Annotated in this window: 71 protein-coding genes and 1 pseudogene (1 of these 72 running past the window's edge); 16 read left to right on the top strand and 56 right to left on the bottom strand. The window is 29.7% G+C overall.

Features of this window, described 5'->3' with window-relative positions; all coding sequences use genetic code 11:
* A protein-coding gene (locus CLCOS_RS03005) for a phosphoribosylformylglycinamidine synthase (RefSeq protein ID WP_023163069.1) crosses the window boundary here: on the bottom strand, positions 1-1,062 show its 5' portion. It extends 2,709 nt beyond the left edge of the window; only the first 1,062 of its 3,771 coding nucleotides appear in the window; the start codon lies at positions 1,060-1,062; its stop codon lies off the left edge, out of view.
* Between the two features lie 173 nt (positions 1,063-1,235).
* The gene (locus CLCOS_RS03000) at positions 1,236-1,478 is read right to left on the bottom strand and encodes a hypothetical protein (RefSeq protein ID WP_023163068.1); all 243 of its coding nucleotides are present in this window, start codon (positions 1,476-1,478) and stop codon (positions 1,236-1,238) included.
* A 156-nt stretch (positions 1,479-1,634) separates the two neighbouring features.
* Here CLCOS_RS03000 and CLCOS_RS02995 point away from each other — a divergent pair, with 156 nt between their 5' ends.
* Both CLCOS_RS02995 and CLCOS_RS02990 read left to right on the top strand, forming a co-directional pair.
* Positions 1,635-2,036, top strand: coding sequence for a MerR family transcriptional regulator (locus tag CLCOS_RS02995; protein ID WP_023163067.1), 402 nt, complete (start codon positions 1,635-1,637; stop codon positions 2,034-2,036).
* Between the two features lie 50 nt (positions 2,037-2,086).
* Positions 2,087-2,872, top strand: a complete 786-nt coding sequence (locus CLCOS_RS02990; RefSeq protein ID WP_343217887.1) for an amidohydrolase family protein — start codon at positions 2,087-2,089, stop codon at positions 2,870-2,872.
* A 213-nt stretch (positions 2,873-3,085) separates the two neighbouring features.
* Here the strand turns inward: CLCOS_RS02990 and glyA are convergent, their stop codons facing one another.
* Positions 3,086-4,330 (bottom strand): serine hydroxymethyltransferase, encoded by a 1,245-nt coding sequence (glyA, locus tag CLCOS_RS02985; RefSeq protein WP_063601630.1) that lies wholly within the window; start codon positions 4,328-4,330, stop codon positions 3,086-3,088.
* 336 nt (positions 4,331-4,666) lie between these two features.
* Between glyA and CLCOS_RS02980 the strand changes: the two genes are divergently transcribed.
* Entirely contained in the window at positions 4,667-5,437 is a 771-nt protein-coding gene (locus CLCOS_RS02980; protein ID WP_013237814.1) for a threonine/serine ThrE exporter family protein, read from the top strand.
* Entirely contained in the window at positions 5,434-5,910 is a 477-nt protein-coding gene (locus CLCOS_RS02975) for a threonine/serine exporter family protein (RefSeq protein WP_192847913.1), read from the top strand. The genes CLCOS_RS02980 and CLCOS_RS02975 overlap by 4 nt, the downstream gene beginning before the upstream one ends.
* A 12-nt stretch (positions 5,911-5,922) precedes the next feature.
* On the opposite strand, the gene CLCOS_RS02970 is transcribed toward CLCOS_RS02975, so the two are convergent.
* Complete coding sequence (locus CLCOS_RS02970; RefSeq protein WP_063601629.1) at positions 5,923-6,222, bottom strand: metal-sensitive transcriptional regulator; 300 nt, start codon at positions 6,220-6,222, stop codon at positions 5,923-5,925.
* 18 nt (positions 6,223-6,240) lie between these two features.
* Complete coding sequence (locus CLCOS_RS02965; RefSeq protein WP_013237811.1) at positions 6,241-7,062, bottom strand: Cof-type HAD-IIB family hydrolase; 822 nt, start codon at positions 7,060-7,062, stop codon at positions 6,241-6,243.
* Between the two features lie 372 nt (positions 7,063-7,434).
* On the opposite strand from CLCOS_RS02965, the gene CLCOS_RS02960 reads away from it, so the two are divergent.
* The 4 genes from CLCOS_RS02960 to CLCOS_RS02945 all read left to right on the top strand — a co-directional run bounded on the left by CLCOS_RS02960 (position 7,435) and on the right by CLCOS_RS02945 (position 9,785).
* Positions 7,435-7,914 carry a DUF4883 family protein gene (locus CLCOS_RS02960; RefSeq protein WP_063601628.1) on the top strand — a complete coding sequence of 160 codons (480 nt, stop codon included), beginning with the start codon at positions 7,435-7,437 and terminating at the stop codon, positions 7,912-7,914.
* Positions 7,915-7,992: 78 nt separating this feature from the next.
* A complete protein-coding gene (locus tag CLCOS_RS02955; RefSeq protein WP_013237809.1) occupies positions 7,993-8,649 on the top strand; it encodes a DUF4397 domain-containing protein in 657 nt (218 codons plus the stop codon).
* Between the two features lie 205 nt (positions 8,650-8,854).
* Positions 8,855-9,238, top strand: a complete 384-nt coding sequence (locus CLCOS_RS02950; RefSeq protein WP_013237808.1) for a NusG domain II-containing protein — start codon at positions 8,855-8,857, stop codon at positions 9,236-9,238.
* A 28-nt stretch (positions 9,239-9,266) separates the two neighbouring features.
* Entirely contained in the window at positions 9,267-9,785 is a 519-nt protein-coding gene (locus CLCOS_RS02945) for a Gx transporter family protein (protein ID WP_063601627.1), read from the top strand.
* A 254-nt stretch (positions 9,786-10,039) separates the two neighbouring features.
* On the opposite strand, the gene rnfB is transcribed toward CLCOS_RS02945, so the two are convergent.
* The 7 genes from rnfB to CLCOS_RS02910 all read right to left on the bottom strand — a co-directional run bounded on the left by rnfB (position 10,040) and on the right by CLCOS_RS02910 (position 15,716).
* Positions 10,040-10,894 (bottom strand): RnfABCDGE type electron transport complex subunit B, encoded by an 855-nt coding sequence (rnfB, locus tag CLCOS_RS02940; protein WP_063601626.1) that lies wholly within the window; start codon positions 10,892-10,894, stop codon positions 10,040-10,042.
* A gap of 15 nt (positions 10,895-10,909) precedes the next feature.
* Positions 10,910-11,491 carry an electron transport complex protein RnfA gene (locus tag CLCOS_RS02935; protein ID WP_013237805.1) on the bottom strand — a complete coding sequence of 194 codons (582 nt, stop codon included), beginning with the start codon at positions 11,489-11,491 and terminating at the stop codon, positions 10,910-10,912.
* The gene (rsxE, locus tag CLCOS_RS02930; RefSeq protein ID WP_063601625.1) at positions 11,491-12,132 is read right to left on the bottom strand and encodes an electron transport complex subunit RsxE; all 642 of its coding nucleotides are present in this window, start codon (positions 12,130-12,132) and stop codon (positions 11,491-11,493) included. The genes CLCOS_RS02935 and rsxE overlap by 1 nt, the downstream gene beginning before the upstream one ends.
* 2 nt (positions 12,133-12,134) lie before the next feature.
* Entirely contained in the window at positions 12,135-12,692 is a 558-nt protein-coding gene (locus tag CLCOS_RS02925; protein WP_063601624.1) for an RnfABCDGE type electron transport complex subunit G, read from the bottom strand.
* A gap of 6 nt (positions 12,693-12,698) precedes the next feature.
* Complete coding sequence (locus tag CLCOS_RS02920; protein ID WP_013237802.1) at positions 12,699-13,694, bottom strand: RnfABCDGE type electron transport complex subunit D; 996 nt, start codon at positions 13,692-13,694, stop codon at positions 12,699-12,701.
* Between the two features lie 18 nt (positions 13,695-13,712).
* Positions 13,713-15,086: an electron transport complex subunit RsxC gene (gene rsxC / locus CLCOS_RS02915; RefSeq protein WP_013237801.1), complete on the bottom strand. Its 1,374-nt coding sequence runs from the start codon at positions 15,084-15,086 to the stop codon at positions 13,713-13,715.
* Between the two features lie 213 nt (positions 15,087-15,299).
* On the bottom strand, positions 15,300-15,716 hold the full coding sequence (locus CLCOS_RS02910) for a SoxR reducing system RseC family protein (protein ID WP_013237800.1): 417 nt from the start codon (positions 15,714-15,716) through the stop codon (positions 15,300-15,302).
* Positions 15,717-16,295: 579 nt separating this feature from the next.
* On the opposite strand from CLCOS_RS02910, the gene CLCOS_RS02905 reads away from it, so the two are divergent.
* Positions 16,296-16,775 (top strand): hypothetical protein, encoded by a 480-nt coding sequence (locus CLCOS_RS02905; protein ID WP_063601623.1) that lies wholly within the window; start codon positions 16,296-16,298, stop codon positions 16,773-16,775.
* Positions 16,776-17,356: 581 nt separating this feature from the next.
* On the opposite strand, the gene CLCOS_RS02900 is transcribed toward CLCOS_RS02905, so the two are convergent.
* Positions 17,357-18,460, bottom strand: coding sequence for a D-alanyl-D-alanine carboxypeptidase family protein (locus CLCOS_RS02900; protein ID WP_063601622.1), 1,104 nt, complete (start codon positions 18,458-18,460; stop codon positions 17,357-17,359).
* A 291-nt stretch (positions 18,461-18,751) separates the two neighbouring features.
* Here CLCOS_RS02900 and CLCOS_RS23140 point away from each other — a divergent pair, with 291 nt between their 5' ends.
* Together CLCOS_RS23140 and ytfJ are read left to right on the top strand one after the other, a co-directional pair.
* Positions 18,752-19,252: a DUF2953 domain-containing protein gene (locus CLCOS_RS23140; RefSeq protein WP_013237797.1), complete on the top strand. Its 501-nt coding sequence runs from the start codon at positions 18,752-18,754 to the stop codon at positions 19,250-19,252.
* A 67-nt stretch (positions 19,253-19,319) separates the two neighbouring features.
* Positions 19,320-19,760 (top strand): GerW family sporulation protein, encoded by a 441-nt coding sequence (gene ytfJ, locus CLCOS_RS02890; RefSeq protein WP_013237796.1) that lies wholly within the window; start codon positions 19,320-19,322, stop codon positions 19,758-19,760.
* A 54-nt stretch (positions 19,761-19,814) separates the two neighbouring features.
* Here the strand turns inward: ytfJ and scpB are convergent, their stop codons facing one another.
* From scpB to CLCOS_RS02685, 41 genes are all read right to left on the bottom strand, one after another.
* Positions 19,815-20,390: an SMC-Scp complex subunit ScpB gene (gene scpB / locus CLCOS_RS02885; protein WP_063601621.1), complete on the bottom strand. Its 576-nt coding sequence runs from the start codon at positions 20,388-20,390 to the stop codon at positions 19,815-19,817.
* A complete protein-coding gene (locus tag CLCOS_RS02880) occupies positions 20,380-21,135 on the bottom strand; it encodes a segregation/condensation protein A (protein WP_063601620.1) in 756 nt (251 codons plus the stop codon). The genes scpB and CLCOS_RS02880 overlap by 11 nt, the downstream gene beginning before the upstream one ends.
* Positions 21,136-22,302, bottom strand: a complete 1,167-nt coding sequence (locus tag CLCOS_RS02875; protein WP_063601619.1) for a CCA tRNA nucleotidyltransferase — start codon at positions 22,300-22,302, stop codon at positions 21,136-21,138.
* A 158-nt stretch (positions 22,303-22,460) separates the two neighbouring features.
* Positions 22,461-23,672 carry a D-alanyl-D-alanine carboxypeptidase family protein gene (locus CLCOS_RS02870; protein ID WP_063601618.1) on the bottom strand — a complete coding sequence of 404 codons (1,212 nt, stop codon included), beginning with the start codon at positions 23,670-23,672 and terminating at the stop codon, positions 22,461-22,463.
* Between the two features lie 134 nt (positions 23,673-23,806).
* Entirely contained in the window at positions 23,807-24,685 is an 879-nt protein-coding gene (locus CLCOS_RS02865; RefSeq protein ID WP_063601617.1) for a site-specific tyrosine recombinase, read from the bottom strand.
* Between the two features lie 258 nt (positions 24,686-24,943).
* Positions 24,944-25,594, bottom strand: coding sequence for a stage II sporulation protein M (gene spoIIM, locus CLCOS_RS02855; RefSeq protein ID WP_063601615.1), 651 nt, complete (start codon positions 25,592-25,594; stop codon positions 24,944-24,946).
* A gap of 68 nt (positions 25,595-25,662) precedes the next feature.
* The gene (locus CLCOS_RS02850) at positions 25,663-26,184 is read right to left on the bottom strand and encodes an NUDIX hydrolase (protein WP_013237789.1); all 522 of its coding nucleotides are present in this window, start codon (positions 26,182-26,184) and stop codon (positions 25,663-25,665) included.
* A gap of 109 nt (positions 26,185-26,293) precedes the next feature.
* Positions 26,294-26,464 (bottom strand): hypothetical protein, encoded by a 171-nt coding sequence (locus tag CLCOS_RS22235; RefSeq protein WP_013237788.1) that lies wholly within the window; start codon positions 26,462-26,464, stop codon positions 26,294-26,296.
* Positions 26,465-26,532: 68 nt separating this feature from the next.
* On the bottom strand, positions 26,533-27,348 hold the full coding sequence (gene spo0A, locus CLCOS_RS02845) for a sporulation transcription factor Spo0A (RefSeq protein WP_063601614.1): 816 nt from the start codon (positions 27,346-27,348) through the stop codon (positions 26,533-26,535).
* Between the two features lie 217 nt (positions 27,349-27,565).
* Positions 27,566-28,672, bottom strand: a complete 1,107-nt coding sequence (spoIVB, locus tag CLCOS_RS02840; RefSeq protein WP_063601613.1) for a SpoIVB peptidase — start codon at positions 28,670-28,672, stop codon at positions 27,566-27,568.
* Positions 28,673-28,844: 172 nt separating this feature from the next.
* The gene (recN, locus tag CLCOS_RS02835) at positions 28,845-30,542 is read right to left on the bottom strand and encodes a DNA repair protein RecN (protein ID WP_063601612.1); all 1,698 of its coding nucleotides are present in this window, start codon (positions 30,540-30,542) and stop codon (positions 28,845-28,847) included.
* An 11-nt stretch (positions 30,543-30,553) separates the two neighbouring features.
* On the bottom strand, positions 30,554-31,006 hold the full coding sequence (locus CLCOS_RS02830; RefSeq protein ID WP_013237784.1) for an arginine repressor: 453 nt from the start codon (positions 31,004-31,006) through the stop codon (positions 30,554-30,556).
* Complete coding sequence (locus CLCOS_RS02825) at positions 30,993-31,850, bottom strand: NAD(+)/NADH kinase (RefSeq protein ID WP_063601611.1); 858 nt, start codon at positions 31,848-31,850, stop codon at positions 30,993-30,995. The genes CLCOS_RS02830 and CLCOS_RS02825 overlap by 14 nt, the downstream gene beginning before the upstream one ends.
* Positions 31,847-32,671, bottom strand: coding sequence for a TlyA family RNA methyltransferase (locus CLCOS_RS02820; protein WP_013237782.1), 825 nt, complete (start codon positions 32,669-32,671; stop codon positions 31,847-31,849). The genes CLCOS_RS02825 and CLCOS_RS02820 overlap by 4 nt, the downstream gene beginning before the upstream one ends.
* A 17-nt stretch (positions 32,672-32,688) precedes the next feature.
* Positions 32,689-34,563, bottom strand: a complete 1,875-nt coding sequence (gene dxs / locus CLCOS_RS02815) for a 1-deoxy-D-xylulose-5-phosphate synthase (RefSeq protein WP_063601610.1) — start codon at positions 34,561-34,563, stop codon at positions 32,689-32,691.
* Positions 34,564-34,617: 54 nt separating this feature from the next.
* On the bottom strand, positions 34,618-35,499 hold the full coding sequence (locus CLCOS_RS02810) for a polyprenyl synthetase family protein (RefSeq protein WP_023163059.1): 882 nt from the start codon (positions 35,497-35,499) through the stop codon (positions 34,618-34,620).
* 45 nt (positions 35,500-35,544) lie between these two features.
* On the bottom strand, positions 35,545-35,769 hold the full coding sequence (locus CLCOS_RS02805) for an exodeoxyribonuclease VII small subunit (RefSeq protein WP_063601609.1): 225 nt from the start codon (positions 35,767-35,769) through the stop codon (positions 35,545-35,547).
* Positions 35,770-35,784: 15 nt separating this feature from the next.
* Positions 35,785-36,981: an exodeoxyribonuclease VII large subunit gene (gene xseA / locus CLCOS_RS02800; protein ID WP_063601608.1), complete on the bottom strand. Its 1,197-nt coding sequence runs from the start codon at positions 36,979-36,981 to the stop codon at positions 35,785-35,787.
* 30 nt (positions 36,982-37,011) lie between these two features.
* The gene (nusB, locus tag CLCOS_RS02795) at positions 37,012-37,488 is read right to left on the bottom strand and encodes a transcription antitermination factor NusB (RefSeq protein WP_063601607.1); all 477 of its coding nucleotides are present in this window, start codon (positions 37,486-37,488) and stop codon (positions 37,012-37,014) included.
* Between the two features lie 141 nt (positions 37,489-37,629).
* Entirely contained in the window at positions 37,630-38,028 is a 399-nt protein-coding gene (locus tag CLCOS_RS02790) for an Asp23/Gls24 family envelope stress response protein (RefSeq protein ID WP_063601606.1), read from the bottom strand.
* A 110-nt stretch (positions 38,029-38,138) separates the two neighbouring features.
* Positions 38,139-38,699 (bottom strand): SpoIIIAH-like family protein, encoded by a 561-nt coding sequence (locus tag CLCOS_RS02785; RefSeq protein WP_063601605.1) that lies wholly within the window; start codon positions 38,697-38,699, stop codon positions 38,139-38,141.
* A 57-nt stretch (positions 38,700-38,756) separates the two neighbouring features.
* Positions 38,757-39,392, bottom strand: a complete 636-nt coding sequence (gene spoIIIAG / locus CLCOS_RS02780) for a stage III sporulation protein AG (RefSeq protein WP_063601604.1) — start codon at positions 39,390-39,392, stop codon at positions 38,757-38,759.
* 17 nt (positions 39,393-39,409) lie between these two features.
* A complete protein-coding gene (spoIIIAF, locus tag CLCOS_RS02775; protein ID WP_063601603.1) occupies positions 39,410-40,006 on the bottom strand; it encodes a stage III sporulation protein AF in 597 nt (198 codons plus the stop codon).
* Positions 40,007-40,022: 16 nt separating this feature from the next.
* Positions 40,023-41,255, bottom strand: a complete 1,233-nt coding sequence (spoIIIAE, locus tag CLCOS_RS02770) for a stage III sporulation protein AE (RefSeq protein WP_063601602.1) — start codon at positions 41,253-41,255, stop codon at positions 40,023-40,025.
* A gap of 8 nt (positions 41,256-41,263) precedes the next feature.
* The gene (spoIIIAD, locus tag CLCOS_RS02765) at positions 41,264-41,647 is read right to left on the bottom strand and encodes a stage III sporulation protein AD (RefSeq protein ID WP_013237771.1); all 384 of its coding nucleotides are present in this window, start codon (positions 41,645-41,647) and stop codon (positions 41,264-41,266) included.
* 9 nt (positions 41,648-41,656) lie between these two features.
* The gene (spoIIIAC, locus tag CLCOS_RS02760) at positions 41,657-41,854 is read right to left on the bottom strand and encodes a stage III sporulation protein AC (RefSeq protein WP_013237770.1); all 198 of its coding nucleotides are present in this window, start codon (positions 41,852-41,854) and stop codon (positions 41,657-41,659) included.
* Between the two features lie 57 nt (positions 41,855-41,911).
* Positions 41,912-42,430 carry a stage III sporulation protein SpoIIIAB gene (spoIIIAB, locus tag CLCOS_RS02755; protein WP_063601601.1) on the bottom strand — a complete coding sequence of 173 codons (519 nt, stop codon included), beginning with the start codon at positions 42,428-42,430 and terminating at the stop codon, positions 41,912-41,914.
* Between the two features lies 1 nt (position 42,431).
* On the bottom strand, positions 42,432-43,349 hold the full coding sequence (spoIIIAA, locus tag CLCOS_RS02750) for a stage III sporulation protein AA (protein WP_192847914.1): 918 nt from the start codon (positions 43,347-43,349) through the stop codon (positions 42,432-42,434).
* 255 nt (positions 43,350-43,604) lie between these two features.
* Positions 43,605-44,006: a CD1247 N-terminal domain-containing protein gene (locus CLCOS_RS02745; protein ID WP_013237767.1), complete on the bottom strand. Its 402-nt coding sequence runs from the start codon at positions 44,004-44,006 to the stop codon at positions 43,605-43,607.
* Positions 44,007-44,045: 39 nt separating this feature from the next.
* Complete coding sequence (gene efp / locus CLCOS_RS02740; protein ID WP_029170128.1) at positions 44,046-44,603, bottom strand: elongation factor P; 558 nt, start codon at positions 44,601-44,603, stop codon at positions 44,046-44,048.
* A gap of 328 nt (positions 44,604-44,931) precedes the next feature.
* Entirely contained in the window at positions 44,932-46,008 is a 1,077-nt protein-coding gene (locus tag CLCOS_RS02735) for a M24 family metallopeptidase (protein ID WP_063601599.1), read from the bottom strand.
* A 307-nt stretch (positions 46,009-46,315) separates the two neighbouring features.
* On the bottom strand, positions 46,316-46,735 hold the full coding sequence (locus tag CLCOS_RS02730) for a hypothetical protein (protein WP_013237764.1): 420 nt from the start codon (positions 46,733-46,735) through the stop codon (positions 46,316-46,318).
* Positions 46,736-46,845: 110 nt separating this feature from the next.
* Complete coding sequence (locus CLCOS_RS02725; protein WP_063601598.1) at positions 46,846-47,289, bottom strand: hypothetical protein; 444 nt, start codon at positions 47,287-47,289, stop codon at positions 46,846-46,848.
* Between the two features lie 67 nt (positions 47,290-47,356).
* Positions 47,357-48,091, bottom strand: a complete 735-nt coding sequence (locus CLCOS_RS02720; RefSeq protein ID WP_063601597.1) for a hypothetical protein — start codon at positions 48,089-48,091, stop codon at positions 47,357-47,359.
* Complete coding sequence (locus CLCOS_RS02715; protein WP_242866937.1) at positions 48,088-48,441, bottom strand: hypothetical protein; 354 nt, start codon at positions 48,439-48,441, stop codon at positions 48,088-48,090. The genes CLCOS_RS02720 and CLCOS_RS02715 overlap by 4 nt, the downstream gene beginning before the upstream one ends.
* A gap of 56 nt (positions 48,442-48,497) precedes the next feature.
* Complete coding sequence (locus tag CLCOS_RS02710) at positions 48,498-48,995, bottom strand: ComGF family competence protein (RefSeq protein ID WP_082853572.1); 498 nt, start codon at positions 48,993-48,995, stop codon at positions 48,498-48,500.
* Positions 48,964-49,500 (bottom strand): type II secretion system protein, encoded by a 537-nt coding sequence (locus CLCOS_RS02705; protein WP_242866936.1) that lies wholly within the window; start codon positions 49,498-49,500, stop codon positions 48,964-48,966. Before CLCOS_RS02705 ends, CLCOS_RS02710 begins: the two co-directional genes overlap by 32 nt.
* Complete coding sequence (locus tag CLCOS_RS02700) at positions 49,452-49,904, bottom strand: type II secretion system protein (RefSeq protein WP_063601594.1); 453 nt, start codon at positions 49,902-49,904, stop codon at positions 49,452-49,454. Before CLCOS_RS02700 ends, CLCOS_RS02705 begins: the two co-directional genes overlap by 49 nt.
* 63 nt (positions 49,905-49,967) lie before the next feature.
* Positions 49,968-50,360, bottom strand: a complete 393-nt coding sequence (locus CLCOS_RS02695) for a type II secretion system protein (protein WP_063601593.1) — start codon at positions 50,358-50,360, stop codon at positions 49,968-49,970.
* Between the two features lie 27 nt (positions 50,361-50,387).
* A complete protein-coding gene (locus CLCOS_RS02690; RefSeq protein ID WP_082853571.1) occupies positions 50,388-51,410 on the bottom strand; it encodes a type II secretion system F family protein in 1,023 nt (340 codons plus the stop codon).
* A 307-nt stretch (positions 51,411-51,717) separates the two neighbouring features.
* Entirely contained in the window at positions 51,718-53,232 is a 1,515-nt protein-coding gene (locus tag CLCOS_RS02685; RefSeq protein WP_063601592.1) for a GspE/PulE family protein, read from the bottom strand.
* A gap of 149 nt (positions 53,233-53,381) precedes the next feature.
* Here CLCOS_RS02685 and CLCOS_RS21715 point away from each other — a divergent pair, with 149 nt between their 5' ends.
* From CLCOS_RS21715 to CLCOS_RS02680, 3 genes are all read left to right on the top strand, one after another.
* The gene (locus CLCOS_RS21715) at positions 53,382-53,639 is read left to right on the top strand and encodes an ImmA/IrrE family metallo-endopeptidase (protein ID WP_153042900.1); all 258 of its coding nucleotides are present in this window, start codon (positions 53,382-53,384) and stop codon (positions 53,637-53,639) included.
* A complete protein-coding gene (locus tag CLCOS_RS22230) occupies positions 53,594-53,752 on the top strand; it encodes a hypothetical protein (RefSeq protein WP_175412925.1) in 159 nt (52 codons plus the stop codon). The genes CLCOS_RS21715 and CLCOS_RS22230 overlap by 46 nt, the downstream gene beginning before the upstream one ends.
* Positions 53,753-53,951: 199 nt before the next feature.
* On the top strand, positions 53,952-54,722 hold the full coding sequence (locus tag CLCOS_RS02680; protein ID WP_063601591.1) for an ion transporter: 771 nt from the start codon (positions 53,952-53,954) through the stop codon (positions 54,720-54,722).
* 103 nt (positions 54,723-54,825) lie between these two features.
* Here CLCOS_RS02680 and CLCOS_RS02675 read toward each other — a convergent pair whose 3' ends face one another.
* Positions 54,826-55,590 (bottom strand): class I SAM-dependent methyltransferase, encoded by a 765-nt coding sequence (locus CLCOS_RS02675; RefSeq protein WP_063601590.1) that lies wholly within the window; start codon positions 55,588-55,590, stop codon positions 54,826-54,828.
* Between the two features lie 109 nt (positions 55,591-55,699).
* Between CLCOS_RS02675 and CLCOS_RS02670 the strand changes: the two genes are divergently transcribed.
* A complete protein-coding gene (locus tag CLCOS_RS02670; protein ID WP_063601589.1) occupies positions 55,700-56,350 on the top strand; it encodes a Crp/Fnr family transcriptional regulator in 651 nt (216 codons plus the stop codon).
* Positions 56,351-56,673: 323 nt separating this feature from the next.
* Here CLCOS_RS02670 and CLCOS_RS02665 read toward each other — a convergent pair whose 3' ends face one another.
* Positions 56,674-57,192, bottom strand: a complete 519-nt coding sequence (locus tag CLCOS_RS02665) for a methyltransferase family protein (RefSeq protein WP_063601588.1) — start codon at positions 57,190-57,192, stop codon at positions 56,674-56,676.
* Between the two features lie 254 nt (positions 57,193-57,446).
* On the opposite strand from CLCOS_RS02665, the pseudogene CLCOS_RS02660 reads away from it, so the two are divergent.
* Positions 57,447-57,671 (top strand): annotated as a pseudogene (locus CLCOS_RS02660) (hypothetical protein); the annotation flags it as partial.

The raw sequence follows: 57,671 nt of genomic DNA, 5'->3' as shown, positions 1-57,671 counted from the left end.
ATAGGATCTTCCAGAAAGAGGATCTCGAATCGCTCCTCCAAGACAAGTTGCCGCTCCTCCAAAAGGTTCTATCTCCGTAGGATGATTATGAGTTTCATTTTTAAACATTACGAGCCATTTTTCAGTTTTTCCATTTATATCAGCGTCTACAACTACGCTGCAGGCATTTATTTCATCTGATTCGTCTAAATCATTTAATTTACCATCTTTTCTGAGCTTTTTCATTCCAATAATAGCCATGTCCATAAGGCATTCAGTTTTTTTGTTTTCCCCATATATCTCATCTCTTAAATTTAAGTAATTTTCATAGGATTTCTTTATAGGTTTGGAAAACTTTCCATCTTCTATAGATACTTTACTTAATTCAGTAGTAAAAGTTGTATGTCTGCAGTGATCTGACCAATATGTGTCTATAACTTTAATTTCAGTTATAGTAGGATTTCTCTTTTCTTCTTTGAAATAATTTCTGCAAAAAATTAAATCTTCTAAACTCATAGCAAGACCAAGTGAATTTAAAATGACCTTTAAATCATCATCACTTTTTTCTACGAATCCATCCAAAACTTTTACAGAAGAAGGTGCGTCTAATTTTTCACTTAAATGATCTATTTTTTCCAAAGAAGCTTCTCTGGAATCTACTGGATTTATACAATAACTTTTTATTTTCATAAATTGCTCTTTAGATATGTTTCCATAAAGTAAGTATACTTTTGAAGATTTAACCTGAGTTTTCTCACTCTGGGTTAATATTTGAATACATTGAGATGCAGAGTCAGCTCTTTGGTCATACTGACCTGGAAGATATTCTACGGCAAAAATTTTAGCATTCGTTTCAGCTTGTAATTCTTCTTCATATATTTCATCTACAGTTTTTTCTGAAAATATTATATACTTTGATCTTTCATATTCACTATCATCAATATTTTCTATATCATAACGATTTACTACCCTTATATTTTCTAAATCATGAATATTAAGGCTTTCTCTAATATCTTTCATAAGGCCTTGAGCTTCTATGTCAAATCCTTTTTTCTTCTCCACAAATAGTCTTTTAACACTCATTGTACTCTCTCCTCATTACTTATTTTTCGAACGTTTTTCGTATTTTTGTCATAATAGTTCGTACATATTATATCATATATATATTCCATTGTGAATAATATAGTTATAAGTTATTATATTTTACATTAATCATATTAAAAAAATAACTAACTGCTATGCTAGTTTATTTATCTTTAATGAACCTTAATTGATAATACTTCCTTTACATTTTTACCTAAGTTATAATGTCTATTATAAAAGCATTTATTTTGGGAAACCATGCCTTTAATTACATGTCCTGTAAAAGTAATTATTTCTGCCTGTTCTCCCATCTCACAATCCCTTAAACATGCACCTCTTGAAAATACCTTAATTATTTGTCCATCATCATAATATTTTGTATTTTCCACTTCAATTAAACTTCCCCTTTTTATCATAATAATATCCTCCCCACTATACTTCCTTTAATATAAATTGTATGTACAAACATAATAAAATATTATTTCAATTTTAAACAATATACTATATATGCGAAAGTTGAGTATTTAACAAATTATTATATAATTGAAATATCAGAAAGGTTGGTAATTATAATGAAATATTATTCCATAAAAGATGTTTCAATTGCAACAGGTCTCACCTCTTATACCATAAGATATTATGAAAAGATAGGATTTTTACCATGGTTAAAAAGAGACAAAAATGGAGTTAGAATCTTTACAGAATCAGATATAAAGTATCTAGAGTGTTTAATATTTTTCAAAAAAATAGGAATGTCACTTGATGATATCAAGGAAATCATTAAAGAAGGCTGTATGATAAAAGATTTTAAAAATGATTTAAATGTACATGATATAATTCAGAAAAGATTAAATATATTGGACACTCACATACAAAAGCTAAAAAGTGAAAGAGAAGAATTAGATAAACTAATTAATGCTTCTATAGATAGAAGAAATATTTATAAAAAAATTTTAAAATCACCATTGACTTAGAGTCAACTCTAAGGTTTATCCTCTTTATATACAATATATAGAAGGGATAGATGAAAATGATTATAGACAGTCACGAACATGTAATGCTACCTACTGAAAAACAAATTAAAATGATGGACGAAGCAAAAGTTGATTTAACTATTTTATTTGCTACATCAATACACCCAGAAGGTGCTAAAACAGTAGATGAAATTAAAAACGGCATATTAGCTTTAAACAATATCTTAGTTGGTAATACAAATTCTTTAGAATCAAGGAAAATTATAAATAAAGAATTAGCTTCAGTTGTAAAAAACAACCCTAAGAGGTTCAAGGGATTTGGAAGTGTTCCAGTTGGTATTTCGGAAGATGAAACCAGCTATTTTATTGAAAATCAAATTGTAAAAAACAACTTTATAGGTATTGGTGAATTTACTCTTGCTTCTGGATGTATAAATTTACTTAAAAATGTATTCAACTCAATGAACAATTTTAAACCAATGCCTATATGGATTCACACCTTTAGTCCTTTAACTTTAAGTGACATAAAAGGTATCGCAAATTTAGCTAAAGCATCTCCAAATATACCTGTAATACTTGGCCATATGGGAGGACTCAACTGGCTTGATACTATTGAAATTGCCAAGGAAATAAATAATATATATTTAGATACATCTGCAGTTTATGCAACTATTGCATTAAGGTTAGCTGTGGAAGAACTTCCAGAAAGAGTTCTATTTAGTTCGGATGCTCCCTGGGGAAATCCCCTAGCATCAAGAACTATGATAGAAGCAGTAATTAAAGATAATCATAAAAAACAATTAGTGCTAGGTGAAAATATATTAAGACTTATGTAATATTTACTATATATGAAATTAACCGCACAAATCAATTATTATACACTTTCCGACTTATTAAGATTTTAAAAAAACAGTAAGTTTTCAATAGCGTATGACAGAAGAATCAAGTAACTAAAAATAGCATGTCAAAAGTATCCTTTTTAAAGGTATTCTTGACATGACTACAATTAATTATTATATTGTGCTAAAGATATTAGAGCCTTTGCTTATTTATAGATTCATATTATATAGTGGAAACTTATGACATAGTTCAACTACTTCTTCCTTAATTTTAGAAAGATCACCATCTTTGTTCTCTACAGCACTGTTTATAAAATAAGCTATTTTCTTCATTTCCTCTTCTTTAAAGCCTCTTGTAGTTGCCGCTGGAGTACCTATTCTAATTCCACTTGTAATATTTGCCCCTAATTTATCAAAAGGAACTGCATTTTTATTTACTGTTATACCTACTTTCTCTAGGACTTCCTCAGTATCCTTTCCTGTTATGTTTTTATTGGTGAGATCTACTAAAAGAAGATGATTGTCGGTTCCACCGCTTACAAGTCTAAATCCATACTTTGTAAGCTCTTCTCCCAAAATTTTTGCATTTTTAACAACCTGGTCTATGTATTCCTTATATTCAGTTTTTAATGCTTCACCAAAACAAACTGCTTTAGCTGCTATAATATGCATTAAAGGTCCCCCTTGTATGCCAGGAAATATAGTTTTATCAAGGTCTTTACCATATTTTTCTTTGCAAATTATAGCTCCTCCCCTAGGTCCTCTAAGTGTCTTATGTGTAGTAGTGGTGACAAAGTCTGCATAAGGTACTGGTGACATATGCTTTCCTGCTGCAACTAATCCTGCAATATGAGCCATATCTACCATCATATAAGCTCCAATTTCATCACATATAGCTTTTATTGTGCTAAAATCTATCTCCCTTGAATAAGCACTTGCTCCAGAAACTATCATCTTAGGTCTATATTTAAGTGCCAGTTCCCTTATCATATCATAGTCAATTCTCTCTGTTTCCTTGCTTAACCCATAAGAAACAAAATTATATAATTTTCCTGAAAAACTAACTTTACTTCCATGAGTTAAATGGCCTCCATGACTTAAATCCATTCCCATAACTGTATCTCCTGGTTTCAAAACTGACATGTAAACTGCCATGTTAGCCTGTGACCCTGAGTGAGGCTGAACATTAAAGTGTTCTCCTCCAAATAGTTCTTTCATCCTCTCCTTAGCTAAATTTTCAACTTTATCAACTACAAAGCATCCTCCATAATATCTTTTTCCAGGATACCCTTCAGCATATTTATTTGTAAGAAAAGAACCCATTGCTTCCATTACAGCTTTACTAGTAAAATTTTCTGATGCAATAAGTTCTATACCATTTTCCTGTCTTCCATACTCTTCTTTGATTATTTCATAAACAGCATTGTCACCATTTTTAAGGCTACTAAAATCCATTTTTTTCTCTCCTTTTTTAAAAATTTTCAGTATTATTATCTATAATAAAGAATTATACTGTCTAGTGCTTAACTTTATTAATATATTACTTTATAAGCTACTTTTACACAAGTATAGTTTTAAATAATTTGCGATTCGTAATTTTAGAACCCATTGTTAAAAAAACTTTAAAAAGTTTAAACTTCAAATATCAAAGTTCAAATAATAATGACTTTCTTCGTACCTCAGAAAATCTATAATTTTTTAATATTCCAGTGTTGCCATTATTGTTATAAGATGATAGAATTTTTATGCTGTATAAATGCATAGTTTATTTTTTGTATGAGGAGATTGAGCATGGATATAAATAGAATAATAAATTTGGCTGCTTATGCGGGAAAAATAATGCTAAAAAGTGGAGCTGAAATATATAGGGTAGAAGAAACTATAACCAGAATATGTAAAAGTTATAACATATGTGATGTAGATGCTTTTGTAACCTTGAATGTAATTATAGTTTCAGCATCAGATGAATATGATCAGACTATATCCATTGTAAAAAGAGTAAAACAAAGAACCTTAAACTTAGAAAAAATATCTCAAGTAAACAACGTTTCCAGACATATTAAAGATCAATGCTATACTCTAGATGCAATTGAGAACAAGTTGTCTAAAATAGATTCAGTAAAACCTTATCCTTTTAAAACAAATGTTCTATTTTCTGGAGTTGCTGTAAGTTTTCTTTGTCTAGCCTATGGAGGTAATATAGTAGACTTCATAATATCCTTTATTATAGGCTGCCTTATAAGCTTGATTTCTACAGGACTTAACTCTCTTCAGACAAATGAATTTTTCATAAACATAATATGTGGAGCTACTGCTACCTTAATAGCACTTATGTGTACTAAACTTCATGCAGCATCCCATACCAATACCATAATAATAAGTTCTATTATGCTATTAGTCCCTGGTCTTGCAATAACTAATGCTATAAGAGATACAATATCAGGAGATTTAATCTCGGGAATTTCAAGGGGATTAGAAGCCTTTTTAGTTGCAGTAGCAATTGCAGCAGGTACTGGTGTTATATTGCGATTGTGGATTATTTTAGGAGGATTTAAATTATGATAACAAGTATAATAATAAATTCTGTATATACTTTAATTGCCACCCTTGGTTTTAATATACTAGAGAATGTACGAGGTAAAAACTTAATATTTACTTCCCTAGGAGGTGGATTAACCTGGTTTGTATATTTAATTAGTTCCTCCCACATAAATTTTTCAAGTGCAGTTTGCTTTTTCATAGCTTCAGTATTTGCATCTACTTATTCTGAAATAATGGCTCGTATACTAAAAACACCTGTAACAACTTTCGTCATAGGAGCAATTATTCCTCTAGTACCTGGAGGAGGTATGTATAACACAATGCTTAAATCTATACAGGGCAATATAAATGCTTCCCTTTCAACTGGTCTTAAAACACTAGCTACTGCAGGAACTATAGCTGTAGGTGTATTTTTTGTATCCTCTGTCTTTAAAGCTTCTTCACTTTTTAAAAAGAGATTGTTTAAGAACAAAAAATTTAAATTGCATTGTTAAATATAGATACCTCTATTTTAAAAACATAGTGAGAGTTGATACTAAAGATTCTATTTTATCATTTTTACATCTCGTGTCCCCTTCTTCAAAAAGACAAGTTTTTGCATAGTTTTGTATCATCAACCCTCCCACTTTGTTTACTGCTGCTCTCACTGCTGCAATTTGTATTAAAACATCCTTACAACACATATCATTTTCAATCATTTTTTCAATACCCTTTATCTGTCCCTCTATCTTCTTCAATCTAGTTTGAATTTGTTTTTTTTGTTCCAAAAATATCACTCCCAATATAATCCAGAATAATAAACCCATACAATTATATTATAACTTTCAGATAAACTTTTTTATAATTTCCCCTATTGCTCCATTATTATTATCCTTTTCTGTCACATAATCTGCAGACTTTTTCAAAAATTCCCTTGCATTGGCCACAGCAATTCCAAGACCTGCTTCTTTTATCATACTTTCATCATTTTCATCATTTCCCACAGCTATACATTCATTTAGAGGTATGTGGTAATAGTCTGCCAAGAACTTCAATCCACTCCCCTTAGAAACGCCTTTACTGATTATTTCAATGTTATGTATATCTGATTTTGTAGTATCAATTTTAGATACCTTATTTATCTTTTCCCTCAACTCATTTAAATAATCTATATCCTTATCTATTACTACTATTTTATTTATACACGAACCATTATTTTGTATAAACTCTTTAGAATCTTTTATAATCTTTATCTCCAGTCTAAAATCTTTATCCATATTCTCATTAAATTTATAAAACTTTCTTGTAGCATGACTAACTCTTTCACTATATAGTATATTATCACTGTAAAAATGATAATATGTATCTTTTTTTTCTCTTAAAATGTCTATAACTTTTAAAATAGCTTCTTTGTCTAATAAATTGGATTTTATAATATTTTTATTTTCATCCAGTACTATAGACCCATTACAGCATATTACAGGCTGATTTTTAAATACTGTATCTATATAAAATCCTAATGTTACAGGAAGTCTGCCAGAGGATATAACCACCTTCACACCTGATCTCATCGCTTTATGTATCATTTCTTCATTATATTTCGATATAGATTTATCATCATTTAAAAGAGTACCATCCATATCCATTGCAATTATTTTATAATTCATTGGTATCCCATCTCTCCTTTTAACTATCAAAATTTTTTATCCGATCGCTACCATTGCTAACCCCCCATCGCACACAGCGAAAGCGACTATCACCAAATCAAAGATTTGGGATATCTGCTTTTCTACGAAAGTGGGAGATAAGCACTGCTACACGCCTGGATAAGCTCTTCCCCTAAAGGATAACGTATTCTAAGTGCTAAAGACACTAAGAATACTGTTAATAAGGTTCAGCTGGAGAAAGTCATCCTTATAAGCAAACTTCATCTGAACCTAAGAATCACTTTATATAATTCTTTAATTTTTATCTTATATGGTATAAACTGCAAAACACAAACATAACTTTATCTAGAATACTTTTGTCAGGTGATATAAATGAAAAAATTTTTTATGTTTTTAAGTACACTTTTAATTATAATTATTGCATTTTCAGGATGCAGTTATAAATTAGGTAATTACATGTTTTCTACAAAAAAACCTAACAACTTTTATTATACCAATTTACTTGCTAAAAATCTTACTATGTCTTCCTCTCTAAAATGCATTATAGAAGAAAATAATTTTCACAACGAAACAGAACTAAAGAATGAAAATATTACAGATATAAAAAACATGTTAAAGTATCTAAATAAGACCTGTTTTATAAATAAGCCAAAAGATCTTCCACAAAAAGCTGCCTACATAATTTATTTTACTTTTAATAAAGAAAAACTAGTGATAAACGTATATAACGAAAAATATCTATCAATATATCCCTGGGATGGAAATTACCCTGTAGATTATATAGATATGAGCAAAGTACCTGCTTCACTAAATTTATATTATTTGGGAAAATATATTTTCAATGAGTATTAAAAGTACTTTATTATTGTATCACAGATACTAAAATACACATATATTATTAGTGTATCAATTTAATGAAAGGTGACTGTAATGTTTATTTGCCCTTATTACAGCTATGAAAGTTTTTACAGAATGCCTGAAATAGATCCTATTTCTTATATAAGGTTTCTAAATGCCAGTCCTAATTCTCCTGCAATAGATGTGTATTTAAACGATAGACGTATCTTCAAAAATTTAACCTATAAATCTTTCTCTGACTATGTAAGTGTACCTTCAGGGGTATACAACATAAAAATTTTCCCATCAGGAAATAATTTAAATCCTATTTTGGATAAAAGGTTGCCTATATCTGCTGGGAAAATATTCACTATGTCTTCTATAGGCAATTATCCAAATATGGGTTTACTATCTATAGAAGATGTAAGACGTCCTAAGATACCAGGTAAGGCTTTTATAAGATTTGTTCATCTTTCCCCAGACGCACCTAGTGTAGATGTAAAATTGCCTAATGGAAATGTATTGTTTCCAAACGTATCTTATAAAGGAGTTACCAGATATCTTCCTGTAAGCCCTGGCAAATACACGTTAGAAGTATTTACCTCCGATTCTGGTAAAAAAGTTCTTTATATTCCAAATATCAGAATTATTCCAAATAGATTTTACAGCGTATATGCCGTAGGTAATGTATCACGTGATCCTAAGCTTCAAGTTCTAATTCCCCTGGATGGCAATAGCTATTTGCACTAAAAAAGGCTGTCTCCCTAGAGACGGTCTTTTTTTATCGGAATTAATATTCTAATTATTTAAATTGGTAGAAATACTCTAATAGTTTATCACACTAAAATTCAAGTTTTTATTACAGTAACATTGTAAATGACCTTTTGTTATAGTAAAATCATAGATAGGTCATCACTTAATTTTCTGTAATTATACAAAGCATGGGAGTGTTAATATGAAAAAAGGGGATAAAATTGCTGCAGTATTAATTTTAATACTAATAATTGCAAGTTGTGCTGGAGTATTTATATACCGTTCATATGTAAAGGGTTCACATAAAATAGCTGTAATAAAGCAAGATGGTAAAATTATAGATACAATAGACTTAACTAAAGTAAAAAACACAAAAGAACTTACAGTAAAATACAATAAATCTCACTATAATTTGATAGAAATAGAAAATGGTAAAATACGCATAAAAGACGCAGATTGCCCTGATAAAATTTGTGTAAAAACCGGATGGATATCCGAACCAGGTCAAAGTATTATATGTCTTCCCCATAAATTAATAATTAAACTAGAGGGAAATAATTCTAAATACGATGATATATCCAGTTAAAATTATATTAAAAATCAAGGTGTGATTAATGAATAAAACAAGGAAAATGGTTTTTTTAAGCTTTCTAACAAGTATGGCTTTAGTCATATACATAATAGAAGCTCAAGTTCCGGTTTTATTTCCCGGAATAAAATTAGGACTTGCAAATACAATTTCCCTAGCTGCACTTATACTTATAGGATGGAAAGAAGCCTTACTAATTATGTTTTTAAGGACGCTTCTAGGATCTATGTTTGGTGGGACAATGTCTACCTTTATGTTCAGCATAGCCGGAGGAATTTTAAGTAACATTGTTATGATCCTTCTATACAAATATTTTAAAAATTCCTTAAGTCTATGGACTATAAGCATATGCGGGGCAATATTTCACAACATAGGCCAACTTTTAGTAGCTTCTATAGTAATTCAAGATTTTAGGATATACATATATCTACCGGTGCTTTTAATCTCTGCTATAATCACAGGATACTTTATAGGTTGGTGCGTGAAATTCCTAACTAATAACTTATATAAAATTCCTATGTTTAAAGAATTAAAAAATAAGTAACTCCACCATAGGTATAAAAAAATGTGCTGCAAAATCGCAGCACATTTTTTATCCGATTGCTACCATTGCTAACACCCCCTATCTTCTTCAAAATGGGGGATAAGCACTGCTACGCACCTGGATAAGTTCTTCTAAGGTTCATATGGAGAAAAGTGTATTCCTTATAAGCAAACTCCACCTGAACCTAAGAATCACTTGATATTACTCTAATTATATTATTAATATCAGCAAATTTAAGCTTTGCTCCACTGCCATTATGAATTTGCAGCAGCTTCATTCTTGCTCTGCTGTTGTAAGTCTGTAGCACTTACAATAGCCTTAATAGCTCCTGTAGGACATTTAGCAAGACAGGTAGCTTCACTGCATGATGCACAAATACTTTGATCTACTACTGCCAAATTGTTCTCTACTTTAATGGCATCATTTGGACAATTTTTAGCGCACAATCCGCATCCAAGACATCCTACACTGCACGCCTTACGTACAGCTCCACCTTTATTTTTAGAATTACAATTAACCATTACTTTAGAACCTACAGGTCTAAATCCAAGTACCTGTTTTGGACACGCACTTACACAGGTACCACAACCTGTACATATATCTGTATCAATTATTGGAAGTCCATTTGAGCCCATTGCCATAGCTCCAAAAGGACAGCTCTTTACACATGTTCCAAATCCCAGGCATCCATATTTGCAAGCTTTAGGTCCACCTTCAAGTAAATTTGCAGCTACACAATCATGTATACCTTCATATTCAAAATTTTTAACTGCCTTTGTACAATCTCCACCACATCTCACATGTGCAACTCTAGGTTCAATAGGTGGAGCAGATTTACCAGTTAACTTTGCAACCTGTTCTGCAACTGCTGCTTTTCCAGGTACACAAAGATTTGGAGGTACACTTTCGTCTAAAACAACAGCTTCTGCATAAGCTTTACATCCTGCAAATCCACATCCTCCACATTGACCTTTTGGAAGTACATCTTCTACTAATTCTACAAGTGGATTCACTTCCATTGCAAATCTTTTATTTACATAGGCTAAAACAAGTCCAAATATAAGACCTATAATAGTCATTACAACTAAAATCATAATCACGGTATTCATTTTATTAGCTCCTTTCTATATAGAAATCATACCTGAAAAACCAAGGAAAGCCAGAGCTAACATTCCTGCTAAAATAAAAGCTACTCCAAGACCTTCTAACGGTTTAGGTACATCTGCTAATCTCAATTTTTCTCTAAGGCTTGCCATCAAAATTATAGCCATAGCAAAGCCCAGCCCAGATCCTATCGCATTAACAACACTCTGTAAAAAATTAAAGTTAGAATCAGCATTTAGTATAGGTACAGCAAGTACGATACAGTTCGTAGCTATTAAAAGAAGGTATATTCCCCACATATTATATAGGGCTGGTGCCTGCTTTTTAATAATAGTCTCCAAAAGCTGCACAAAACTGGCAATAAGAAGTACAAAAACTACCGTTTTCAAGAAAGTTAAATTAAATGGTATAAGTACAAAATGATATACTACCCAGGCCAATATTGAACTCATCGTAATAACAGAAGTAACAGCCATACCCATACCTACAGATGCATTTAAATTTTTAGAAACTCCAAAGAATATACACAGTCCTAAAAACCTTGTCAGCACATAGTTATTTACAACTACTGCACTTATAAAAAGAGTAAGGTAAGATGCCATTATGCTTCACCTCCATTTGCTTTTTCTAATTTTTGCATTTTAATTTTCTCCATATGTTGATTATAAACTTTTACTATAGCAACTAAATATCCTATGAGTATGAATCCTCCAGGTGGAAGTATCATAATCAAAGCTGGATTATATGAAGCCCCAAATACATTAACACCGAATATAGCTCCAGATCCAAATAATTCACGTATCATTCCTATTATAGTAAGTGCTAAAGTAAATCCGCATCCCATTCCAAGTCCATCAAAGAAAGAAGGAACTACAGGATTTTTAGATGCAAACGTCTCTGCACGGGCAAGTATTATAGCAAATACAACTACCAATGCTAAATAAATTCCCAATTGTTTATATAATAGAGGCGCATAAGCCTGCATAACAAGTTCCACTACTGTAACAATAGTTGCTATACAAGTAATATATACAGGTACACGTACCTTAGGATTTACAACATTCTTAATTATAGAAACTACGGTATTATTACAAGTTATAACAAATAGAACGCAAATCCCCATAGTAAATCCATTTATAGCTGTACTTGTCGTTGCCAGTGCTGGACACAAACTAAGTGCAAGTACGAATATGGGGTTTTCTGCAATCAATCCTTTTTTAAATATATTCCACAAATTCTTCATAATTACTTACCTCCCGTAAACGTAGTAACTTGCACAACAGCTTCTTTAACTCCTTTAGTTACAGCTTTTGACGTAATTGTAGCTCCTGTCATGGCTTGAATGTTTTTAGTGTTAGACTTATCTTTTACAACCGTTAAAGCCTCTGCCTTTTTATCCTTAAACTGTCCCCTAAAAGAATCTTTTGAAGCATTTGCTCCAAGTCCCGGAGTTTCATTATGAGATACAATACTGAAATCTATTACTTTTCCATCTGGAGTAACAGCTACCAATAGTTCTATAGCTCCACCATAACCTTTACTCTCTGAAGGTACAACATATGCAATGGTCTTGTTTCCCTTTTGAGCTGCATACCAATCCTTTTTACCATTTACTTTACTAAATTTATCAGCATCATTGACTAAAACTCTCATGGTTTCATTTTGTATTTGAACCTGTTTTTGTGCTGCTACTGGTGATGTTACATAATAAACCGCAGCTATTATAATTCCAGATATAAAACATGTAATGGTTAAGTTCTTAGTAATTGCAAAAATACTATTTTGATCTTTATCTTTAGCCATTAAAGCTTACCTCCTTGTCCCAAATTTAACTGGCTGTGTAAACTTATCTATTAGAGGAGTAACTGCATTCATAAGTAATATTGAATAACATACGCCTTCTGGATAACCACCTTTTAATCTTATAAGCGATGTTAATGCACCTGCACCTAATGCAAAAATAATCTGTCCTTTAATAGTCATAGGAATTGTTACCATATCAGTAGCCATGAAGAAAGCACCTATTACAAGTCCACCTGCCATCATATGAAATACAGGATCTCCTGTAAAAATTCCCGTAGTTCCTCCAAAAGCCCAAGTAAGTATTCCTACAGTACCAATCATTACTACTGGAATCTGCCAGTTAATATATTTTTTATATATAAGATAAAGTCCACCTAAAACAAGTAATATTGTAGAAGTTTCTCCTATACTTCCATTTCTAGTACCTAAGAACATTGCCTTGTAAAGTGCACCCTGTCCTCCAAAGGTTTCAAGTAATTTTGAATAACCTTGAAGTTTTAAAATTCCAAGAGGAGTTGCTGTTGTTACAGCATCTACACCACTGGCACTTAATTTTGACCATGTTGTCATTGCTACAGGCCAGGAAACCATTAGCGCAGCCCTTCCAATATGAGCTGGATTAAATATGTTCTGACCAAGTCCTCCCATAGAATGTTTAGCTATTGCTATTGCTATAAAAGATCCTATAGCTACCATATAAGGTGGAATATCAGGAGGTAAACACATAGAAAGCAAAAGTCCTGTTAAAAAAGCACTTCCATCTGTAATAGTTATAGGTTTATTTCTAACTTTTTCTACAAAGTACTCCGTAACTACAGCAGCTATAATTCCTGTTATAATTACTTCTAAAGCATGAATGCCAAAATTAAATACACCAAAAACCGCAGCTGGAGTTAGTGCTAAACAGACACTCCACATTATCTTAGAAACAGATTCATCACAACGAACATGAGGTGATGACGAAATAGTAAAAATATTTTTCTTTATCTGTGCTTCCGCCATTTTATTATCACTCCTTTATTATTTTAAGACCTCTTCTTTTTCTTTCTTTTCTTTAGCCTTAGCTGCTTTAGCTTTTTCTCTTTCACCTGCAGCTCTATTTTCTGATTTTAAATATCTAATATACTGTACAATTTTTCGTTTAGCAGGACATGTATACACACAGCTGCCGCATTCTACGCAGTCCAAAAGATTATACTCTTCCTTAGCCTCTTGATATAAATCTTTTTGTCCAAGGATACTTAACATACTTGGATTCAAGTGCATAGGACAAGCTTTTAGACATCTGCCGCATCTAATGCAAGAAGATTCTTTTCCATCATTTACATCATTTTTAGTTAAGCCAAGTATTCCTGATGAACCCTTCATTATTGGAATATCCAAATTTGATTGGGCAAATCCCATCATAGGTCCACCTGAAATTATTTTAACTGGTTCCTCCTTAAATCCTCCACAAAAATCAATAGCATCTTTAAATGTAGTTCCAATTCTAACTAATATATTCTTAGGCTCTTTAATAGCACCTCCACTTATAGTTGTAACCCTCTGTATAAGTGGAATTCCTCTCTCCACTGCATCACTTATTGCTATGCATGTGCCTACATTTTGAACAACCGCACCTACATCTGCAGGCAATCCACCTGATGGAACTTCTCTACCTGTCAAAACATTTATAAGCATTTTTTCAGCACCCTGAGGATACTTGGTAGGAAGGCCTACTACTTGCACTTTTGTACCTTCAAAAGCCTTTTTCATAGCTTCTATAGCTTTTGGTTTATTATCTTCAATACCTACAAATGCCTTTTCTACATTGAGGATTTTCATAATTATTTGAACTCCAGCAACTACCTTGTCTGAATTTTCCAACATTGACCTATAATCTGCAGTTAAATAAGGTTCACACTCAGCACCATTTAAGATAAAAACATCTACTTTTTTATCTGGTGGTGGTGCAAGCTTAACATGAACAGGAAAAGTTGCGCCTCCCATTCCCACAATGCCTGCTTCTCTTATTATTCCAAGCATTTCTTTTACACTTAGCTCTTTCCAATTACGTGAAGTTGGTATTCCTTCTACCCACTCATCTTTTCCATCCTTTTCAATAACTATAGCTTGACATTTTCCAAAACCAGGATGTGGGTAATCTCCTATATCTACAACCTTTCCAGAAGTAGATGCATATATATTGGCTGAAACAAAAGCATCACTTTTCGCAATAAGTTGTCCCTTTTTTACCTCATCTCCTTTTTGTACTACAGGAGATGTAGGAGCACCTATATGCTGTCTAACGGGAATAAACACCTTATCTGGTATAGGTGCTATTTCTATAGGTTTATTAGCTGTGTACTTTTTGCTATCATCCGGGTGTACTCCACCTCGAAAACTTTTTAACACTCTTAAACACCTCTTTCAATAATTTTTACAGCATGTATATAAACGAAACTGCAAAATAAATATAAACATAATTTTTATAACAAATTACGGAATTTTCCATAATTTGTTATAAAATTATATACTATAGCAAATAATATATAATGACAATTTATCTATTAAATGTCAGTTAGTTTTAAAAGTCTCTCCATTAATTAAAGTTTGTACACAAATTACTCAATACAATATCTTTGTGATTACTGGCTTTTTACTCTCATTTTTGCTTGTAGATCTATCAAATATTTTTATATATATCAATGATAAAATGAAAAATAATACTCCCCCACCTATTTGAAACTCTCTTAAAGAATGACCTAATTTTCCACCTATCCATGTTCCTATTAATGCACCTATAAGGATTCCAATAAGCGGTAGTATATATACAATAAAGGCTGCCCATAACATATTTGCATCCTTTATTTCAAAAACAACATGTTGACCAGGTTTTGCTCCAACCGGATTTTTTGCATCTACAACTATAGCATTATCACCAGGACAAGCACCACAACTTTTACAATCTCCGTGTCTACTAGCTCTTACTTTTGCAATACTTTCACTTGTTTCAATTACAATACCCTCCGATTCTCTTTTCATATAATACACCTCCTATTATTTGTTAGCGTTTTCACGAGGTTTAAACCTAAATTACTATACTTTATATTATACCACAAATTTATAATTTTTTCTTCTGTATTATATATTTTTTTTATCTGTATCGATATTGAACAGTATTACCTTCAATATTGATACTATGTGTTATAATAGTTTTTTAATTTTGTATACATGTTTTTCTACCTAAGTAAGTACATTAGAATATCTATCTTACTTTTAATTATACATGTGAAAAATTTAATTAAAATAATATAACAAAAATTATTGACACAAAAAATTAACAGTTTTTGTTACATTTATGCCTATTTTTTTACTTTATACTTAAAACAAAGTATTTTTTTTAATATAATATTGAATATATGTAATAATTATTCATAATTATTACATGCTAATTTTGTTGACTTAATGTATGCTAAAAGAATAACTATTGCGTTAACTATTGATTTCAAGCCGTTTTATGCAAATACCTTTTTCAAAATTGCATAAAAACTTATTTATTTACATATGAAAATATGATTTAATAGATATATTAGATTTCAAAATTAGGAGATGATAATAGATATGAACATTTCTGAAAAAACTTTTTTAAAAAATGTATGCAAATATTGCATTAATAAATATACTATTTCAAATAACGGTCCCTTAATAGCCTCCCTTATATACCAAATTTGTAAGCATGAAGATATGGATGTTCCTGCTATGCAAGGCATATTGCGTATTTACATAAATGAAAACTATAGTAGGAGTTTTGCCCATTGTTTTAATGTATACCGAGGTGTTATTGTCGATGCTTCACTATATCAATATGCACTTGTAAACAAGCCTATAGAAAATCTTTTTCCGGTTTATATAGTAGATGCTACCCCTCCTCATATAGAATATACTATATATAATGAAATTAAAAAAGATTCACAAGTTAAGTTTAGTGATAAGTTTCTAGAAAATACTTTAAAAAATATAAAAGAGAATAGTACTTATCCTATAAGAAGATTCACTTTACTAGAAGACTCCAAAAAAGAAGAACTTTTTTTCTGCCATTAACATATACTTCAATGAGGTTTTCAAACGAAAAATTAACTTATACTTCGGATATTTTTACAACCTTCAGCTCGTTAAATATTTTGATAAGGCTAAGCAAAAAATTTTTAAAGAGCTTGATTATTGTAAAAATATGCTTGCATATAACTTGATTTTTAAGTTAGAAAGCCTATATAAATAGTAAAGTAACTATCCATAGTGATTCTAATTGAAATTTTAACTTATATATAAAATATACTAACAAAATTGAAATCACACTTAAAAACTTTTTTTATAAGTCTTAGTGAAGCATTTTAGAAAATCTTAGAAGATTATATATGTTTCAGGTACGAGTTTATCCGATGACTATCTGCTCTAATATTCCCACTTATCCAAGTGGGAATAAACAGCAGATACGTCCCTGGATAACGATTTCTAAGCATCAGACGGAGCAAAACTCCACCCGATACCAAGAACTCTGTTTATATAAGCTTCTTTAGATTTTCTAAATACTGAACTTTTTTAGACTTATAAAAAGTTTTTAGTGTGATGGTTTTTGTTAGTATAAGTAAACTTTCTACTTAGAAACTTTATAGAATTTCTAATTAGAATATCCATTTGATGAATTTTTTCACTTTTATGCTATTGGAAGCTCTAAGGGACGTACTATATATCTTTTTATCCCCTTCGTATATACAAAGCATTCCTATTCTATCACCCTTGTTAATCGAATATTTTATTCTTTGAGGTTTTATAATTTTAACACTGCACTTGAATCCATTTTTTATAGGCACTATAACATCATCTTCACATTCTAACTTTAAATCCTTTTTGTTTACTCTTAACTCAAGAGCTTTATCTCCTTTAGAAAATAACTTGTTAAACTTAAAATTTTTATCAACATATTTATATATTTTTTCTGTTTCTTCCCATCTTCTAGGACAATTTAGAACTACTATTATAACATCATTTCCTTGAACTTTTGTAGATGTAACTAAACATTTTCCTGCCTTACCCGTATAACCTGTCTTAACACCATTTGCATCTGGAATTTTCCAAAGAATTTTATTGATATTGTGATAGCTTCTTGTAAATCCATTTTGTGGTCCATCCACATCTTTCGAACTAACGATTTCATTAAATAGTGTGTTGTTTTTAGCTATAGATGTAAGTACTGCAAGATCATACGCCGTGGTGTAATGTTCTTCTTTATCGAGTCCATGAGGTGTCTTAAAATGAGTGTTTATTACACCTATTTCACTAGCATATTCATTCATAAGTTTCACAAATTCTTCTACACTTCCACTTACACCTTCTGAAATAGCTATAGCTGCATCATTTCCTGACCTCAACATAAGTCCATATAAAAGTTCCTTTAAAGTTATGCTTTCTCCTTTTTTATAGCCTACCACAGACCCCCTTATCCCTGCTGATCTAGATGATATTTGTACTTTTTCATCTAATTTTCCATATTTTATTGCAACTAGTACTGTCATTATTTTAGTCGTACTTGCCATCGGTACTAATTCAGAAGCATTTTTTTGATACATAATTACTTTTGATTTACTATCCATAGCTATAGCACAGCGTGCATTTATATTAGGTTCTCGAAAAGATGAATTTTTATCATCTGCAAACACAGTATAGCTGCAAATATTAAAAAGTATAAATGTTATTACTATATATGATAAACTCTTTTTAAATTTCATAATTTATATAGTTTATCTCCTTCCTCTCAATAGATTATTAAGTGAAAAGTGGATAATGGAGAATAGATAGTGAATGAGGATTTTTTTCTCTACAGTACAAAAATCTTAAATTTAGAACTTAAGAAAATCATCCATAACTCTCAACTCTCGCTTCTTAACTCTTAGCTATACTAAATACTTTTCCCTAAAACAAATATATTACTAGTAAAACTCATTCTAAATTAGTATATAATTCACTATTAAGGTAATAATTATTAATAATAAAACCTTTTAAATGGGGGGATTTAAATATTGATTAAATTACTTATTTTATTTATCTTAATATTATTTGTTTTGGTATTTATTCCTATACCTCTTAAAATAAAAATAAACTATATCAATAAAGCCTTCTCACTAAAAATCTATAATTTAAATGTTATAAACAAATTTAATTTAAAAGATAATAAACCCCCTCTTGAAAGAAAGAAAAAGTCCTCATTCCTCATAAATAATTTCAAAGTAAATTTGAAATCCCTTAAAAAATTAAAATTTAAACCCCATATAAAAATTAAGGTAAAACTCATTTATGGGTTAGATGATGCAGCCTATACTGCCATAACCTATGGGCTTATACCAACATTAAGCACTTTTATATTTGCTCTAATCAAAAATATTTTTGTAGTGAAGAAAAAAGAATTACACGTAAAACCTGTTTTTAACAGTTTTTATTTTAATTTAGAAATATCAAGTATAATTTACATTAGTTTAGCTAAAATTATTTATATGTATATAAAACTATTTAAGCACAGCTAAAAGTGTAAAAAAACTATAATCTATGCATATTTTTAAGTTAAGAATGAATAGTAAAGGAGGAATTTTTATGGATAACCATCCTATAGAAAATTTATTAAAAAGCACTATGGAAAATTTAAAAGATATGATAGATGTAAATACCATAGTAGGTGATGCTGTAGAATCAAAAGACGGTTCTCTTATAATACCAATTTCAAGGGTATCCTTTGGATTTGCATCTGGAGGAAGCGAATTCGACGTAAGCCATGAAGAATCACCTAATCCAGAATATCCTTTTGGTGGTGGGTCAGGAGCTGGAGTTACGGTAAAACCTGTGGCTTTTTTAGTCACAAAAGGTGACTCTATAAGACTTTTATCTTTAGATCAAAATAACACCTATGATAAGATAGTAGATTCAATTCCACAGGTAATGGATGTAATAAGAGGAATGATGAATTCTAAGTCTCCAAAATCCAAACATAACTCTGATAAAAAGAAAGAAGAAGAAAAAAAGGAAGAAGAAGAATAGTCATTCCTCTTCTTCACTTACATAATACACTATAATTTTTTGAATATACCTAAATTAATCAAGATGAAATTCCTCAATACTCGGAATTTCATTTATATTTTCAAGCCCAAAATATTTTAAGAACTCTTCCGTAGTACCATATAATATGGGTCTCCCAGGCACACTCAATCTTCCATTTTCCTTTATCAGTTTTCTTTCAACCAAAGTTGATATTGCCCTATCACTTTTTACTCCCCTTATTTCATCTATATCTATTCTAGTTATAGGCTGTTTATAAGCAATAATAGCTAAGGTTTCCAATGATGCTTGAGATAGGGATTGTCTTGAGTTATTCCCAAGTAATTCTTCAACGTAATAACTATTTTCCGTTTTAGTAACTAAACTGTACTTATCCTCATTGTTTAAAATTTTTATTCCTCTAGATTTCTGTCTGTACTTAACTGTCATATCCTTAAGTAAATCCTTTGTATGTTTACTACTGAGTTTTATTATTGAAGCAATTTGCTTAAGAGTAAGAGGTTCGCCAGATACAAACAATAATGATTCTATTATGGAGAAATATTCATCTTTTGTTAAATCCTTTTCTTGAGCAATTTCGCTGTTAGTACTTTTCTCATTATTATTTCTCATTTTCAATTATCCTTTCCACATAGATTTCATCAAAATTTTCATACTGCATTACGGATACTACTTTAAGTTTTATAAGTTCTAAAAGTGCAATAAAAGTTACGACCTTCTCTATTTTAAAAGAACATTTTTTTAAAACAACAGAAAATCTAATTTGAGGCTTAGTTTGAATAATTTCTCGTATATATAACATCTTATCCTGCAATTTAAACTTATCTAATGATATTTCCCTGCCCATGACATTTCCGTTGTTAAGTTTATTTACATAGCTATCCATAAGATGACTGTAAACCCGATACAAATCTAACATAGTAATTCCCTTTAAAAATTGTTCCGGGCTTGTACCCATATTCACTTGTTCAATTATCTCTGGTTTTTTTCCAAACATTTTTTCTAAGCCTATTTCTCTCTTTTTCAAAAATTCAGCTACTGCTTTAAATTTTTTATATTGAAGAAGCTTGTCTACTAATTCTTTTCTAGGATCTTTTTCATCCTCATTATCATCTTCATTTAACTGAGTTTTAGGTAAAAGCATTTTTGATTTTATTTCTATAAGTGATGCTGCTATAACTATAAATTCAGAGGCCACATCTAAATCCATGTCTCTCATATTATTTACGTACTGAAGATATTGTTCCGTAATCTCATATATTTTTATATCATATATGTTCATTTTATTTTTTTTTATAAGGTGAAGAAGCAGATCAAAAGGACCCTCAAAATTTTCTATTTTTATATTTAAAGACATCTAAATAATCTCTCCTAAATTTTTCACTAAATATTTTTTTTCATACTTTATCATAGAATTTAATTCAATCTTTGTCATGTAATTTAAAACTTCTCCTATAGCTTTTCCATTTTGTATTCCAATAGAGCTTATCAATTTTCCATTTAAAGACGATTTATAATGATACATATTATGAAGATAATTATAAATCTTATACTTAAGTTTGTCATTCCATTTTAAAAGTATAAGTCCATAATCATTTATGCCCTTTAATATTTTATACAATTCATAATTATCCATAGTATTTAGAATTGCGCTGGTTATTTTTTGATAATTTTTTGTAAAATTTTTCATTGAAACTTTTAGCTTGCTATCCAAGACTGAATTTTCACCCAATATATAAGCACACTTTTTGTCTTCAAGCGCATAAAATAATCTTAAAATTCTTTTATTTGTATTATTGTAGTTTTCGTTTCCTATTTCTAATTTTTCTCTGTTAACATTAAAAATCTTCAAATTACCACACATTAAAATATTTTTTATCCACATTTTTTCCTCACATAAGAGGTATATTTCCTTCACTATTCTATCATTGCTTATCAAATTAAACACGCCTTCATTCACACAATTAATTATTTCATCCTTATCTTTTAAATCAAAGCCATACCTTACTGCATACTTTACTGCTCTGAATATTCTAGTAGGATCTTCTCTATAACTATTTAAATGTATCTTTTGTAGGATTTTATTTTTTATATCTTCCAATCCACCATAAATATCTATTAAACTTCCTGTTACTATATCATAAGCCAATGCATTAGCCGTAAAATCTCTTCTTCTCAAATCATCGTATATGTTAGACGGATCAATTATAGGAAGTTCACCATCTCTAGCATAGTATTCTTTTCTACACCTTATTAAGTCTATATTTACCTCATTTTGAAATAACAAAGAAGCTGTTTGGAATTTATCATAATACTGAAAACATTTAATTTCATTCAATTTGCCTATAATAAAATTAGGATTTTTGTCTATACATATATCAATATCTTTTACTTTATTTCCAAGGAACGCATCTCTAACGGCCCCTCCTACTATATAAGCCTTTATACCATTACTTTTACATATAGCTTTTATTAAATTTATAATTTGTATTTGCTCTATAGTAAACGCCTTTAAAATATTCATGTCTTTCTTTCCTTTCCTGCGCTTTAGGCATCTTTGGCTTGTTATTTTCCTTCAAATGCCTTAAACAAATCAACAGGAAATTCAACGAGTTTTAAAAATCCAATAACCCAATCGAATTTCCTGTTTTCATTATACATTATATATTAAAAATATATAAACTATTGCCCTTTCTGTAAAATATTTTTTAAACTATCTTTAAAGTTCCCAAATATGCCTAACTTTTTTACATCCCTGTCGCTATATAAGTTAACTTTTCCTAAAGCCTCTCCATTTACATATACATCACAATACCCAACTTTTTCGCCTTTTTTGTATTGCTTTTTATTTTTATCTATTACACACTTATAAGTAATTTTACTTTCTTTTCCCTTTTCAACTACCACCTTTAAATCTTCTGAAGCTTTAGCAATAAAAAATCTATCTCCTGCTTTATTTAGAGGAATCTTTTCTACATCAGCTCCCTTTTTTAAAATATTCTTTCCAAAGTACTTGGAAAATCCATAATTCATCATCATAGATGCATCTTTATTCCTCACCTTATATGTAGGAGAGCCCATTATTACAGCCAACATTCTTGCACCATCTCTAGTTGCAGTTGCAGATATACAGTACTTAGCAGAACTGGTAAACCCAGTTTTTAATCCATCACATCCTTTAAAAAACCTTACTAATTTATTATGGTTTACTAACTCTATAGGACTTTTTCTGCCTTCTGATATTGTCTCCATATATGTTCCTGTATATTTCAGTATTCTTGTATGCTTAAGTAACTCTCTAGACATTAATGCTATATCATAGGCTGTAGTTAAATGTCCATCTTCACTAAGTCCTGTGCAATTTTTAAAACTTGTATCTTTCATTCCAAGTTCTGCTGCTCTTTTATTCATAAGCTGTACAAATTGATCTTCACTTCCTCCTAAATATTCTGCCATAGCAACTGCTGCATCGTTTCCTGAAGCTATTCCTATTCCCTTTATTAAATCTTCCACACTTCTAACTTCTCCAGTATCTAATAACATCGAACTTCCGCCCATCTTTTTTGCATTTTCACTTACGGTTACCTTATCGGACAATGATATTCTTCCTGAGTCCACTGCTTCCATAGTTAGAAGCATAGTCATTATTTTCGTAACTGAAGCAGGTTCTAATTTTTCATGAGAACCTTTCTCAAAAATTACTTTTCCACTTGCAGGTTCCATAAGCAATGCCGACCTAGCGTTTATATTTAAACCTGATCCTGTACTATTCATCTCTTTTTTATCGGATTCACTTAAAGGTTCTGCATTAACAACTGGTAACCACAACACTGTAATAAAAAATAAAATTAATATATTGCTTACTATTTTAAAAGCTCCTTGCTTTTTCCTCATTTTATTTCTCTCCTCCTTTGAGATGTATTCTTTCCTTAAGTCAAGAAAATTATCACATAAAAATAAAGGATTTGATGTTAAAATTGACTTTAACATCAAATCCTTTATTTTTTTCATTAACTTTTAAATATTTCCTATGCCCTGGGATGAGACTTTTTATATACTTGTGCAATTTTATTTCTTTTTATCACTGAAGAGTATATCTGAGTAGCAGATAACTCCTTATGTCCTAAAAGTTCCTGCACAGATTTAATATCCGCTCCATTTTGAAGTAAATGCACTGCAAAAGAATGCCTCAACGTAAAAGCATTTATATTTTTATCTATATTTGCCTCTTTTGCATAATATTTTACTATTTTCCAAAACCCCTGGCGGCTCATTTGCACTCCCCTTAAATTGAGAAACAAAACATCCAAATTATATATATTTAATTTAGGCCTTATATTTAAATAATTTTTCAAATACTTTACAGCCACAGAACCTATAGGCACTATTCGTTCCTCTTCTTTTAAGCTTCTACACCTTACATAAGAAAGCTTTAAATCTATATCATATATAGTTAAGCTTAAAAGCTCCATTACCTTCATTCCTGCAGCATACATAACCTCTAGCATAGCCTTATCTCTTATTCCTTTATTAGTATCTAAATTTGGTGCTTCTAAAAGCTTGTCTACTTCTTCTATAGTTAATATCTTAGGAACTTTATGTTCAACCTTTGGAATTTGATAATACAAAACAGGATTTTCATTTAGAACACCTTTTAGCATCAAATACTTATAAAAGTTTCTCAAGGATACTATATTTCTTACTATAGATGAGATAGCTCTCCCTTCTTTTTGAAGATATTGTACATATGCCATTATAGATACAACTTCTACATTTTCTAGATTTTCTTCCCTATCCTTTATAAAATTATAAAATCTGGTTATGTCCCTTACATAGGCATCCATTGTATTTTTACTCATGTGTTTCTTTTCTAAGGTTTCTTCATAACCTAATAAAAGTCCATCCAAAATTACCACCTACTCTTCGAGAGTTACAATTTTAAAATTTAAGAAATTCGTTAAAAACAATAGTGTAATTATATAGTATTTTGATATTTTTACCAAATATGCTATAGACAAATATACTATTGTCGTAAGAATGAGGCTTAACAACAAAGTTATATATAACAAAGTCTATACATCTAGGTAGAAATACGCCAAAAAATACAAGTATAAAAAAACATTTCAATGTTACTATAATAAATGCTGATTTTTTCTCATCTAAGATCATACTATCATCATCCCAAAACTTGCTGCAATAAGTTTAATCATATTTGGGGTTAAATATGCTTCCATAAAAAAGCCTATAAACATGACAGTAGTTACCAGTAAAAAACAAACAGAGTAGGATGTAAACCTAACCAAAACATTGGATTTCCATTTAAGCCCAGATCTATCTTTAAATATCATAAGTGAAAATTCCATAGCAAGCACTGATGAAAATATTATACATGGTATATATATTATATTTTGTGGAAGTATACCTAAAAGTGAAATCCACATGCCCTTCATTCCCATTCCACTTATTATAAAACTCATAGCAAAACCAATAGTAAATCCCTTTATTATATCTATTATAAGTATTACTGGTATTCCTATCATTGTAAGACCCAAAAACCAAACAGCTAAAATTATTGGGATATTATTTTTTAACGTTTCTAAAAAAATAGATTTATAATTTACACTTCCTGATCCTATTGTAGTCGTAAAATTTTTAAGGTAGCTCAAAAGATCACTTTTCTCAAATCCACCCATGTATCTAACGCTATATATACCTAGTACTATCCCTGTAAATACACATAATATACTTATAACATATAACCAAAAATTATTTTTAATGTGTCCATTTATTAAACTTGATAGTTTATTTTCCAACATAACTTTATCCCCCTTTTGTTCATCATCTTTTTATAATTTATGATTTACAAAAGAGTTATATGACTATGTTATACCATCATAAACGCACAAATGGTCTTTGCATCTATTATTTCTCCCTTTTTTATCATTTCCTTAATTTTATTCAATTTAACTTCCCGCACATTTATGAATTCATCTTCATCGCAAATATCATTTCTTCCCTTATATAAATCTTCAGCTTTGAAAATATATATATATTCATCACAAAAACCAGGGCTCGTAACTACCTTCCCCAGATATTCAAATTTTTTAGCCTTATATCCTATCTCCTCTTCCAGTTCTCTTCTTCCACAGCTTTCCATATCTTCATTTTGCTCAATTTTACCTGCTGGTATTTCAAGAAGCACATGTTCTATAGGTTTTCTAAACTGTTCCACCATAAACAACGTATTACTGTCTTTATATGCCAGTATTGCTACTCCACCACAGTGATTTACTATTTCCCTTTTAGATTCTCTACCATTAGGAAGTTTTACAGTATGGACATTAACATCAATAATTTTTCCTTTGTATATGTTTTCTTGCTTTATAGTTTTTTCAGTAAAATCCATATTTATGCACCTCTTTATCTATTTTGTAAAATTACTACTTAAAACTTCATAAAATTAATTATTTTAATTAATTTTATACTTTACCAATCTCATTGTCAATTAAATGAAGTTAAAGTTGTTTTTCTATATTTTTTGCTAATGTTTTATAATATCTTATAATTTGTCTTAGCTCCTCTTCCCTATCTGAATCGTTTGACATTTTTTCTCTAAGTTCATTTATTCTACTTTTAATTAAATTTTGTATATTCTTTATATCTTCTAATTCTAACTCTATTTTCATGGGTTATATGCTCCTTTTAAAAAACTTCCATTCTTTAAATTAAAATGAATGGAAGATATTTTAACTTTTTAGCTTACCTTATTTTTTAATCTTAATTTATCAGCAACCATGGCTATAAACTCTGAATTTGTGGGCTTACCTTTATCATTATGTATAGTATAACCAAAAATTTTATTTATAGTTTCCACCTGGCCTCTAGACCAAGCTACTTCTATAGCATGCCTTATAGCCCTTTCTACCCTGCTGGCAGTGGTATTATATTTTTTAGCTATAGATGGATATAGCTCTTTTGTGACTGCCGATAATAGCTCCATATCGTTTACTACCATGGTTATTGCCTCTCTCAAGTACATATATCCTTTTATATGTGCTGGAACACCTATTTCATGTATTATATTAGTTATTTCCTGTTCCAAATTAGTAGGATCATCTCTTGAAAACTTTATTTCTTCATTATCCATAATAGATATGGTTTTCTTTACCTCATCTCCACTACTTATAACATTATTAAACATCTGCCTTATTCTTTTCGTAAACACTTCCATATTAAAAGGCTTTACTACATAATAATCTGCACCTAATGTTATAGCTCTTTGAGTTATTTTATCCTGTCCTACTGCAGACAAAACTATTACTCTTGGCATTGGGCTCATATTCATATTATTTAATCGCTCTAAAACACCAAGTCCGTCAAGGTGAGGCATTATTATATCCAGTACTACTAAGTCTGGCTTTTTCTCTTCGATTAATTTAAGAGCCTCTATCCCATCCTTTGCAACTCCTGTAACTAATATATCCCTCTGATTTAAAAGATAATCGTTGAGAATACTGCAAAATTCAGCATTATCATCTGCGATAATTACACTTATTTTTGATTCCTCCATACTATTTACTCCCCCTCTTTTTAACTAATTGCCATATCTTAACAAATAATAAATTCGACAAAGGAATTTTAATTCCTTCTTTTTATATAAATTACATGAAAATTTTATTACGAAAAAAATTAAAAGATAGCATATTAAATGCTATCTTTAGTATCATATACTATACTATTCTTATTTTACCATATTTTTTATAATTATTTAAAACATTTTGTACTCTTTATTTTGACATTATATTTGCATCTTTGAGCATCCAGTCTATATAAATCCCATATCCTACCTGAGGCTTATTTATAAGCACATGAGTGACAGCCCCAACTAATTTGTTATTTTGTATTATAGGACTTCCGCTCATTCCCTGAACTATTCCACCAGTTTTGGCTAAAAGTCTAGGATCCGTTACTTTTATAACCATGCTCTTGGGTCCAGGTGAATTTTGTGATAATAGTTTTTCTATTTGTATATCATAATATTCTGGCTTTTCCCCAGATATAGTTGTAAAAATCTTAGCAGGACCTTCCTTAATATCTTTTTTTAGGCATATTTTTATGCTTTTAGAACTCTTACATTTAAAATTTGTATTTACCTTTCCAAAAACTCCACATTCTGTATTCTTTGTTATATCTCCTAATTTCACATCTTCATTTACAAATATACCTTTTAATTCACCAGGATTTCCCTCAAGACCTTTCTTAATTGATACAATAGAGGCACTTACTATTTCTCCTGAATTTATATTTAGTTTTGTTCCTGTATCTATATCGGTTATAGGATGCCCTAATGCTGCAAACATACCACTTTTTTCATCATAAAAAGTCAAAGTACCTATTCCTGCCGTAGAATCTCTTATCCAAAGCCCTATCTTATAATTATTACCTTCTAATGCACTTACAGGCTTTACTGTTTTTTCTATACTTTTTCCATTTCTCTCTACTAATATTTTTATGCTTTTTTCCTTTGCTTTATTTATTTCAGTTTGAGTTTGTTCGGCATTTTTTACATAAACATCATTTACCTTAATTATATTATCTCCTACTTGTATTCCTGCCAATGCAGCAGGACTTGTAACTTTTCCCCTTGAAGTTTCTATATCTGAAAGCGCTACTACCAATACTCCTTTAGTATTTAGTTTTACCCCAATAGGTTCTCCGCCTAAGTATACATTAACATTACTGGCTGCAGCTGTATTAAATGCTGATTTAGCGTGAGAAACTTGAACTAAATTGGATCTTTTTCCATCATCATACAATCCATAATAGGCAGCTAACATCATAAACAGGATAGGAATGAACATCCAGCATAATCTGTGTTTAATTTTTTTACCCATGCTTTTACCTCCTGTGTTACACTGTTTTCTACATTTAAGTTGCCCTTTTAAATATCTTATTATGCTATCATATAGATGCATTTAAAGTTAATGTATTCTTCAAAAATATAAATTTTATTCAAAAAGTTAAAAGTCACCTCCTGACTTTTGGAGATAACTTCTTTAGTTTCTACTATTTAATTTTACACTTTTTAGAATCTGCCATTCTAACAAGTTCTTTCGCATGTTCTAAAGTAAGCTTTGTAACTTTTTCCCCTCCTATCATTCTAGCTATTTCACATTCTTTTTCTGTTTTTTTCATCTTTTTAACTTTCGTATAGGTTTTATTGTTGCTAATATTTTTTGAAACCCAATAATGAGTATCAGACATACATGCTATTTGAGGTAGGTGTGTAACACAAAAAACCTGATGTTTTTTAGATATAGTATACATTTTTTCTGCTACACTCTGTGCTATTCTTCCACTTATTCCTGTATCTATTTCATCAAATATAACAGATGGAATATGATCCTTATCTACAAATACAGTTTTTAATGCTAACATTATTCTTGAAAGCTCTCCTCCTGAAACTACATTTTCCAAAGGTTTTAGAGGTTCACCTGGATTAGTAGATATACAAAACTTTACCTTATCCATTCCTTTTGAAGTAAATTTATCTTCAAAATTAACTTCTATTTTAAAGATACTGTGTTCAAGTCCTATGAAATTCAACTCATTTTTTATATTTTTTTCTAAAACATGAGCTGTTTTACATCGCATTTCATGAAGTTTTTTACTTTTAATTTTAAGTAAATTTTCTAACCTTATTTTTTCCGAATTTAAATTTTTTATTATATCAGAAGCATTTTTCATTTCCTCATATTGAGTTTTTATCTTATCTCTATAATCTAATATGTCCTTTATAGTATTACCATATTTTTTTTTTAAACCATTTATCTGATATATTCTGCTATTTATATATTCCAATTCGTTTTTATCACAATAAACACTATCTTTCATACTTCTTATTTCATCTATATTACCTTCCATAGCATAATATATATTTTCAAGTGAAGTGCACATATCTCCTATTTTAGGCATAATATTCTTTATGGAATTCAACTGTTTTAAAACTATTCCGAAATTATCATATATGGAGTTTTTTCCCTCTTCCCCACTATAAAGGGCTATATAGCATTTGTTTATTACATTGTTTATTTTTTCAGCATTAGATAAAACATTAAATTTTTTATCTAGTTCTTTTTCTTCCGTTTCTTTTAAATCTGCTGAATTTATTTCATTTATCTGATACTTTAAAAAATCTATTAGCTTTTCTCTATCTTCGCTTTTGCCTGAAAGTTCATATATTTTATCTTTTATATTATTTAAATGCTGATAATTTTTTTTATATTCTTTCATTGTCTCAGAAATAAAATTTTCACCATAATAGTCCAAGTAATCTATATGGTTTTGCTCTGAAAGTAAATTTTGATTATCATGTTGGCCATGTATATCAAGCAGTGTACTACTTATATCTCTTAAATCAGACAATAAAATAGATTTACCATTTATCTTTGCTACAGTTCTTCCTGATTGAAAAGATTCTCTGCTTATTATTACTAAATCTTCTTCTGATTTCATATCTTTTTCTTCTAAAATCTCAAAAGTTTTTGGGTTTTCTATAGTAAAAACTGCTTCTACAAAAGTTTTATTTTCTCCTGTTCTTATCAAATTCTTATTAAATTTCCCTCCAAGTACATAGTTTATTGCATCAATCAATATAGATTTACCTGCTCCAGTTTCACCAGAAAATACATTAAAACCTGATTCAAAGGATATAGTCAACTTTTCTATAAGTGCAAAATTTTTTATATTCAATTGAAGCAGCATAAAATAGCCTCCTACTGAGAAATCATTTTTTTCATTTTTTGAGTTATTATGTGAGCACTTTCTCCATCTCTAGTCATTACAAATATAGTGTTATCACCAGCTATACTTCCAGCTATTCCAACAAAATTTAGAGAATCTATGGCTTCAGCTGCCGCAGAAGCAGACCCTGAAATTGTTTTTACTATTATGAAATTTTCTATATTTTCCACACTTGTTACAGTCTGAGAAAATATATTTACAAGTTTATTGGATAAGAAATTTTTCGTATGTGAAATAGTTGCATATTTATATTTTCCACTATCAGATAATACTTTTATAAGTTTTAATTCTTTTATATCCCTTGAAACCGTGGCTTGTGTTACATTCATACCGCTTTTTTTTAGTCTATCCGCTAATTCTTCCTGAGTTTCAATATCATTTGAATTTATAATTTCAAGTATCTTGGCATGTCTAGTTACCTTCATATACTTCACCTTCTTTTGCCTTAAAATTAATTTTATCTTTTAATGTATCAAAATAATTATTATCATCAAATTTTATAAATTTTCTTTTATTTTTAGATCTTCTTACTTCTATAGTATTTGGTCCATTTACTTCAATCCATTCCTGGCCATCTATTGATAAAAATATATTTTTAAAATTTTTTCTAACTGCTATAGTTATACAACATCTATTGTCCAGTACAATTGTTCTAGATGTTAAAAACTGCGAATACATAGGAGTAAGACATAATATATCTAAAGATGGATATATTATAGGTCCCCCTGCAGAAAGGTTATATCCTGTAGATCCTGTAGACGTAGATACAATAATACCATCACCACTAAATGTATTGTAAAAGTTCTCATTTATATAAACATCATATCTCTGTATCCTTGACTTAATACCCTTGTATAATACTACATCATTTAATCCATCATATGTCTTTGGTCCATTTCCATCATCATAGATGCATTGAATCATATTCCTCTCTTCAATTACATAATTTCCATTAAATAATTTCTTGAGTGCATTCTCTATACTGTTTACTTCCACCTGTGCTAAGAAGCCTAAATGCCCTATGTTTACTCCCAGTATAGGTGTGTTTGAATCAAGTATATGTTTTGATGTATTTAATATAGTACCATCCCCTCCTAATACTATAATTACATCTAACTTAGTGCTTTCATCCTTATCTAATCCATCACAATTTTCATATACTTTTACTTTTACACTTTTATCTATGCTATGTATTGTTTTTTTTATGAAATTTAACATCTTTTTATCTGGATCTTTTGTTGTATTAACGTTAATTCCTATATTTTTCATAGTTCCTCCCCATTTAGTTCACAATGAGATGAGTTTACTATGTTTATTATATCTTCATCTATGAACGACTCCTTAAAATCACTTTTCTTAGTAAAATATACTAAATACTCTATATTTCCTTCCGGACCCTTTACAGGAGAATAACTCAATGAAATTATTTTTAAATTATTTTCTCTCAAAAAAGTTATAATTTCATTTATCACATCTATGTGAGTAGATTTTTCCCTTACTACACCTTTTTTTCCTACCCTTTCTCTTCCAGCTTCAAACTGTGGCTTTATAAGTGCCATTATACTACCATTTTCTTTCAGTAAGTTACTAACTACAGGTACAACTTTTTTTAGAGATATAAAGGAAACATCTATACTTGCAAAATCTGCATATTCACCTATATCCTCAGGCGTTACATACCTTATATTTGTCCTTTCCATACAAACCACTCTATCATCTATCCTGAGTTTCCACGCAAATTGCCCATATCCCACATCTATTGAAAATACTTTTTTAGCTCCATTTTGAAGCATGCAATCTGTAAACCCACCTGTAGATGCACCTATATCCATGCATACTTTATCATTTAAGTTAATATTAAATTCTTTTACAGCTTTTTGTAATTTCAATCCTCCCCTACTTACAAAAGGAAGTTTTTCTCCTCTAAATTCTATATTGGAACTTTTTTTTATCTTCTGTCCACATTTATCTACTCTCTGTCCATCAATAAATACTTCTCCAGCCATAATACTGGCTTTAGCCCTTTCTCTAGATTGAAAAATGCCTTTTTCTACTAAAAGTACGTCCAATCTTTCCTTTGGTTCTGACATAATAAACTACCTCACTATTAAAATATATGACTTACCTCTGCTGCTTCAAGTACACTATTTACGATACCTTTAGGATCCAAACCATACAGCTTATACAAAATATCGGATTTTCCATGCTGTACAAACTTATCATCAAACCCTAAGTTTATTATTTTTACTTTTTTATTTAATTTATTTACATATTCTAATATGTAGGATCCTAATCCCCCTCTTATTACATTGTCTTCAACAGTAACGATAGTTACCCTTTCTTCAACTAACCTGTTTAACATTTCCTTGTCCAACGGCTTAATAAAACATGCACTTATAATTCTTACATCTATACCCTTTTCTTTAAGTTTTTTTCCTGCTAACACTGCATTTTGTACCATTTTACCCTGAGCAATTATTGCTACACTGCCTTCATTTGAAATACAGTCCCACTTTCCAAGTTTAAAATTTTCTATGGGATTGAGACATACACTATCTCCTCCCCTTGGATACCTTATAGCTACAGGAAAACTTTGGCCTAATGCCCATTTTAACATATATGGAAGTTCATCTATACATTTAGGAGACATAAGCGTCATATGTGGCATTTCCGTTAAGTAAGATAAATCAAATATTCCCTGATGTGTTTCACCATCTTCTCCTACAATGCCGGCCCTATCTACAGCAAAAACTACTGGAAGTTTTTGCATACATACATCATGAATAAGTTGATCATAAGCTCTTTGAAGGAAAGTAGAGTAAACTGCAAATACAGGTTTTAAATTTGCCTGTGCCATTCCAGCTGCCAGAGTTACAGCATGCTGTTCTGCTATTCCCACATCAAAAAACCTTTCAGGAAACTTTTGAGAAAAACTTTTAAGACCTGTTCCATCCCTCATGGCTGCAGTTATAGCCACTATTCTATCGTCTTTTTCTGCTAGCTTTACCATTTCATTTCCAAAGGCCTTGGAATAAGTATTTGAAGACCCAGCATCCAGTTCACCATTGGCGCAATTAAAAGGCCCTATTCCATGGAATTTACCTGGATTTTTTTCTGCAAATTCATATCCTTTTCCTTTCTTAGTTATTATATGTATAATAACTGGACCTTGTATGTCTTTTGCAGAAGCGAGTACGTCTGTAAGTTCTTTTATATTATGACCATCTATTGGTCCTAAATATTTAATTCCCATATCTTCAAAAAACATTCCCGGAACTACCATTTGTTTTATTCCGTTTTTTACCTTTTCAAGATATTTTGCCATTCCTTTTCCTATATTCGGTATCTTTTTTAATTTAGCTTCTACATCTGCTTTAAATTTATTATACTTAGGGTCCACTCTAAGTTTATTTAAATATTTAGATACTCCACCTACATTTTTTCCTATAGACATTTGATTATCATTTAATATTATTATAAGCTTAGTTTTTCTATAACCTACATCATTTAGGGCCTCTAGTGCCATACCTCCAGTGAGTGCTCCATCTCCTATAACTGCAACCACATTATATTTCTCATGCTTTAAATCTCTAGCCCTAGCCATTCCAAGTGCTGCAGATATTGAAGTACTACTATGCCCTGTTTCGAAAAAATCATATATACTTTCGCACCTTTTAGGAAATCCACTTAATCCTCCAAATTGCCTTAAAGTATCAAATTTATCCTTTCTTCCCGTGAGAATTTTATGCACATAAGCCTGATGTCCCACATCCCATATAAGTTTATCATAATTTAGATCAAATACACTAAATAAACTCAAAGTGAGCTCCACAACCCCTAAGTTAGACGCCAAATGACCTCCTGTCTTAGATACTTTGTCTATTAAAAATTTTCTAATTTCTCTAGCTAGCTTTTTTTTATCATTTAACGACATCTTCTTTACGTCATTTATATCTTTATAATTATCTAATAAATTACTCATCCTTATCTATCCCTTTAATAAAGTAGTTTTAAAATTTTTATCACAGCTTAAACTTCACTTTTCTCTATTTAATAAAAATGATGTTAAATCTTTTAGATAAGAAGTATCTACACTCATCCCATTCAGTACTCCTATACATTCACTTGTAATTGAATTGCACATTTCTTTGCATTTATTTATTCCATAAGTACTTATAAATGTAGTTTTGTTATTATTTAGATCACTTTTTATCTTTTTACCTAAAAGAGCAGTATCTCCTGTTAAATCCAATATATCATCCTTTATTTGAAATGCCAATCCTAACTTTTCTCCATAATAGCTTAATTTATCTATTTCAGCTTTACTTGCTCCCGCATATACTGCTGCAGATATTATAGATCCTTTTATGAGCGCTCCCGTTTTTTTACTGTGCATGTAATAAAGCTGATCTATAGGTATCTTAGTGTTTTCACTTAAAATATCCACTGTCTGTCCGCCAACCATCCCATCAGCTCCTGCACTTTCAGAAATAATGCTACAAGCCCTTATAGCGTTATCCTTTTTCCCAATACAGTGTCTAAACATCAAACTCATTGCTTCATTTAAAAGTCCATCTCCCGCAAGTACAGCAATAGCTTCTCCAAATACCTTATGATTTGTAGGTTTGCCCCTTCTTAAATCATCATTGTCCATAGCAGGTAAATCATCATGAATTAAGGAATAAGTGTGTATCATTTCTATAGCTGCTGCTATATCCATAACCTCATTGCAATCTGTCTTATAAAGTTTATATGTCAAAAGAAATAGTAGAGGTCTTATTCTCTTTCCTCCTGCATCTAAGCTATACTGCATAGCTTCATATACTCTCTTATTATAAGATCCTTTTCCCTCCATATAGTCATAGAGGTATTTATTCAATTCCTCTCTTAATGTTTCAATTACACCTTTAATTTCCATAATACATTCTCCATTCTATGTAAATAGCCTTATTAATCCAGCATATTATTCTCGAGGTTTAATATTAAAGTCTTCTTCTCCTTCTTCAGTAAGAATTTTTATTTTTCCTTCCGCGTCATTTAATATCTTATATAATTTATTGCACAATTTTACTCCTTCTTCATAACTCTTCATACTGTCTTGTAAGGATAATTCTCTATTATCCATAGAATCTACTATACTTTCTAATTTTTCCATTATATTTTCATAGCTTTCCGTTTTTCTAGGCATACGAGTACCTCTTTTCTAATAATGAATTAGCTTAAATTTAGAAGTTCCATCTTTCATAGTTACTTTAATCTTATTTTTTTTATTGAGTTCTTCAATGGAGTTTATTCCATTATTCTCATCATCTTCTATTATAGAGTATCCTCTATTTAAAATATTTAATGGATTATGAGCAGAAAGCAGTGCATTTATCTTTGCTAATTTTTCTTTTTTCTCATTGATTTTAACATTTAGTTTGAAATTTAAGAGTTCTTTGAGTTTATCCACATTACTATACTGGTTTGCTATATATATAAGGGGACTGTTTAAATCTAAAGCTTTTTTCAAAAAATTAAGTCTATTCTTTTCATCTTTTATTTTATCTTTAGCACAAGTGTAAAGTCTATTTTTATAATTATTGAGTTTTTGTAAGGTTTCTTCCAAGTTAAAAACTGCAATTTCTGCTGCCGCAGAAGGTGTAGGTGCTCTTCTGTCAGATACAAAATCCACTATAGTATAGTCAATCTCATGTCCAACTCCTGTTATTATAGGCTTCTTTGAGTTATAAATTGCCTCTGCTAATTTTTCATCATTAAAACACCAAAGTTCTTCTATAGACCCTCCTCCTCTTGCTATAATTATAAGTTCTACATCTTCTATAGAATTTAATGCTTCAATTCCTTTTATCACATCACTGCTAGCATTTGTCCCCTGAACTAGTGATGGATAAATCAAAAGTTCTACCTTTTTGTTTCTTCTTTTAGTTACATTTATTATATCCTTAACTGCAGCTCCTGTAGAAGAAGTAATTACACCTATTTTCTTGGCATAAGTAGGTATTTTTCTTTTATGTGATTCATCAAACAATCCTTTTTGTTCTAATTTTACTTTTAATTTTTCAAAAGCTAAATACAACTCTCCCATGCCATCTGGTTTCATTTCATTACAATAGAGCTGATATAATCCTTCTTTTTCATATAGAGACACCCTTCCTTTAACTATTACTTTCATACCATCCTCAGGTATAAAATTTAAATTACCAGCATCTCCTCTAAACATAATGCAGTTTATCTTACTAAATTTATCTTTTAGGGAAAAATATATATGTCCGCTTGTATGTAATTTCAAATTAGATACTTCTCCTTTAATAGAACAGTTAGCAAGTATAAAATCATTATCCAAAGTCTTTTTTATATAATTGTTAATATCAGACACAGTTAATGTTTTAATATACATATTATTTAACCCCTCATATTTAATTCATAATTACTGTTTACTTATGCTTTTGTCTTTTATCATATTTCCAAGTACACCATTTATAAATGGTGCAGACTTCTCGGAAGAATACTTTTTAGCAAGTTCTATAGCTTCATTTATAGATACCTTTTCAGGAATATCCTGTTCATATAAAAATTCATATGTACAAATTCTTAGTATTGCAGCATCAACTTTTGGCAGTCTGTTTAATTTCCAATTTCTAAGATATCTTTCAATTTCCTTATCCAAACTATCCTTATTCTCTTCTATTCCCTTTACAACCCTTTTTACATATTCCATATCAACGTTTTTTAGTTTGTCAACATTTTCAATGTAAACTTCCTCGGCACCATCAGTTTCTTTGCTCTCATTTTTTTTTTCTAAATTATCTTCTAAGTTTGCCAAAACACTTCTAAAATCTTCTCTATTTATACTCATTTCAAATAATAATTTCATTATCAGTTCTCTGGATTTTTTTCTATTCATATTTTCCTCCTACTTGGATATATACTCTTCTAAAAATAATTATTGTCATTTCAGATATAATTATACTTAAACTAATACACTAGTTCAAGTATACAAACATATCTTTAAATAGAAACACCCTCTGAATCCAGAGGGTGCATACTATTGCTCTTCTTCTATATTATCATTGCTCTCTTCTGTTTTAGAAATCATAACATTCTGCACATGTATGTTTATAGCTGAAACATCTAAGCCTGTCATAGATTGAACTGCTCTCTTTACATTTTCCTGAACTTTAAGTGCTACATCAGGAATTCTTACTCCGTATTCTACTACTACATATAAATCTATAGCTGCACTATTTTCTCCTACACTCACTTTAACACCTTTAGATAAGTTTTTCTTTCCTGTAAGTATTTGAGTAATTCCACCTACAAGACTGGCACTCATCCCAACTATGCCTTTTATTTCAGTAGTAGCAAGACCTGCAATTACACCTACAACCTCATCAGATATTTTTACAATACCCATATCAATTTCGTTATTCGTATTTTCCTCCATTGTTTCACCTCCTAGATTTTCACATCATCGAAAGACCCACATTACATACATTATATCAAATGGATATTTTTTTTACAATTAATTTATTTATGTAATTGCTCCACTTTGTTTTAACCTTGTTTTACCTCAATTTCAACTTCCTGAATGTTTGAAATACTCATAACTACATCTTTTATCTGTCTTGTATCCTTATCTGCCAATTTATTCTTACCTTTAACTATTACCCTTGCCTTGTTGTCTTCTATAGAACATATAGCATCTTCATATCCCTTACTTTTTAGAGTATTTTCTATTTTCAATTCATAATTTGTATTCATGGCTAATGCAGTGTACTTTTTTTCAGCATCAGCACGATTTGGATCGGAAACATTTTTATCATCTATAAGACTTTTTAAAGTTTGAAGAGTTTCTGCATTTTTTTGATCCCTTGTAAGCCGTGTCTCCTCAAAGAATTGCGACTGTTCACTTTTAGATTGAGCACTTTTTGCTTGAGTACTCTTATCTTGTGAACTCTTATTATCGCTGCTATTAAAAGATACTGCACTTTTACCGCTTCCATTGTCCACACCATTTACATAATTTATAGGACTGTTTAACTTTGTAGCAACTACTCCCACACAAACAATTAAAGCTAAAAGAGTCACAATAATTACAGCTTGTTTTTTATTCATTTTAACTCCCCCCATTTATCTTCTAAAGAATTATATGCTAAAAAATATACTTATATACTACTTTTTCATAGGATATACGTTTACCTTATCTTCTGATATTCCAAACAAATCTGTTATAGCTTTTGATATTCTGAGTTCGGTTATTTTGTTTTCAGCTCCTTCAGCTACAACACATACACCTGAAACTTTAGGATTATATGTCTTAACTATAAGCGGCTGTGACTTGCTGCCATCATTTGTAACAACCACCGTACTTCCATTGTTTTTTTGGGTAGTATTTCTTGTACCACCTTCAGTATCCTTTTCTTCTGTATTATTCGTTGAATCAGTTATATTCACTGCCGGTACACTCTCCTCCCCACTTTCAAAGTTTATCATTACTTCCACTTTACCTACCCCATCCATTTTTTCCAAAGTATTTTTTAGATCTTCCTGCATTGATTTTTCATAATTCTCAGTCTTACTTTGTTCGGAAGATGTAGGACTCTGCTGCTTATTACTCTTACTACTGTCATCATTTAAATTTTTAGAAGTATTTACACTACTTTCATTATTGTAGTTTTTAAAAAAACTTATTGTAACAATTATGAGTACTCCTACCAAAAATAATACAGCTAAATTGAAAATATTTTTTTTGTCATTAGATACCTTTTTATTATTAAAGAGTTCTTTTAACCACTTTTTTAAATTCATAATACTAACTCCTCCAACTAAGAATTTACATGTATAATATTTTTAGATACATTTAATTCCTGGCTTAAATAAGTTTTTAATTTTACATTTTTATCGTCATCTCCAGAATCCAAATTGCTGACGGAAGTACTTTTGGTATTTATATCAACCTTTTTTATTTTTTCCACACTTCCATCTTTAACTTGAACATTTACATTTTTTATACATACACTATTATTTTGTTCATCATAATTTGCATCTATTTTTACTTTATAACTTTCATCTGGATGTTTTTCTTTAAGGCTTTTTTCACACTTAGCTTCAAGATTCATTTTAAAAGTTTCAATAGTATCTTCCATACTCTTTTTCTTGTAATCATTAAATTCGTTTAATTGACTTTTACTGTTAAATCCCTTTTCAAAACTCTCTATAGCATTTTCAGTATACTGATTTATATCAAAATCTTTATTGAATATTTTCACTACTGGATTAATGAAAACTGTAATCAAAATGAGGCCCAATACAAATTTACAATATTTCTTCATGCTATTATCGGGAAGTATCATTTCTATAGCTGTAATAAAAAATAGTGCAGTGCATATGTTTATCAGCCACTCCTTTAAAGATTGAAGCATATTGTATTCCTCTCTTTCACATTGTAATTTTTCCTGCTGCAGCTATTATACATATCATTATGAAAAACATAACAGATACACATATGAGACATGCCATTATAAGTACAATGGAGCTTCCTGCAGAGTTTATACAGTTTACAAGCCTTCCATCACTTATAGGTTCTATTAGAGCTGCAGTAAGCTTATATGCTACTACAATAATTAAAAGTTTTATTACTGGAAACAATAGTATTGCTACAATAATTACAAGTCCTAAGCTGCTTAACGCATTTTTTAGTAAAATAGAATATCCTGCTACAGTAGATATGGCATCTGAAAGACTCTTCCCCACTATTGGCACAAAATTATCCACTGCAAATTTAGCAGTTTTTGCTGTAACTTCATCAATAGTTTTAGAAGTTATCCCTCTTACAGTTATAATTCCTATAAATACAGTCATTATAATTCCCTGTGCCCAAAGTGCTACCTGATTTAGGAGCTTGGTAAGTTTATCTATTTTATATTCAGAAGATAAATTATTTACAAACTGAAGTACAAAAGACATGGATATTATAGGAATTATCACATCCATAAACAAATTAGCACTTATAGTTATCGCACCTATTACAATAGGATCCATAATTGATGCTTCTACAAATCCTCCAACTGAAGCCACCAAAGTTATAAGTATAGGTATTAAAGCAACCATAAAATCAGTCATTTCTTTTATAGTAGACCTAGCAATATCAACACTTATGTAAAAACTTCTAGCCATTATTATTATTATTAGTGAGTAACATGCAAAATAAGCTATATTAGATAACTGTTCTCCATTAAAAGCTCTCTGCAAATTAGTAAGTAATGCACATATAAGTGAAATTACTATTAAAAGTACTAAAAGTTTTAATGAAGCTGCTACTTCTCTCACCCCATACATTGTAAGTGCACGTATAATTTTCTTTAAAGATGTATTTCCTGACCCAGTTTTTAGAAAACCTTTCACATAATCTCTTACATCTATGTCATTAAGGACCTCATTTTTTGTCTTCATATTAGATATATAATCATAAAATTTTTCTATCTGCTCTTTTTCAGATTCACTTTGTTTATTTTGAATTTTATTATATTTATCATCCTGTACACTATCCTCATTACTATTTTCTATTTTAATTTGATTCTGCACATTTGTTTCTCCATTGCTGGTGTCAAAAGCTTGTACATTAAAGCCTATTAATAAAACTATAACTAAACCCAATATAATCTTTTTCATATTAACACCTACATAATCTTTAAAATTGACTGAAGAACAGCCATAAGTATAGGAATTGCAAGTACTAAAATTAATATTTTACCTGCAAATTCAACCTTTGCTCCTAAATTTCCTTGTCCAGCATCTTTACATATTTCACTACAAAAAGAAGCTAAATATGCAATAGCAATTATTTTAAATACAGTGGTTAAATAAATGAAATCTATATTTGCCTTAGCAGCTAATTGCTGAATAAACTGAAGTACTGCCGTTATCTTTGCTATCATAAATAGGAATATAATTATTCCTGCAGCTATACTTATATAAACTGCTATGTCATCTCTCTTTCCTTTAAACAGAAGTACTAAAAACAGTGCTATAAAAGCAAATGCTACTACCTTAATTATCTCCATAACTTTCTCCTAAAGCTGGAACATAGTTCTGACTGTAGTAAATAACTTATTTACTAAGTTAATTACCATCATGAGGACAATTAAAATTCCTGCTAAATTGGTCACCACTGCATAATCACCTTTCCCACTGGCTTCTAAAACTTTGTTTATGAGTATAACAATCATACCCACTCCTGCTATTTTAAAAATTAAGCTTATGTCCATCATTTAATTATCTCTCCCTTTCATTTCTTATAAGAAATTTAATTAATGTGTACCTGCAGTTTAGACTAAAATTATCACCACCACTGCACCTAAAGAAAATCCCAGACATCTGTACATTTTTAAATTTTTATTCATTGAAATTTCAGAAATTTCAATTTGTTTCTTTATGTTTTCTAGGGCTAGGGAAAACATTCTTTTCTGTCCTTCTATATCTGATTCCCCAAGTGTTTTGGATAAATCTATCAATGTCTCTATATCTTCATTTTTCAAATTTAGGACATCCTTTTTCTTTTCAAATATTGCATTAAAAGCCTCATATACACTGTCAACAGAATTTTTCTTTAACATATGAGATATTTCTTCAAGCACGTCTTTAATAGGATTTATACTTTTAGATGCTGTATTTAAAATAGCTTCTGGCAGTGGAGTATGTGTATATATTATTTCATTTTGAAGTTGATTGATGCATCTTTGTGCTTCCCTCAATTGCTTAACTCTTCCTTTCAAATTTTCTCCCCATATAAATCCAATTCCAGTGGAAGCACATATTGTCATAATACATCCTAGAAACTTTAACATCTTATCCCCTCCATATTATTGAATTTTTAGGGAAATCATATATATATTCTACTGTCCCTGCACCTTTTCTATTGCTAAGTACTACAGCCCTATTAAACACCTTATTTTCAACTATTTCTTTAAAAACAGGCCTGTTATATAAATCCTCTATTCCGTACCCGTGAATAGTTATAATTAGACTTATCCCTGAATTTAATGCAGTCACAATACTATCCATATCCTTGTAAGTTCCTATTTCATCACAGACTATAACTTCTGGCGACATGCTTCTTATAGCCATTATTATTCCCTGACTTTTGGGGCATCCATCTAATATATCTGTTCTGACGCCAACATTTAACTGGGGAACTCCGTTAAAACAAGCTCCTATTTCACTTCTTTCATCTATAACAGATACTTTCTTTCCCGTAAGTCCTATGCTTTTAACACCTTGGGACATATTTCTTACAATATCTCTTACTAAAGTGGTTTTTCCACACTTAGGAGGTGAAATTATTATGGTGTTTATTATTTCATTTCCTTTTGAAATGAATTTCATAATTGAATCCGAACAATTAATTACTTCCCTACATATTCTGATATTTAAAGATGCGATATCTTTTATGGTTTTAACTTCATCTTTCTCCATAACACATCTTCCACATATTCCTACTCTATGTCCTCCTTTAATAGTTATATATCCCTGTTTAATTTCTTCTTCAAAAGCATATATAGAATAATTACTCATCCTTTTAATTATTGTCTTTATATCTTCTAATTTAGGAATATATTTGCATACAATTTCCCTTTCACCTAACTGAAGTATCAAAGGCCTATCCGCCCTTATCCTTATTTCTTGTAAATTAGGGGATTCTATTAAATCACCTAAGACAACTTTTAAATTTTCAGGTATAATGTTTAAAATTTCTTTAGTATCTATCTCTCTCATCTCCTTTATTTCTTTATATTAATTTCTATTTTGATTATGTAAAAATTATTCCACATAAATAGAAATAAAATAAAAAAATCCTATTGAAGCTACAAACTTCAATAGGATTTAAAACTATTTATCCGATGACTACCTGCTCTAATACTTCCACTTCTCCAAGTGGAAATAAAGAGCAGCTACGTCCCTGGATAACGATTTCTAAGCATCAGGTAGAGTCAAAACTCAATCTGATGCCAAGAACTCTGTTTATTTACTTTTTTTAAGTTCATCCTTAATAGGAATACTACTATGGCAATTTGGACACGTTAATTCTTCTCGTTGTTCTAATATATCCTTATCTACATATACGGTATCATTGCAATTTGGACACTGTATTTCAGTAAAGTTTTCTCCTTCATCCTTACACTTACAGATTTCATAATCATCATCATATAAGTTGTCTTGTAAATCCGCTAAATCTTCATCCATGGCATCCACATAATCTTCCATGTCTTTTTGAGCTCTGGACATATCATCAATTTCTTCTGCCATGCTTTTAAGTACATTAACAATTTCTATTAGCATTTTTCCTTCATTAGTACTTTTATCAATTTTTAGTCCATCTACTAGACCATTTAGATAGGATACTTTAGATATAATAGAATTCACAATACCACATCCTTAAAGTTATTTTACCATTAGTATTGGCTAAACTCTTTCCATATATTCTCCGGTTCTAGTGTCAATTCTTATAGTTTCTCCCTCATTTACAAATATAGGGACTTGAACAACAGCCCCTGTCTCAAGAGTAGCTGGTTTTAATACGTTAGTGGCAGTATTTCCCTTAACTCCTGGTTCAGTATGAGTTATCTGAAGTTCAACAAAATTTGGAGCTTCAACGGAAAATGCTTCACCTTTATAAAACTTAATTATAGCAAACATATTTTCCTTTAAAAACTTTATTGCATCCTCTACCTTTTCATATTCCAATGGAATTTGCTCAAATGTTTCCTGATCCATAAAATAATACAATTCTCCATCTGAATATAAATACTGCATTTCTTTTCTTTCTATAACTGCCTCCTGCAATTTTGCAGTTGGATTAAAAGTAGTATCAGTAACTGATCCTGTTATAACATTTCTAAGTTTTGTCCTTACAAATGCTGCCCCTTTTCCTGGTTTTACATGAAGGAAATCCAGTACTGTGTACACTTGTCCATCTTGTTCAAAAGTAGTTCCCTTTCTTAAATCTCCTGCTGATATCATTATATACATACCGTTATGTAAACTCTTCTCTTAATTAAATATGTCTAAGATTTTAAGCTTACTTTCCCATTCATAGTGCCCGATTTTGCTATAAGCTACTTTCGCTTGGTCACACACTCCAGGGACGTAAATTCGGATATAACTAACCCTATATTTCAACACTTTTAAAAGCAGTGTTGGATTAACGGTTTTAACCCCTTTCTTATTCTTATTCGACCTAGTTTTGATTTTTATCTAATTTTTCATAGAACTTTCTTTTACATATTTAATATTATACAACATAATATGTTATATAAATATGTTATCTAAATAAAGTAATACTAAGAACTTAATTTATGCATATTAAACTCTTAGGTGATTTGGATAAAGTTTCTCCTCCATTTTCAGTTACCATTACCAAATCCTCTATTCTTACTCCACCAAAATCAGGTATATATATACCTGGCTCATCACTTACTACCATTCCTGATTTTAATTTAGAATTATTTCTATATCCAATTACAGGAGCCTCATGAATTTCTCTCCCTACTCCATGACCCAAACTATGCCCAAAACACTGGCCATATCCTTTATTAGTTATATAATCTCTAGCAACTGCATCTACTTTTGATGCTGGCATTTCTGGTTTATATTCCTTTAAGGCAAGTTCTTCAGCTTCTAACACTATATTGTATATCTCTAGCATTTTCTGTGATGGTTCACCTATAACAACTGTTCTTGTCATATCAGAACAATATTCTTCATAAATGCAACCAAAATCCAAAGTTAAAAATTCTCCTTTTTTTATAACTTTTTCTGTAGCCTGACCATGTGGCAGACTTGATCTCTCTCCAGAAGCAACTATAGATGGAAAAGATAAATCCTTAGCTCCTAACTTTTTCATGTAAAACTCCAGTTCTAATCCGACTTCTCTCTCTGTCATACCAGATTTTATGAATTTCACCATGTGGTCAAAAGCTTTATCCGCAATTTTTGCAGCATTTTTTATTGAATTTATTTCTTCTTTATCTTTCACAATTCTTATTTTTTCCACCATTCCATTCATTGGTACAAGTTCACAATCTAAATTACTATGGTAAAGCTCATACTGGCTGTAAGAAACTATATTTTCCTCAAATCCAAGCCTATGTACTTTAAGTCTACCTATCAAATCTGATAGAAATTTTACAAAAGAACCGCTTTTACCATATTCTAAAACTTCATAATCCTTAACTTGCTGTTTAGCCTGTTCAGTAAACCTGGAATCAGTTATAAAAAATGCTTTGTCTAAAGTTATAAGTGAAAAACTTTCATCTCCCGTAAACCCACTTAAATAATTTCTATTAGGATCTCCAACTAACAGAACAGCATCTAACTGTTGGCTATCCATAGCCTCTCTCAATTTTTCAATTCTTTTTTTAAACATTTAAATTACCCCCCTAAATTTTAGCAGGGCATAATATGTTTATAATTACTTTAATTTGTGGCAGATTACTCCCTGCTAAATTTGAAATCAAATTTAGCTAATAATTTAAATGATAAAATTGTTATTTTAATAAATAAAATTTAAAATAATATTATTCTATCATCATAGTGAACAATGTTATTTTATCAAAACTTGTGATTATTTGCAAATATTAATGTGTGCTTGCTTCAATACACAATATGAAACTTTCACTTAATATAAAAAAATTACAACGTAATTTTTTTAGTTAATAGTTAAGAATGAAGAATTAATAGTTTCGGATAAAATTTACATCTGCCTTCGTTTTTATACCTTGAATTTTATCCTGTTCAATTTTAATATTATCTATGTTACTAAAATATTTGATTTTTTTAACTTTTTCCAGAATACTTTTGATTTCAGCTTGATTTCCTATTACTTCAAACTGTACGGTTAGCTTCCCATCATTATTGCTTGCAACATTAATTACCTGCATACCTTCTATACACTTTAATTTTCTCAAAATATCAGTATAACTCACTTGTTCCTTATCTTTTATTTGGGTTTTTGAGTTTTTTTCTACAAATTGAAGCTTAACATTTTCACTATGTATGCTTTTGAGCACATTATAATTTTTTATTAAAAGTACAGTGCAACTGCACACTAAAAATATTATAATAATTCTATATATATTATTTACCATATTCATTATTAATATTCCACCTTCATTAAATTTATAATGTACAATTTTAATAGATTTTTCTCCGCTAACACTTAAAAAAACCTAAAGACTAAACCATTGGATAAAACAAATTCCTTTTATTTTAATTTTAGATTGACTTTCCACAGTTTCTTTCCTCCTTCATCATTTCCTATAAGCTTAAAATTTTTAATTATAAACTTATTTGATTTTTCTGCATCTCCAATTAGTGAAAAACATTCTTTTTCATTTCCCTCAAAATCTAAATCTAGATTTCTATTTTCTATATTTACATTTTTAAAGTTTCTTCCTAAATATATGTAATTATAAAAATCTAAGTAATTTTCAAAAGTACTACTTTTATCATGTGATAACTTTTTTACAGAACTATGTTCTTTCAACCTAGTTTCTACATCATTTAATTGATTTCTATTTATTATAAGCGTATCTAAAAATATTATGTTTACTATTAAAATAAGCAAAATAAGAAACTTAAGACTTTTATTCTTTTTAGTTTCTCCTTTTTCTATACACCACTGTGGTAAAAAATATAAGTTTTTCATATACCAAACTACCTCTTAATTTCATTATTCTAATTTCATAACACCCTATGACAATAACTCAAGTAAACTATCTTAAATCCCCTAAGTCTCTACATTTATAACTTGTAGAAAGACTTTCTATTATATCTTTGTAAATAAAATTCACGAAGATTATAGTAACAAAGTTAAAATTGGGCATTAAAATATTTAATTTAAATCTAAATTGTTCTAAAATTTCTGAAAAACCATCTTTAAATATATCTTTATATACATTATTCAATATAATCTTATCTCTATAGCAAGCCATAAAATATATAATATTATTCATATTTAAAATGAATATGTAATTTTCATCTTTTATCCTGTTTTTATACTTTGCCCACATATAAAACTGAATTGGTACTATTTGTTTAATATCAGCTCCACTATCACTGCACATTTTTGCTATATCCATGCCATGCCAGTTCATACAAGAAACCATTACCTCTAAATTGTATTTACTAGATTGAACTATTTCATAGGAAAACATTATATTATCTAGATTTTTAAATTTATTTTTTAATTCATCTCTTATGACTTTGTAGAGGAGTTTACTTTTCAATTTAGGTAATTTCATAACAGTTACATATATCTCTTCTCCATGTACTAATATAAACAATCTTTTATTTTTCAGATCAATTCTTATGTTCTCGATATTATTTACAGGAATAACATTCTCATCTATTTTATTTTTCTTCAATAAATTGAATATAGAATGTTTTTTCGCCATTCTTCTATATGTTATACTTTTATTATTAATTTCTAAAATAGCTTTTTCATTCACTTTTCTAAGCCACCTTTCTTAAAAGAATAATCTATGCAGCTATACAGTATATCTTTATTTTTAACTTCATACTCATAAGTTTCTTCTTTATAAAATTCACCATTAAAAATATACTCCACTTTAAAGCAATCCGTATTCTTGTTATAGAAAATATAACATTCTTCAAAATATATTTTAAAATTGTCTAAAGAAGATATATACTGCTTTATTCCATTATCATCACAAGATGGATTTTTACTTATATACTCATTTAGCTCCGTAAAAAGGTATTCCCTGTATTTTTCAGTTACATCCACCTGAATAGACTTTTTATGGCTGTTTAAATTGTTTGATCTAATGTGCATTTCCATGCTGTAGCATCCAAGAGAAATTAAAATACACATACACCCTATAAAAAGCACATATATCAATATAAATCCTTTTTTAACTTTTCTTTTTCCATAGCAAAACATCTTCTATACAAATTACCTTTCTTTGTATTTATAGATATATAGAATACTTTTCCCTGCCTTTCCACATAAAAGTTATCAACATTTTTTAACACATTATTTACAGTGGAAGAATCAGGACTACCATAAGAAATTATGATATTAGATTTTCTGTCCTTTTTTATATAATCATATCCTTTATCATCATATCTCCTTAAAATTATCATATTGTTTTTTATATCTATGTATTTTGCAGCTTTTATCTGATATTCAATTATTATAAAAGCTTCATTTACACAAAAGTTTTCCCTACTATAATTTATTTCTTCTCTGTGTAATTTCATATATTTCGATATAACAATTATTTGTGTGGTAGTTATTGCCGTTACCAAAGCTATGACCATAAGCATTTCTATAATTGTAAATCCTTTTTTTACATCTAATCTACTTTTTATAATTTCCTTTATAAAAATCACATTCCTCAACCTTTATATTTCCATACATTTTAGCATGGAGCTGCAAATTTACCCTTAGCACTTTTTCACCCGTTACCTTTAAAATTATGTAAGGTTCTTTTAAAGGTTTTTCATCTGAAAACAGAGTGGTTACATTTATGTTCTTGATATGTTGAAACTTTAAGTTGCTGCAGTCTATATATGTTCTTTCTTTCATCCTTAAATTCAACAAACTATCATAGCTGCAGTTATACATAATACTATTTTTCACATATTCCATAACTAAAGTACAATTATTCATCTCTTCGTTATATGTTTTTACTTTAAGTGCATCTACCTGAATAAACAGTGCAGTCATAAATAATACCGAGAAAACAGTTATGCTGCACAACACCTCAATTAATGTGAATCCTCTTTTGACCAGTATCTTTTTCCTATGAGGTAACATCTTTACCACAAAGTTTTTTAGTTTACAAATTAATACTTTATATCTACGTAAGCTGTCCCCACGCACATAGTAATGCAATGCATTTCTCCCTTCCTGTCTTTAAATTTTATACTGCAGGCATCCTCTGTAATTCCCATGTTATCTATTTTTATTCTGTTATCCTCCCTTACACGGTTTAATACAAATCCTTCTGGTAACTTTAATTTGAATATTTCACTCGATGCTACATTAAAAGTTATTTGATTGTTTTTTGTATCAAAATAAATGTATCCTCCTTCTTCTTTCTTGTCTCTACAGTAGGTTTTAGATTTATTTATAAAGTCTAAAATATTATTATTAGTAAGATCAACATCTATCTTATTCTTAAGATTACCAAAAGCACCTAAGTTAACCAGACTAAAACTTAAAAGTATTGAAAATATGCTGAGTACTAAGAGAAGTTCTATAACAGTAAATCCCCTTTTTTTAATTTTATCAGCCATAAAATTATTCTCCTCATTCAACAATTTTTACAAGTACAATCAAATATTAAATTATGAATTTTCTCATTTTGGAAATACCTGCTTATCTCCATCTTTTACTTTATAGGAACTTTCCTGAGCATTTATTTCTAAAGTATAATCTTTATCATCACTTTTATAGTTTATAGTTATAAATTGATCACTGTCCCCAGCTGAAACTTGCGGGTTTTCTGCAGAAGTAAGCTTTGATAAACATTCCTGCACATCAGCTGTATCAAATTTTCCATCACTATTTCCATAGCTGGCCATAGCAGCTGTTTCTAGCTGTTTAGCCGTATTTATGGCTTTAGCAGTTTTTACCTTACTTTGATATCCAGAAAATTTAGGAACCAAAAATCCTAAAAGAACTAATATTATAGCAACTACAAGCATAAGTTCTATAAGGGTAAATCCTTTTTTCTTTTTATGTACCTTCATAATTTATAACCCAGCTTTCTTTTTAATTTATAGAGTAGAATCCATTATAGTAAAAATAGGCATAAGTGCAGATATAATAAATATTCCAACAAATAAGGAAAGAATGATTATTATCATTGGCTCTATAACTTTAGTTGATTTTTCGAAATACCTATCTAGTTCACTGCCAAACAGTTTTTCTAATTTAGCAAACATTAAATCAATCTGTCCCGTTTCCTCTCCTGTTTGAACAAGGGATATGAATAATTTATCATTTATTTTTGCCTTATTTAAGGCATCGCTCATACTTTCTCCTTGTTCTATATATTTTATTGAGTTTTCTAATCTTTCAGCCATAATTTCACTTTCAATTAAATTCCTAATTATTTTTAAAGCCTTCAATATGTTAACTCCTGATTCACTAAGTACAGTCATAGCTGAACATATTTTAAAAATAAACATTTTATTATAAACCTTGCTAAAATAAGGTATTCTGAACTTTATACTCTCTCTAATTTTTCTTCCCCTACTGCTTTTACTAAATTTATAGCTCAACAATAGACTTAGAATTAGAATTACAATTCCTTGCAAATAGTACAATTTTAAAAGCTGACATATGCCCATTACTACTCTGGTCAAGGTTGGTATTTCACCTCCATTTGACTGTATAATATCTGTAAATTGTGGTATTATTTTAATCATCAAAAACATTACAATGAATATAGAAGTTATCAAAGTTACTACTGGATATATAAGGGAAGCTTTTATAGTGGACATTATATTATTTTTCTTTTCATAATATTCAGATAGTTTTGCCAATACTTCATCCAGTTTTCCACTAGTTTCGCCTACTCTTATCATTTCAATCATAAAATTAGGGAATATATTTTTAAACTTTGCCATACTACTATGTATACTTTGACCTTTAATTACATCTTCTTTTATAGATTTTAATGCTAATCTTAAGGAATTTTTATTACACTGAGTTTCCAAATTATCAAGTACTCTTGATATGTTTATTCCAGCCCCCAGCATAACACTCAGTTGACTACATAGTACGCTTATATCCATTGGTCCTGGATTTTTAAAAAAAAATTTTTTATAACTTTCTAAAGAAATAGTCTGATATATAAAATATTCCTTTTTCCTTAAGGTATATTTTAATTTTGTAAATGCAGATTCTTCACATTTGCCTTTAATTTTTTTACCTTTTGTATCAATTGCCCAGTATTTTATTATGTTCCATCACCTAACCTTAATATCGCAATCAAATAAACAGAGTTCTTGGTATCAGATGGAGTTTAACTCCATCTGATACTTAGAAATCGTTATCCAGGGACATAGCCGCTCTTTATTCCCACTTGAAAAAGTGGGAATATTAGTGCGGGTAGTCATCGGATAAATTTAGCCTTAATAGTTCTTCATAAGTTGTAATTCCTGATTTAATAAGCTCTATACATTTTTCTCTCAATGAAATAGTATTTGATTTTTTTATACCATCTTTAAAATTAATTTTATTATCTTTTCTATACTGTCTTCTAATATCTTCTCTACTAACTATCTGGTAGACTACTGTTCTTCCTCTATATCCCGTATGGCTGCATTTTGAGCATCCTTTTCCCTTATATAAATAACAATTAGAAGATAAATTTAGTTCTTTAACCTCTTGAAGTGAAGGTACATACCTACTTTTACAATGAGTACATATTTTTCTAACCAGTCTCTGGCATATTACGCCTACCAGAGCATCTTCTATAAAATATTCTGGTACTCCCATATCTTGAAGCCTTATGGCAGATTCAAGAGGATTATTAGTGTGCAGTGTACTTAAAACCAAGTGTCCCGTTACTGCTGCCCTTATTGCTATATGAGCTGTTTCCTCATCTCTTATTTCACCTACCATTATTACATCTGGATCCTGCCTTAGTATACTTCTCAATCCTTCTGCAAAATTAAACCCTATCTTGGTATTTACATTTACTTGATTTATACCTTCTAATGTATATTCCACAGGATCTTCTATACTCACTATATTTTTTTCACACCTATTTATATTATTTAATAGGGAATAAAGCGTGGTGGACTTCCCGGAACCGGTTGGCCCGACAGCTAGAAGAAGTCCGTGATCGCAACATAGCATTCTTTTTATTTTATCTTCACTTTCTTTTGAAAATCCTAATGTAGCCATGTTTCTTATGTTTTCATCTCTATATAAAATTCTTAGAACTATTTTTTCACCATATATAGTAGGAAGGGTAGATACCCTTACGTCATAGTTTAGATTTTGTTTAACATATTTTATCTTTCCATCTTGGGGTATCCTCTTTTCTGCTATATCAAGCTCTGCCATTATCTTTATCCTAGTGCACAAAAGAGGATAGATAGACTTTGGTATTTTAATATACTCCCTCATAATCCCATCTACCCTCATTCTTATGGTAACACCATTTTCAAATGGTTCTATATGCAAATCACTAGCTCTTTCATCTATAGCCTTGTCAATTATGTAATTAGCTGCCTTTATAACTGGAGAACCTTGAAATTTATATTTATCTTTAAGTGGATTAGCAATTAATTCTGGAATACTCTCTTTTAACTTTATGTCTTTCAATGCATGATCTAAATTTTGTTTGCAGTAGTACTTATTTATTAGCTTAAATATAACTTCCCTACTAGTCCTAAAAAATTTAAGTTCTTTTCCCAATATAAATTTTAGTTCCTCAATTAAATTAAAACTTGGTACTTTATCTACGGCTATAAATAATTTATTTTCTTCCATCTTTAAAGCTATTAAACAATTATCCCTAGCTATTTCTTCAGGTATTTTTTTTATCACATCTGTTTCTAAAGAAATATCTTCTATATTTATATTCTTTAATTCTACAGGAAACACTTTACTTTCCCCTTTTCATTATTATTTACATATCTAAATTATAACCATCCTTTTTACTTCTAAACAATGATGATAAAATATAATTAACTCAACTTTTGCACATATGAAGTTTTAACTTAATATGAAAATATTGTGAAACAATTTAGTTGATGTTGGTAGGAAAAAGGGAAAATACTAAGGGATTTTACATTAGTCTAATAATAAACTTTAACTTGAATGAAGTTGAAAAAGTTATTGTATTGGCACATGAATTAGGACATGCTCTGCTTCACTATCATAGATCCACTTGCTTTATAAGAGAATATATGTGTAAAATCCAAATTGCATCATATTTTAGATTTATTGGGAAAGGAATTTATTTATGGAACAAAATAAAAAGACAAATAAAAAAGGTTATGATTATTTAGCTATTGGAATAAGTTTGGGTATTTCATTTGGAGTATTATTCAATAATCTTGCTTTAGGAATATCAATTGGAGCTGCTTTAGGAATAGCTTTAAGTAACAATAAAACAAAGTAGTATTACGTATAGAATTTGGACATGTAATGTACTTATATGGGACAAGCTGCTTATGTTGCCGCAGATAAGTTATATAATTCCAATAACATTTAGCAACTTTAATATTATATGTAAATCAATTGGCCAATTATTATGGCGTTGCTAAACAACTGGTTAAATATAAATTTGATAAATCTAGGTAGAAAGACGGTAACGATTAATGAAATTTTATGACTCTAAGAAACTACATAAAATATATAATTTTTTTGTCATATTATTTTCATTTACTGCTGTAATTTTAGCTTTTCTAGACCTAGGTAATAAAATTAATATAGATATATCACCTTATAATTACATTGACAATTCCATCTTAATTATATTCACGGTCGATTATTTTGTACGATTCATTATTTCTAAAGATAAAAAGAAATTCTTCAAGGAAAATATTTTTGATTTAATAGCTATAATACCATTTAACTCTTTTTTCAGAGCTACAAGGCTTTTTAGAGCAGTAAAATTAATTAGATTGACAAAATTTTTTAGATTAGTTAGGCTCCTAGCATTTTTAGAAAAATCTAAAAGAGAAACTAAAAACTTTATATATATGAATGGTCTAGCATACTTAATATATGCAAATATAATAACAATAACTATAGGCGCCTTTTCTATATATATTTTTGAAAAGGAAGCAACTGTAAAATCTTTAGGCGATGCTTTCTGGTGGAGTTTTGTAACTGCCACAACCGTCGGCTATGGAGATATATCGCCATCAACCATTCCTGGAAGAATAACAGCAACTATTCTCATGGTAATGGGAATAGGCCTTATAAGTTTACTTACTGGCACTATATCAACTTATTTTATAAGTAAAGCAAATAGCCAAACTAAGAAAGGACCTTTAAATCAAGATTACAGCAATCTACCAGAAGATGCTCAAATAGAAATTGAGAATTTTATTGAATATATAAGGCACAAATATAATAACAAATAGTCAAGGATCATAAAAAGGAACTATACTAAGTATAGCTCCTCTTTTATATTTATTTCGTACAAAAATAACATTCCGAACTAAAAAATATAATTACCTATTATATTCATTTGGTACGATTGTTTTTATTTTTAACTGCAATAATTTGAATACGCCTGTAATCCGCTACCCATTGGTTGTTTTTCCATATGCTATTTTTGCAAAGTTTTTCTGTTTCAAGTAATATTTGCTCCTTTTGTTCATCTGAAAATTCTAGTAAATCACTTGCAAAGAATTGACAAATCCAGTTACGTAGTCCTTTTTCCTCATCAGCAAGTGGTGTTGGTCTATCATATTCAATGATATGTTTTACTTCAAAACCAGCTTGATCTAATAATAACTTATATTCTTCCTTTGAAGGAAAAAAGAATGGTGAACAATAAGAATATCCCTTTTGTTCTATTACCTTTTCAAAAGCAGTTTGTATTTGACTTATATTATTTTGTGCTCCAAATTCACAAATCAACGTCCCATTATCTTTTAAACAAGTATAAACAGAATGCAACAATTTTTCTTGATTTGATATCCAATGAAAAACCGCATTAGAAAAAACAGTATCAAACTCATTTTTAAAAGGCAAACTTGTTGCATCCTCCACTTGAAAGATTAAGTTAGGATAATTAGATTTTGCCTTATCAATCATATTTTTTGATAAATCTGTTCCAATAACAGTTGCACCGTTTTTTGCCAGCTCATTTGTTAATACCCCTGTACCACATCCTAAATCCAAAATTTTTTGCTCTTTTCCCACATTTACAAAATTAATCATAGACTTACCGTATTCTGCTACAAAAGAATGCTTATTATCATATAGATTACTATTCCATTTCATTTTTTGCTACCTCCATAAATTGTTTTATTATATTATTACATAAAACTTTTATGAAGAATGTAAACTATGATACAATTAAAAAATAATTACTAAATTGAGGTGTTTTTTCTTGAATACATGGGATTTATTTTTAGTCCATAAAATAGGTGTTCCTACTAGATTGTTTGAAACTTTTAAGGCAAAACCTGCACAGATGTTTAAAGATAATCAAATAATTTATCGTCAAGGAGAAATTGCTAAAAATTTTTATTACCTAAAAGAAGGAAGAGTTCAAGCTTTTGTAAATTCCACAGATGGCTTAGAAAAAATTTTAGCAATTTATAAAAAGGGAGAAATTTTTGGAGAAGCTTCTTTTTTTGATGGCTTTCCAAGAATGTCATCGGCAAAAGCTTTTTCAGATTCAGAAATCATCAGTATTAATAAATCTGATATTATGTTATATTTTCAAAAAGAGCCACTTCTTGCTTTGAATTTCATAGAGCTTCTATCGAAAAAGGTAAGAATGTTATCAAATGAAATTGACAATATTTCATTTGTACCAGCAGAGAAAAGAATTGCTCAATATCTACTAAATGTGAGTCTATCTACTAATTGTTCTATTGATTGTACCCATGAGGATATTGGGAAGGCTGTAGGTGTAAGTAGAGTTACGGTAAGCAGAACTTTAAACAAATTCTCTCAATATCAATGGATTAATACTAAATATAAAAAAATTCTCGTATTAAATAAAAATGCTCTTTTGAAGTTTTTAGAAACATAATCTATTAATTATAAAGAAAAATAGAGATTCTATAAATGGTCTCATATTATACGATTATGACACATAAATTTACAACTGTGAATTTCTCTTTAATCCATTGTCTTTATATAAATAACATCATGAACTACAAATTTACATCTAAAATACATTATATCATAGGGTTAGATATGCAGTATATGTATAAGAATAGAATTATGGTAGATGAGTTATATAATGTTCAGAGATCATAAATGGAGCCATGTTGGTTATGGCCCCATTTTATATATTTTTTTATATAATAAAAAAATGTGAATTATGGGTGAAATAAAATTTTATTATACCTATCAAATATAACGTCTTACTCTATTCATATATTTTAAATATTCTTCTCCAAATTTCTTAATACACCATCTTTCTTCTGAAAGAATAATCCAATGCGCTGATATTTGAAAACATATTAATAGCACAAGCAATATCCTTGATTGAGTTAGAAATACACATCCTAAGAAAGAAAGAAAATATGCAATGTACATAGGATTTCGGGATACTCGATATAACCCATTTAAATTTATTCCACTCATTTTAGGATTAGCATAATTTATTATAGATACCACATATAAAATAATCCCCAAACTATAGATTATTAGACCTATATAAAACCACTCAGAGTTTTCCCTGATTTTAAGTAATAACAAATATAGTAAAATAAAGGTAGTTGAAATTTGATAAACCCAATATGCTACTTTTTCTCTTCCGATTACTGGAGCAAATAAACCCGCACGTTTAAGTGCTTCTTTGTTTACTATACTTAAAAGTCCATACCTAATAAGTATAATTGGTATTACTGTCAAAACTGCGTTCATTTTATCCCACCTTCTAAAACAATTAGATATTGTTTACAACTTTCTTAGAGAATATCTAAATTTTATACGATTTTACAAATTATATTTTTAATATTGGTTATTATATAAAATATTAAAAATAAATAAGTCTATAGTAGTGATGTAACAATCCTACAAAGAATAATAAGAAAGATGCAAAAATAATAGCTAAATTGATATATCAACGACAATATCTCACATGCATGTTTGATGTGTATAAGGAAAGGAGAGCTATAATGAGTGATATACGTAATTGGGTTTTGATTGGATATGAAATGCTTTCTGTTTTAATTCCGTTTTTTATCACATATGTGATTCTACATGTAGTATTTAGAAAAGATAAAATGAGAAATAAAAAAAGATTTTTAATTTGGAATTTTATTTTTGCACTTTATATTTTTGGAGTTCTACATTTTACGGGTGCTGGAACATTATATAATATTAAAATGTATGGATTCAAA

Origin of the sequence: Clostridium coskatii (assembly GCF_001675205.1) — a bacterium.
In the GTDB taxonomy this organism is placed as follows: Bacteria; Bacillota; Clostridia; order Clostridiales; family Clostridiaceae; genus Clostridium_B; species Clostridium_B ljungdahlii.
This window is presented reverse-complemented; position numbering and strand designations above follow the sequence as displayed.

Bases quoted from the DNA above. Each gene is read 5' to 3' on its own strand.
- CLCOS_RS02880 (WP_063601620.1), bottom strand. From the start codon at position 21,135: ATGTCTTTAAATATAAAAATAGAAAATTTTGAGGGTCCTTTTGATCTG.
- CLCOS_RS02975 (WP_192847913.1), top strand. From the start codon at position 5,434: ATGATAACAAGTATAATAATAAATTCTGTATATACTTTAATTGCCACC.
- scpB (WP_063601621.1), bottom strand. From the start codon at position 20,390: ATGAGAAATAATAATGAGAAAAGTACTAACAGCGAAATTGCTCAAGAA.
- CLCOS_RS02905 (WP_063601623.1), top strand. From the start codon at position 16,296: ATGAACATTTCTGAAAAAACTTTTTTAAAAAATGTATGCAAATATTGC.
- spoIIM (WP_063601615.1), bottom strand. From the start codon at position 25,594: ATGTTGGAAAATAAACTATCAAGTTTAATAAATGGACACATTAAAAAT.
- CLCOS_RS02955 (WP_013237809.1), top strand. From the start codon at position 7,993: ATGTTTATTTGCCCTTATTACAGCTATGAAAGTTTTTACAGAATGCCT.
- CLCOS_RS02910 (WP_013237800.1), bottom strand. From the start codon at position 15,716: ATGAAAAGAGAATCGGAGGGTATTGTAATTGAAACAAGTGAAAGTATT.
- CLCOS_RS02675 (WP_063601590.1), bottom strand. From the start codon at position 55,590: ATGAAATGGAATAGTAATCTATATGATAATAAGCATTCTTTTGTAGCA.
- rnfB (WP_063601626.1), bottom strand. From the start codon at position 10,894: ATGAATACCGTGATTATGATTTTAGTTGTAATGACTATTATAGGTCTT.
- CLCOS_RS02785 (WP_063601605.1), bottom strand. From the start codon at position 38,699: ATGAATAAAAAACAAGCTGTAATTATTGTGACTCTTTTAGCTTTAATT.
- CLCOS_RS02695 (WP_063601593.1), bottom strand. From the start codon at position 50,360: ATGAAGGTACATAAAAAGAAAAAAGGATTTACCCTTATAGAACTTATG.
- CLCOS_RS02715 (WP_242866937.1), bottom strand. From the start codon at position 48,441: ATGGAAATGCACATTAGATCAAACAATTTAAACAGCCATAAAAAGTCT.
- CLCOS_RS02725 (WP_063601598.1), bottom strand. From the start codon at position 47,289: ATGAAAAACTTATATTTTTTACCACAGTGGTGTATAGAAAAAGGAGAA.
- CLCOS_RS02900 (WP_063601622.1), bottom strand. From the start codon at position 18,460: ATGAAATTTAAAAAGAGTTTATCATATATAGTAATAACATTTATACTT.
- CLCOS_RS02830 (WP_013237784.1), bottom strand. From the start codon at position 31,006: ATGAAGGTAACTAGACATGCCAAGATACTTGAAATTATAAATTCAAAT.
- CLCOS_RS02730 (WP_013237764.1), bottom strand. From the start codon at position 46,735: ATGAATATGGTAAATAATATATATAGAATTATTATAATATTTTTAGTG.
- CLCOS_RS02980 (WP_013237814.1), top strand. From the start codon at position 4,667: ATGGATATAAATAGAATAATAAATTTGGCTGCTTATGCGGGAAAAATA.
- CLCOS_RS22235 (WP_013237788.1), bottom strand. From the start codon at position 26,464: ATGAAAATAGAGTTAGAATTAGAAGATATAAAGAATATACAAAATTTA.
- CLCOS_RS02820 (WP_013237782.1), bottom strand. From the start codon at position 32,671: ATGTCAGAACCAAAGGAAAGATTGGACGTACTTTTAGTAGAAAAAGGC.
- CLCOS_RS03000 (WP_023163068.1), bottom strand. From the start codon at position 1,478: ATGATAAAAAGGGGAAGTTTAATTGAAGTGGAAAATACAAAATATTAT.
- CLCOS_RS02870 (WP_063601618.1), bottom strand. From the start codon at position 23,672: ATGAGGAAAAAGCAAGGAGCTTTTAAAATAGTAAGCAATATATTAATT.
- CLCOS_RS02920 (WP_013237802.1), bottom strand. From the start codon at position 13,694: ATGGCGGAAGCACAGATAAAGAAAAATATTTTTACTATTTCGTCATCA.
- spoIIIAG (WP_063601604.1), bottom strand. From the start codon at position 39,392: ATGAATTTAAAAAAGTGGTTAAAAGAACTCTTTAATAATAAAAAGGTA.
- dxs (WP_063601610.1), bottom strand. From the start codon at position 34,563: ATGAGTAATTTATTAGATAATTATAAAGATATAAATGACGTAAAGAAG.
- glyA (WP_063601630.1), bottom strand. From the start codon at position 4,330: ATGGATTTTAGTAGCCTTAAAAATGGTGACAATGCTGTTTATGAAATA.
- efp (WP_029170128.1), bottom strand. From the start codon at position 44,603: ATGATATCAGCAGGAGATTTAAGAAAGGGAACTACTTTTGAACAAGAT.
- CLCOS_RS02700 (WP_063601594.1), bottom strand. From the start codon at position 49,904: ATGGCTGATAAAATTAAAAAAAGGGGATTTACTGTTATAGAACTTCTC.
- CLCOS_RS02925 (WP_063601624.1), bottom strand. From the start codon at position 12,692: ATGGCTAAAGATAAAGATCAAAATAGTATTTTTGCAATTACTAAGAAC.
- spoIIIAD (WP_013237771.1), bottom strand. From the start codon at position 41,647: ATGGAGATAATTAAGGTAGTAGCATTTGCTTTTATAGCACTGTTTTTA.
- xseA (WP_063601608.1), bottom strand. From the start codon at position 36,981: ATGTATATTAAAACATTAACTGTGTCTGATATTAACAATTATATAAAA.
- ytfJ (WP_013237796.1), top strand. From the start codon at position 19,320: ATGGATAACCATCCTATAGAAAATTTATTAAAAAGCACTATGGAAAAT.
- CLCOS_RS02990 (WP_343217887.1), top strand. From the start codon at position 2,087: ATGAAAATGATTATAGACAGTCACGAACATGTAATGCTACCTACTGAA.
- CLCOS_RS02965 (WP_013237811.1), bottom strand. From the start codon at position 7,062: ATGAATTATAAAATAATTGCAATGGATATGGATGGTACTCTTTTAAAT.
- spo0A (WP_063601614.1), bottom strand. From the start codon at position 27,348: ATGGAGGAATCAAAAATAAGTGTAATTATCGCAGATGATAATGCTGAA.
- CLCOS_RS02825 (WP_063601611.1), bottom strand. From the start codon at position 31,850: ATGAAAAATATAGGAATTAACGTTAATACAACAAAAGATCCAGATAAA.
- CLCOS_RS02970 (WP_063601629.1), bottom strand. From the start codon at position 6,222: ATGGGTTTATTATTCTGGATTATATTGGGAGTGATATTTTTGGAACAA.
- spoIVB (WP_063601613.1), bottom strand. From the start codon at position 28,672: ATGGGTAAAAAAATTAAACACAGATTATGCTGGATGTTCATTCCTATC.
- CLCOS_RS02875 (WP_063601619.1), bottom strand. From the start codon at position 22,302: ATGAATATTTTAAAGGCGTTTACTATAGAGCAAATACAAATTATAAAT.
- CLCOS_RS02810 (WP_023163059.1), bottom strand. From the start codon at position 35,499: ATGGAAATTAAAGGTGTAATTGAAACATTAAGAGAGGAATTGAATAAA.
- CLCOS_RS02935 (WP_013237805.1), bottom strand. From the start codon at position 11,491: ATGGCATCTTACCTTACTCTTTTTATAAGTGCAGTAGTTGTAAATAAC.
- CLCOS_RS02665 (WP_063601588.1), bottom strand. From the start codon at position 57,192: ATGAACGCAGTTTTGACAGTAATACCAATTATACTTATTAGGTATGGA.
- CLCOS_RS02680 (WP_063601591.1), top strand. From the start codon at position 53,952: ATGAAATTTTATGACTCTAAGAAACTACATAAAATATATAATTTTTTT.
- CLCOS_RS02950 (WP_013237808.1), top strand. From the start codon at position 8,855: ATGAAAAAAGGGGATAAAATTGCTGCAGTATTAATTTTAATACTAATA.
- spoIIIAC (WP_013237770.1), bottom strand. From the start codon at position 41,854: ATGATGGACATAAGCTTAATTTTTAAAATAGCAGGAGTGGGTATGATT.
- CLCOS_RS02735 (WP_063601599.1), bottom strand. From the start codon at position 46,008: ATGTTTAAAAAAAGAATTGAAAAATTGAGAGAGGCTATGGATAGCCAA.
- spoIIIAF (WP_063601603.1), bottom strand. From the start codon at position 40,006: ATGCTTCAATCTTTAAAGGAGTGGCTGATAAACATATGCACTGCACTA.
- nusB (WP_063601607.1), bottom strand. From the start codon at position 37,488: ATGAATAGAAAAAAATCCAGAGAACTGATAATGAAATTATTATTTGAA.
- recN (WP_063601612.1), bottom strand. From the start codon at position 30,542: ATGCTGCTTCAATTGAATATAAAAAATTTTGCACTTATAGAAAAGTTG.
- CLCOS_RS02945 (WP_063601627.1), top strand. From the start codon at position 9,267: ATGAATAAAACAAGGAAAATGGTTTTTTTAAGCTTTCTAACAAGTATG.
- spoIIIAB (WP_063601601.1), bottom strand. From the start codon at position 42,430: ATGTTAAAGTTTCTAGGATGTATTATGACAATATGTGCTTCCACTGGA.
- CLCOS_RS02790 (WP_063601606.1), bottom strand. From the start codon at position 38,028: ATGGAGGAAAATACGAATAACGAAATTGATATGGGTATTGTAAAAATA.
- CLCOS_RS22230 (WP_175412925.1), top strand. From the start codon at position 53,594: ATGGAACAAAATAAAAAGACAAATAAAAAAGGTTATGATTATTTAGCT.
- spoIIIAE (WP_063601602.1), bottom strand. From the start codon at position 41,255: ATGAAAAAGATTATATTGGGTTTAGTTATAGTTTTATTAATAGGCTTT.
- CLCOS_RS02960 (WP_063601628.1), top strand. From the start codon at position 7,435: ATGAAAAAATTTTTTATGTTTTTAAGTACACTTTTAATTATAATTATT.
- rsxE (WP_063601625.1), bottom strand. From the start codon at position 12,132: ATGAAGAATTTGTGGAATATATTTAAAAAAGGATTGATTGCAGAAAAC.
- CLCOS_RS02690 (WP_082853571.1), bottom strand. From the start codon at position 51,410: ATGGATATAAGCGTACTATGTAGTCAACTGAGTGTTATGCTGGGGGCT.
- CLCOS_RS21715 (WP_153042900.1), top strand. From the start codon at position 53,382: ATGTTGGTAGGAAAAAGGGAAAATACTAAGGGATTTTACATTAGTCTA.
- CLCOS_RS02850 (WP_013237789.1), bottom strand. From the start codon at position 26,184: ATGGATTTTACTGAAAAAACTATAAAGCAAGAAAACATATACAAAGGA.
- CLCOS_RS02995 (WP_023163067.1), top strand. From the start codon at position 1,635: ATGAAATATTATTCCATAAAAGATGTTTCAATTGCAACAGGTCTCACC.
- CLCOS_RS02805 (WP_063601609.1), bottom strand. From the start codon at position 35,769: ATGCCTAGAAAAACGGAAAGCTATGAAAATATAATGGAAAAATTAGAA.